The following is a 54820-nucleotide window of genomic DNA, read 5'->3' on the forward strand; positions in this document are numbered from 1 at the left end:
GGGACCCCCACCCCGCGGACACCAAAAGCGCGGCCCACCACCCAGCACGGACCCCACCCGCGGACACCGAAAGCGCGGCCCACCACCCAGCACGGGACCCCCACCCCGCGGACACCAAAAGCGCGGCCCACCACCCAGCACGGACCCCACCCGCGGACACCAAAAGCGCGGCCCACCACCCAGCACGGGACCCCCACCCCGCGGACACCAAAAGCGCGGCCCACCACCCAGCACGGACCCCACCCGCGGACACCAAAAGCGCGGCCCACCACCCAGCACGGACCCCGACGCCGCGGGCGCCGGAGCGCGGCCCATCACCCAGCACAGGCAACCGAGCCGCCCGCCGCCCCTGCGGGCGCGGGAGCGCGGCCGTCAGCGGGTGCGGGCGGTGGCGAGTGTCAGCGCGCGATGCAGCACCCGCGAATCCCCGAGCATCCCCCGCAACCGCCGCTCCAGCCCGGCGATCGGCACCAGGTTCTGCGGCGCCCGGGGATCCTTGTACGCCGACGACGCGAACCGTGGCAGCGTCGCCCCCGACAGCTCGGCGAGCTCGATCGCCTGATCCGGGGTCAGATCGGGCGAGCACTCCACCCGGACGATCCCCGACCACGGCGCTCCCGAGGCTCCCGGCAGGCGCAGGTACCAGGACCAGCCGCCCCAGACCGTGCCGAGGGCGAAGACCGGCGTTCGCTGGCCCGGCCGCAGCGCGGTCACCACCTGGGTGAGCTGGGCCGGCAGGTACTGCTTCTGCTGGGTCTTCACGTAGCCGATCGTGCGCGGCAGCTGGCGGCGGTTCCGCAGCGGGCCGTCGACGACGAGCAGGTCGGCGCCGTCCGTGCCGTGGGTGCGGGCCTCGCCGGAGATCTCGATCTCGAGGGCGGTCAGCGGACCCTGGACTGCGGCCGGGAGCTTGCTGGCCTCGCCGGTGCCGCTGACCCGGTGGACCTCGTAGCGCACCGAGCCGGCCTGCACGTCCCCGGCCGACGGGCTGGCGGTGAACAGGCCCCGGCCGACGCGCGCGCCGGCCAGCTCGGCCACTCCCCGGCGCAGGTCGCACCGGACGACTCCGGCCGCGTACGAGGCGGCGAGCCCCGCGTACGACTGGCCGTCCTCCTCCGCGGTCCACAGGCCGGCGTCGTTGCGGCGTACGCCGTCGACCAGGTAGACCACGTCGGGGCAGCGCACCCGGGCCGACACGTCGATCGGCGCCCACTGCGCCGCGGGCACCTCGACGTCCGTGTCCACCTGGGCGCTGCTCGGTGAGGCCGGGCCGTCCGAGTCGCCGCCTTCGAACGACGCCCCGTACGCCGGGTCCCACGCGTCGACGTACATCCGCGTCACAGGCCGACCCTCTCCACGTGCGCCGTACGCGCGTCCTTGTGCACCTCGAACCGCACCGGCACCCGCTCGGCCAGGGCGTGCACGTGCGTGACGACGCCGACCATCCGGTCGCCCCGGGCCGCGAGGTTCTCGAGGGTCGCGGCGACCACGTCCAGCGTTGCCGCGTCGAGCGTGCCGAAGCCCTCGTCCAGCACGATCGACTCCAGGCTCGCGGCGGTGGTCGACATCCCGGCCAGCTGCTCCGACAGCGCCAGCGCCAGGGCCAGTGAGGCCTGGAACGTCTCGCCGCCCGACAGCGTGCGGACGGCCCGGCGCAGGCCGGCGTCGTGGTGGTCGATGACGAAGAACTCGCCCTTGTCGTGGATCAGGTCGTACTGGCCACCGGTGAGCTCGCGCAGGATCCGGGAGGCGCCGTCGACCAGCAGGTCCAGCGCCTCCTCGAGCAGCCAGCGCTCGAAGTTGTTGGCGCGCAGGTGGCCGGCGAGGGACTTGGCCACCCGGCCGTCGCGCACCAGGGCGGCTCGTTGCTCGGCGTAGGCGCGGGCTTCCTCTCGGCGGTCGGAGAGGCGCTGCCATGCCGCCTGGGCCCGCTCGGCCGCGACGGCCGCCGCGCGGATCAGGTCGGCGTCGGCGGCTCCCGCCGGGGCGGGCAGACCACGGTCGGTGAAGAGGCCGGCGACGGCGGCGCGGGTGCGCTGGGTCTCCGCGTGGGCGGCCTCGACCGCGACCGTTGCCTCGTCGCGGTCGGCCTGGCGGCGGCGCGCCGACTGCTGGGCCCACTCCACCAGGGCGGACCAGGCGCCGGCGAGGTCGTCCCGGTCGGCCGGCGGGGGCGCGAACCGGGCGACGGCGTCACGGACGGCGTCGAACGCCCGCCACGCCGCGCGCTGTTGCTCCTCGGCCGCGGCGACCGCGCCCTGAGCCTTGCGCTGCGCCTCGCGGGCGGTGCGCACCGCGGCACCGGCCTCGTCGAGCTTGCGCTGCAGCCGGGTCAGCTCGGCCAGCCGGGTGCGCAGCGCCTCGACGCCGGGCGAGTCGGCGAGGCCCGCCTTGACCTCGGCGAGCCGGGCCTTGTGCTGCTCGAACTGCGCACGCTTGCGGTCCAGGCCGCGTTCCAGCTCCCGGGCGACGGCGTCGCGCTGCTTCCACGCCGTCGTTGCCACATCGGCAGCGGCCCGGGCTGCCTTGCCCTGGCGTTCGGCGGCCTGCACCGCCGAGCCCTCTGGCATGGGCGGCACCGTGGTCACCTTCTGCTCGCAGACCGGGCACTCGTGCCCGGCGGTCAGGTGCGCGCGCAGCGCCGCGGCCCGATCGAGGGTCTGCGCCTCCGCGTAGTCGAGCCGGGCCTGCTCGAGGAGCTGTTCGGCGCCGAGCTGCGCGGACCGGGCCAGCTCCGCGGCGGTGACGGCGTCCTTGTACTCCACCTCGGCGACCGATACCTCGCCCGCGAACCACTCCGCCTGGCTGGTCAGCCGGTCGCACTCGACGTGCCGGTCCAGCAGCAGCCCGAGCGAGCCCGCGTCACCGGCGGCGGCCAGCTCACCGCGTACCTTTTCTTCGTGCTCCTCGGCGGCGCGCACGCCGGCGGCCGCCTCGGTGAGCGCGGCCTGCGCGGTGGCCGCGGCCTCGGCCACCCGCACGCTGCCGGCCGGTGCCTCGACCCGGGCCAGTGCCGCGAGCTCCCCGGCGATGGCGTCGCGCGCGGCTGCCAGCTCGGTCTCCCTTTCGCGTACGGCGCGCAGCCGCGGCATGGCCTCCTCGACCGCGGTCGTCAGGTCGCGCATCGCGGCGAGCCTGGCGGCGGCCGCGTCGACCGCCTCGTCGTCGGCGTCGGCGAGCCCGGCCAGCGCCTGGTCGACGACCGCCAGCTGGGCCTCGGCCTTGGTCGCCCGGTTGGCGGCGCGGGTCTGCACCTCCTCGTACACGTGCAGGCCGAGCAGGTTCACCAGGATCTGCTGGCGGGTCGCGGGCTTGGCGTGCAGGAAGTCGGCGAACTGGCCCTGCGGGAGCACGACACAGCTGGTGAACTGCTCGTACGGGAGCCCGACCGCCTCCACGATCGCGCGGTCCATCTCGGCCGGGGTGCCCGCGAGCACATCGCCCAGGTCGTCCAGGCTCATCCCGGTGTCGAGCCGGGTGACGTCGAAGCCCGGTGGCATGAGCTGCAGCCCCGCGCCGGCGGTCTTGACGTTGCCCCGGCCGTCGCGGCGCACCACCCGGGTCGCGACGTAGCGCGAGCCGGCCGACTCGAAGACCAGCCGCACCCGGGCCTCGGTCGCCGACGGGGCCAGCGCGTTGCCGATACCCCGGGTGCCGCCCCACCGGGGCACGGTGCCGTACAGGGCGAAGCAGATGCCGTCGAGCACGGTGGACTTGCCGGAGCCGGTCGGGCCGACCAGGGCGAAGTAGTCGGCGTCGGTGAAGTCCACGGTGGTCTCGTCGCGGAACACCGTGAACCCGGCCATGTCGAGCCGCAAAGGCCTCATTGCGGGGTGCTCACCTCGTCATACAGCTCGTCGAAGAGTTCGCGGACGCCTTCCTCGGCGTTGCCGCGGCTGTCCAGGTAGTCGCCGAAGAGCTCGCGCGGCGAACGGCCCGCGCGCTGCGCCATGCGTTCGCCCGCCTTGTCGGGCACCATGTCGGGGTCGATGCGCACCTCGAGCGCGTTGGGCAGCAGGTCCTGCACGTCCTCGCGCAGCCCCACCCGCGGCGTCTCACGGACGTAAACACGCAGCCACGCGTCCGGAAGGTTCACCGTGGCGAGCTGATCGAGGCTGCCCCGGACCGTACGCAGCGTGCGCGCCGAGGCCAGCGGCACGTCGCGCACCTGAGCCGCCTTGTCGGTGGAGACGTCGACGATGGCGACCGAGCAGACGTTTTCCTCCTCGCCGAAGTCCACCGCGAGGGGGCTCCCGCTGTAACGCACCGGGCACGGACCGATGACCCGCTGTGCCCGGTGCAGGTGGCCCAGGGCGACGTAGTGCGCATTCGGCGGGAAGACGGTGGCCGGCACCGCGTATCCCATCACCGTGTGCGCCTCGCGCTCGCCGCCGCCCGTGCTGGCGCCGACCACGGTCAGGTGGGCGGTGAGCAGGTTGACCACGCCCGGCTCGTCGAAGCCCTCGGCGAGGCGGGCGATCAGGCGGGCGACATGGTCGGCGTACGTCTGGGTGGCCTCGGCGGCGGTCAGCTCGTACATCTCCACGGCCCGGATCGCGTAGCGCTGGGACAGGAACGGCAGCGCCGCCAGCTGCCAGCGCTCCCCGTTCGCCGTCTCGCCCCGGAGGATGAGGTCGTCCGGTTTGTCGCGGACCGAGCCGCGCAGCTCGATGCCGGCCGCGTCGGCCCAGGGCCGCAGCGCATCCAGCGCCTGCCCGTTGTCGTGGTTGCCGCCGATGGCCACCACCCGGGCACCGGTCTGGCGCAGCGCCGACAGCGCCCGGGTCACCACCCGGGTGGAGTCCGGCGAGGGCGCAGCCGTGTCGTAGAGGTCGCCGGCCACGATCACCAGGTCCGGCCGCTCCTCACGCGCGACCTCGACGACGTCGGAGAGCACGCGGATGTGCTCCTCGTGCCGGTTGCGTCCCTTGAGGACTTTTCCGACATGCCAGTCGGAGGTGTGCAGGATGCGCATCGGATGACCCTAGAACGGAATGTCGTCGTCCGGCGAACCGCCGCGTCCGCCGACTACCGCGAACGGGTCGGCGCCCTGCACGATCGAGCGCTGGGTGCCGATCGGCGGCGGCCCGGACTCCGACTTGCGGGTGGCCCAGGCCGGGAACGGGAACTCCACGCAGAGCGGCACCGGGATGTCGGGCTGGTTGACGAACATCGTGCCCGGCCGGGCCAGCAGGGCGCGCTGGCGCATGGCCGGGGGCAGGAAGCCGTACTCCGGGCGGGAGGCCTCGGCCGGGTCGAGGCGGCCGACGACCCGGATCGCCGAGTTGGTCACGATGCGGCGCTCGACCTCGCTGGCCGTCTGCTGCGCGCCGATGAGGATCACGCCGAGGGAGCGGCCGCGCTCGGCGATGTCGAGCAGCACCTCCTTGATCGGCGACGAGCCCTCGCGCGGGGCGTACTTGTTGAGCTCGTCGAGGACCACGAAGAGCAGCGGCCGGCCGGTGCCGGACTTCTCCTTGTCGTCGAACTCGGTCTTGAGCGTCACGCCGACCACGAAGCGCTGCGCCCGGTCGGGCAGGTTGTGCAGGTCGACGACCGTGACCTGGGCGCTCTCCGCGGTCTTGATCTGGTGCGGGCGGCGGGCCGCGAGGTCGCCGCGGATCAGCCGGGACAGGTCGCGCTTGCTGCCGATGAGGCGCCGGGCGAAGGCGTTGACCGTGCCCATGTTGACCGCGCTGCCCGCCCAGGTGGATCGGGTCTCGTCGTCGGTGAGCTGGTCGACGATGTGGTCGACGAGGTCGCCGTACGACCCCAGGCGGCGCCCGTCGATGCTGATGCCCCCCTCGGCCGCGACGGCGTGCCGGTGCAGGTGCGCGGTGACCGAGTGCACGACCATCGTGTATTGCTGGCGCTCGTCGTCGGCGTCGGCGAACACGTACGGCAGGAGGCGGCCGGCGCAGAACTCCTCGAGCGTCCAGTAGAAGCTGTCCACCCCGGTGAGCCGGCTGTTCACGTCCGGAGCACCGGAGGAGTCGCCGGCGCGGGGTGGCGCGTAGACCCGCACGTCCGGGAACGCCGACGCCGGCAGCCCGAGCAGCTTGTAGCCGGCCATGGTCGAGTCGTCGAGCTTGGTGTTCTCGTGGTCGAGGAAGAGCAGGTCCTCGCCCTTGACGTTGAAGATCAGCGCTCGCGCGTTGGTGCCGTCGGCGCCCAGCGCGCCCGAGCGGAACACCGAGAAGAGCAGGAACGTCGCGAAGCTCGTCTTGGTCGCCACGCCCGAGATCCCGGAGATCGACACGTGGGCGCCGCGGGTGCCGTCGAGGAAGTCGGCGTTGAGGAAGACCGGGACGCCGTCGCGGCCGGTGCCCATGGGGACCCGGCGCTCCATCCGGTCGAAGTGCAGCGCCGCGTCGCGGGCCGAGCCGGAGGCCCGGTGCACGACCGCGCCGGGGGCCGGCGGCACGTAGAGCTCGGGGTCGACCCGGGTGGTGGTGACCTCGGCCGCCTCCTGCACCAGCGCGGGCAGGGTGCCCTCGGCGATGGCGAACACGTCGGAGTCGAACTGCGCGCCCTCGTGCCGCGCACGGACCTGGGTGACCACCCCGGCGATCTTCACCGGCTCGCGGTCGGGCAGGTCCCGGCTGGTCACGACCACGTCGTCGAGCTGCAGGTAGCTGCCCGGCGTCACCGCCGTCCAGAACTGCAACGGGGTGGCATCGGCGGTGCCGAGAACGCGCCCGACCGGTTCGCTTGCTTCGACTGCTTCTTCTGACACGCCGATCATGTTGCACCAGAGGTACGACAGTTGTCGGACGCCGCGTCGGTTGGCACGCGTTGTCCACAACTTCTAGGGGTCGTCCACAGGCTTGTCCACAACTTCTAGCTTCTGCGTGCGTACCGGAGGAAGAGCATGTCGTCCTCGGCCAGGATGCTGCGCAGTGCCATGCGCCGGGGCGGACCCGGCGGGCCGGCGGCGATCCGGCCCGCGCTGCCGCCCGCGAGCAGCGGCGAGACGGTCAGGCAGACCTCGTCGACCAGGTCGGCGGCGATCAGGGCGCCGAAGAGACGCGGGCCGCCCTCGCACAGCACCTGCGTCGCGCCGCGCCGGTGCAGCTCGTCGACCATCGCGGCCAGATCCACCTCGTCGTCACCCAGGCGGAGGATTTCCGCGACGTCCGCCAGGCCGGGCGGTGGCGTCGGCCCGGCGTGCGTCACGACGAGCGGACGGACGGGCGCGTCGGAGAAGACCAACTGTGCCGGGTCGAGGTCGAGCGAGCTCGAGACGATCACCATGAGCGGGAACTCGGGGAGCCCCTGGTCCCGGCGCCACACGCGGCCCGTCCGGTCGAGGCGCAGCGCGTCGTACTGCTCGGTGCGTACCGTGCCCGCAGCGACCACCAGGGCGTCGCAGGTCATCCGGAGCAGGTCGAAGATCTGTTTGTCGCCCGGGCCGCCCAGCGGGCCGGACTTGCCGTCGAGCGTCACCGCCCCGTCCACGCTGGCGATGAAGTTGACCCGCAGTGCCGGTTCCACTCCTCGCGGGTAGCGCTCGAGCAGCTCATCGAGGATCATGGCGAGGCCGGGCCGGTCACGGGCGGCGTGGGCTCGACGGGCCGGTGCTGGCAGTCACACCAGGACCCGCCCCTGCAGTCCTCGTGCCGTCGCTCGCGGCAGGCGCGGCAGATCATGCCGCAACCCTAAACCGTACGGCAGGAGAAAATGCGCCCATGACCAGGCAGCCCGTCCGATCCCCGGGTCGCCCCACGCTCGACGCCGTCGCGGCGCGCGCCGGGGTGGGCCGGGGCACGGCATCCCGCGTCCTCAACGGGTCCTCCCAGGTCAGCCCGCAGGCGAAGGCGGCCGTGGAGGCGGCGATCCTCGAGCTCGGCTACGTTCCCAACCGCGCCGCCCGCTCCCTGGTCACGCAGCGCACGGACTCGGTCGCGCTGGTCGTCTCCGAATCGCAGGAGCGGATCTTCGGCGAGCCGTTCTTCGCCGGGGTGCTGCGCGGGATCAACGCCGCCCTGCTGGAGACGCCGCTGCAGCTGTGGCTCGCCATGGCCGCCTCCGCCCAGCAGCGGGAACGCGTCGAGACCCACCTGACCGACCAGCACGTCGACGGCGTCCTGCTGCTCTCCCTGCACGACGAGGACCCGTTGCCCGGGATGCTGCGCCAGCGGGGGATGCCGTTCGTGCTCGGCGGCCGGCCCTCCCATCCGCATCCCGAGGACTTCTTCGTCGACGTCGACAACGCGTCCGGCGCCCGCCAGGCGGTGGAGTATCTGATCGCCAACGGCGCCCGCCGCGTCGCGACGGTCGCCGGGCCGCAGGACATGGAGGTGGGGCGCGCCCGGCTGGCCGGTTACCGTGCCGCGGTGCGCGGTGCCGAGGTGGTCGCGTACGGCGACTTCAGCGAGGAGGGCGGGGCGGCCGCCATGCGCGCCGTGCTGGCCCGCGACCCCGACGTCGATGCGGTGTTCGCCGCGTCCGACCTGATGGCGAGCGGGGCGCTGCGCGCGCTGCGCGACGCCGGCCTGCGGGTGCCGCAGGACGTGGCCCTGATCGGCTTCGAGGACGCACCCGTCGCCCGGCAATGCGAGCCACCGCTGACCACGGTCCACCAGCCGGTCGAGGAGATGGGCCGGCGCATGGCCGAACTCCTGGTCAGCCTCATCCGGCGGGAGCCGGTCGGGAATTCCCACGTTCTGCTCGACACCCATCTGGTCCGTCGCGCGTCCGCGTGACCCGTCCTACCCTGAGAGTGATTCAGGGCATTTCGGCGCGCCTTGACGACCGGGACACGGCGGCGCAACGGGTGTGAAACGCCGCTCCGGCAGGCTGGCGCCAGCGGGACGGCACCGCCGTGCCGTCCCATCCGACGGGAGGAGTTGCATGTTGCTGCGGGTACGGGTCACCCTGCCGGACCGCCCGGGCGCCCTGGGCCAGGTGGCGCGCACACTCGGCGTCGCCGGTGCCGACATCGTCCAGGTCGTGGTGCTGGAGCGGCTCAGTGGCCGGGCCGTGGACGACTTCACCGTCGTGTGGCCGGGCGCGTCCCGCGTCGAGCGGCTCCTCGCCGGCCTCGCCGCTATCCCTGGCGTCCAGGTCGACGGCGTGTGGAAGGCGATCGGGGCGCCGGTGTCGGGCGGTCACGACGCCGAGCTGCTGGCGCAGGTCGCCGCCAATCCGGCGGACGGGCTCGCGACGCTCGTCGACGCCGTGCCGGGGCTGCTCGCCGCCGACTGGGCCGCCGCCGCGGTGGTGCCGCCCGACTGGGCCGCCCGCTCCGCCGCGCCCCGCCCGCTGCCGGCCGACGAGCCGTCGCTGCGCCTGACCGCCGGTGGCGAGCCGTCGGTGGCGTACGCGAGCTGGCGCGCCCCCGACCCGCTGCGCCTGCCGGAGGTCACCCCGCTGCGCGCGCGCCCGATGACCGGCCCCGACGGCACCCGCTACGCCGTGGCACCCTTCGGCCGCGCCGGGCTGGTGCTGGTCGTGGCCCGCGCGGACGACGACGAGCTGCCCGCCGCCGCGTTCCACGTGACCGAGGTCGACCGGATCGCCCAGCTCGTCCGGGCCGCCGCGGTGATCCTCGGCGACCGGCTCGACCGCGCCGGTGTGCCGCCGGTGGCCTCGGGTGTGATCGAACCCTCATAGTTTTCCCAGCTCAGGCAATGTCCGGGTAACACCTGCGAGAGACGCTTAGGTTCGGTACAGACGACTCCACTCTGCAAGGGAGTGCCGGCCCATGGCGCTGTGGCGGATCCGGGCGACGGTCGACGACCGCCCGGGCTACCTGTCGGTGCTCACCGCGAGCCTCGCCCTGCGCTCGGTCAACATCCTGGCCGTCCAGGTGCACACGACCGAGGGCGGCGCCGTCGACGACTTCCTCGTCGACGCCCCGGACACCATGTCGGAGTTCGAGCTCCTGACGGCGATCGCACGCGGTCGCGGCCGGGAGGCGTTCGTCACCCGTGCCGAGGCGCAGGGACTGGCCGATCAACCCACCCGGGCGCTGGCGCTGGCCGGCCGGTTGGTGCACGACCCCGACGCGCTGGGCGAGGCGTTGGTCGCCCTGCTGGACGCCGCCGAGGTGCGCTGGCGCCCGGCCGGCACGGTGGTCCTGCACGGCTACGACGAGCAGCACATGACGCTGATCGACCCGGCCGGCGGCACGTACGAGGTGATGCGCCCGGCGCCCGCGTTCACCCCGGCGGAATACGCGCGGGCGCAGGCGCTGGTCGAGGTGAGCAGCGCGGCCCTGCGACGGGGCGCCGATCAGGTCACCCTGCTCCTGCCGGACGGCTCGGAGCTGCTCGTCCGGGAGGCGGCCGGAGACGACCTCGAGGGTGTGCGCCGCCTGCACGCCGACAGCCCCTCGGAGTCCCGGCTGCGCCGCCTGGTCGAGCCGGGGACCGGGGTGACCCTGCTCGCCACGGCCGGGGAGCGGGTCGTGGCCATGGCCTCCTTGCGCACCGAAGGTGACCTCGGCGAGGCATCACTGCTGGTCGACCACGAGTGGCAGCGCCGGGGCATCGGCACCGCCCTGCTGCGGCGGCTGAGCGCGTGGGCGGATCGCGCCGACCTCGAGGCCGTCGTGGCGCACGTCGGCGCCGACAACGTCGCGATGTTGCGGACGCTCCGCCGCCTCGGGGTGACCGGGCCGGGTGAGCGCGACGGCGGGCTGCTGAGCCTGACCCTGCCGATCCGCAGCCGGCAGGTCGCGACGACGGAGACTCCTGCCACCTCCGGGTGACGGGTGAGAGCGGCGGCGGTGGGTCCTGGCGGGCCCACCGTCGCCGATGGGTCAGCGCGCGAGTTCCGCGGCCAGCAGGTCCATCAGCAGGCCGTCGTGCCAGGTTCCGTCGGCGCCGCGCTCGTACTGGCGCATGATCCCGACGGGTTTGAAGCCGACCTTCGCGTAGCAGCGGATCGCCGGCTCGTTGTCGGCCGCCGGATCGATCACCAACCGGTGAAATCCCTCGTCGTCGACGAGATGTGCGGCCAGGGTGCGGACCGCGTCCGTGCCGACGCCGCGGCCGTGCACCGACGGGTCGACGAAGATGTCGATGCTGGCATGCCGGTAGTCCGGCTCCTCCTCCGCCGCCCACTGGATCGCGCCGACGATCCGGTCCCCCCGGAGGATCGCGTAGTAGTGCAGCTCCGGATCGGCGATCGACTCGCGGACCTCGGCAGCCAGGTCGTCACCGCGCCAGCGGGCCATGACCTCCGGCGTCCCGCGCACGGCGACCAGCGCGTCGACGTCGTCCTCCACCGCCGTCCGCAGCGTCACGAGGGCGCCGCGGAGCGGTTCACGAGTGGCGGACACCGTGTTCCACGCAGCTGGCGGTCCAGCCCGTGGGGACCACCTGCACCTTCATCCGGCGGCGGCAGTCCGGGCAGTAGCGCGGCGGCTCGAGCTGCCGCGCGGCCACGCACGCCTGGTGTCCGCCCTCCGCGGCCAGCTCGCCGCACCGGTCGCAGTACATCGTCACAGGGTCGCCGAGAGCGCCTTCACCGGCATCTTGAGCTCCTGGAGCAGCTCGAGGTCGGCCGTGGCGGGGCGGCCGAGGGTGGTCAGGTAGTTGCCCACGATCACCGCGTTGATGCCGCCGAGCAGGCCTTCCTTCGTACCCAGGTCGCCCAGGGTGATCTCGCGGCCGCCCGCGTACCGAAGAATGGTCCTCGGCATCGCCAGGCGGAACGCCGCGATCGCGCGCAGCGCGTCCTTGCCCTCGACGACCGGGCGGTCGCCCAGCGGCGTGCCCGGACGAGGGTTGAGGAAGTTGAGCGGCACCTCGTGCGGGTCGAGCTCGGCCAGTTGCGCGGCGAACTCGGCGCGCTGCTCGATCGTCTCGCCCAGGCCGAGGATGCCGCCGCAGCAGACCTCCATGCCGGAGTCGCGGACCATCTTCAGCGTGCCCCAGCGCTCCTCCCACGAGTGGGTGGTCACCACGTTGGGGAAGTAGGAGCGGCAGGTCTCGAGGTTGTGGTTGTAGCGGTGCACGCCCATCTCGACCAGCTCGTCGACCTGCTCCTGGGTGAGCATGCCGAGGCTGGCCGCGACCTGGATGTCGACCGCCGCCTTGATCGCCGCGACGCCCTCGCGCATCTGCGCCATCAGCCGCTGGTCGGGCCCGCGCACCGCCGCCACGATGCAGAACTCGGTGGCGCCCGTCGCGGCGGTCTGCTTGGCGGCCTCGACCAGGGAGGGGATGTCGAGCCAGACGGACCGCACGGGCGAGGTGAACAGGCCCGACTGCGAGCAGAAGTGGCAGTCCTCCGGGCAGCCGCCGGTCTTCAGCGACACGATGCCCTCGACCTCGACCTCCGGGCCGCACCACGCCATCCGCACGTCGTGGGCGAGCTGCAACAGCTCCGGCAGGTCCTCGTCGGGCAGGCGAAGGACGTCGAGGATCCCCGCCTCGTCGAGCCCGACACCGTCAGTCAGCACCCGGGCGCGCGCCCGGTCGAGGATCTCTGGCATGCCCGTACCCTACAAGGCCGTTCCGGGCCGCGGGACCGTCGGTGGTGAGTGATAGTTTGCCCGGCGGACGGTAGGAACTGCGGGGGTATCGGATCTTCGGGGGTATCGGATCTTCGGGGGTATCGGATCTTCGGGGGTATCGGATCTTCGGGGGTATCGGATCTTCGGGGGAAGAGCGAGGTGCGGGTGACGGGCTGGCAGGAGGCGCTGGAGCGCCAGGCCCGCGCGCGGGCGAAGGCCGGGCTGACCCGCACGCTGCGACCCCGCGCGGCCGGCGACGCCGTGGTGGACCTGGCCGGCAACGACTATCTGGGCCTGGCCGTCCACCCCGAGGTCGTGCGTGCCGCGGTCGGGGCACTGCGGGAGTACGGGCTGGGCGCCACCGGTTCGCGGCTCGTCCGCGGCTCGACGGAGGCACACGCCGCGCTGGAGGCGGACCTGGCGGAGTGGCTCGGCTTCCCGCAGGCGCTGGTCTACTCCTCGGGCTTCCTGGCCAACCTCGGTGCCGTGCGCGCCCTCGCCGGCCCCGGCACGCTGCTGGTCTCGGATCGCTACAACCACGCCTCATTGATCGACGGCTGCCGGTCCTCGGGAGCGGACGTGGTGGTCGCCCCGCACGCCGACCCGGCGGCGCTCGCGGAGATCCTCGCCGCCCACCCCGGCCGCGACGTGGTGTACATCACCGAATCCGTCTTCTCGGTCGACGGCGATCTCGCTCCCCTGGCCGCGCTGCACGCGGTGACCTCCGCCCACGGCGCCCTGATGCTCGTCGACGACGCGCACGCGCTCGGCCTGCTCGGCCCGGCGGGCGCGGGCGGCGTGGCGGCAGCGGGCCTCGCCGGCGCCCCGGACGTCGTGGTGACGGCGACATTGTCGAAGTCCCTGGGCGGCGCGGGCGGCGTCGTCGCGGGCCCCGAGCCCCTGATCCGGCACCTGATCGACACCGGGCGCACGTTCATCTACGACACGGCCCTGCCGCCGGCCGTCGTGGCGGGGGTGCACGCCGCGCTGCGGATCACCCGGCGGGCGGACGACCGCCGCGCCCTGCTGAAGCGGCGCGCCGCCCGGACGGTGGACCGGCTCCGCGCGGCCGGCTTCGAGATGTCCGCACCGGCGGCCGGGGTGCTGTCCGTGTTCGCCCCGGGCCCGGAGGCGGCGCTGGCGTGGGCGTCGGACTGCCGCGACCGGGACATCGCCGTGGGGTGTTTCCGGCCACCGTCCACCCCGGACGGCTCGTCCCGGCTTCGCCTGACACTGAACGCCGGCATCTCGGCGGAGGAGTTCGACCGCGCTTTGGATGTGATCGTGGAGTGCGCACCTTGACGACCGGCGACCGGATCGACCCGCCCCCGCCCCCCGGGACGCCGGCCCAGCCGCACGGGGCAGCCGGGTCGGTGTCGCCGGTCCCGGAGGCCCCGGTCTCACCGGCGCCCGGCGTTCCGCTGTCGCCGGCGCCGCTCGGCCCGCCGGGGCTGATTCCCGAGGCGCCGGTGTCGCCCGGCGTCGGGCCCGCCGACCCCGCCGACGCCGACATCCCCCCGCTCACCGTGCCGGTGCCCGGCACGGAGCCGCCTGCCCCGGCGGCTCGCACCGCGGCCCGACCGGCCGAGTCCGGCGAGTGGCGTGGCATCGTGCTGATCACCGGCACGGACACCGACGTCGGCAAGACGATCGTCACCTCGGCGGTCGCCGCCGCCGCGCAGGCCGCCGGGCTCCGGGTGGCGGTGATCAAGCCGGGGCAGACCGGCACCGCCGACGGCAGCCCGACCGACATCGACCGGATCACCCACCTCGCCGCGCCGCACACGTGCCGCACGCTGGCGTCGTATCCGGAGCCGCTCGCGCCCCTGGCCGCCGCCCGGGTCGCCGGGATGGCACCGCTCGAGCTCTACGAGGTGGTCGACGCCGTCCGCGCCGAGGCGGAACGGCACGACCTCGTGCTGGTCGAGGGCGCGGGCGGGCTGCTCGTGCCGATGGGGGTCCGGCCGTCCGGCGAGCCGTGGACCGTGGCCGACCTGGCGACCACGCTGGGCGGGCAGACGATCGTCGTGGCGCGGGCCGGGCTCGGCACCCTCAACCACACCGCGCTGACCCTCGAGGCGCTCGACCGCCGTGGCGTACCGGCCAAGGTGGTGCTCGGTGCGTGGCCGGCCGAGCCCGAGCTGGTCCACTGGGCGAACCTCACGGAGTTGGTGCCGCACCTGGTCGGCGCGCTCCCGGACGGCGCGGGCCAGATGGATCCGGGCGTCTTCCGGCGTTCGGCCCCGGGCTGGTTGACCCCGGCTCTCTACGGCGTGCTCGACGACTGGCGTGTCTGGGCCGAAGAAGTGAGCTGAGTTCCGCGTACCCGAAAAAACCGACTTTCCCGCCCGGCGCCGCACGACGGTGACGGTCTGTCGCTAGCGTGTGGGTCTCGTGATCCCTACGCCGAGGAGCTGGATGGCATGGGCGGGCAGATCGTGCTCGTGCTGGTGCTCGTACTGGTGAATGCGGCCTTCTCCGGCAGTGAGATGGCGTTGGTCTCGTTGCGCGACAGCCAGGTGCACAAGCTGGAGCGCACTTCGCGCGCCGGGCGGGTGCTGGGCCGGCTGACCCGGGATCCGAATCGGTTCCTGGCCACCATCCAGATCGGCATCACGCTGGCCGGCTTCCTCGCGTCCGCCGCCGCAGCCGTGTCGCTGTCGGAACCGCTCATCGAGCCGCTGGGATTCCTCGGCGCCGCCGCCCGGCCGACCGCCATCGTGCTCGTCACCATCGTGCTGACCTTCGTCACGCTGGTCATCGGAGAGCTCGCGCCGAAGCGGATCGCGATGCAGCGTACGGAAGGGTGGGCGCTGCTGGTGGCCCGCCCGCTGGACCTGCTCTCGACGATCTCCCGCCCGGCGGTCTGGCTGCTCTCCGCCGCGACCGACCTGGTGGTACGCCTGGCCGGCGGTGACCCGCGGGCGCAGCGCGAGGAGGTGAGCACCGAGGAGATCCGCGACATGGTCGCCGCGCAGCAGGACTTCTCCGCCGAGCAGCGCACGATCATCTCCGGGGCGTTCGAGATCGCCGACCGGATCCTGCGGGAGATCCTCGTGCCCCGCCGCGACGTCCTCTCCCTGACCACGGGGCTGCGCAGCCGCGACGCCCTCGCGCAGCTGATCGCCGGCGGCCACTCGCGGGCGCCGGTGGTGGGGCCGGCCGGGCTCGACGACGTCATCGGGGTGGTCCACCTGCGCGACCTCATCGGCGCCGACGGGCCGGTCGATGCGGTGGCGCGGCCCGGGCTCTTCCTGCCCGAGACGCTGCGGGTCTCCGACGCGCTGCGGCAGATGCGCCTCGAGCGGCAGCAGCTCGCCATGGTCGTGGACGAGCGCGGGGCGATCGACGGGATCATCACGATGGAGGACCTGGTCGAGGAGATCGTCGGCGAGATCTACGACGAGACCGACCGGGACGTGCAGTCGGTCGTGAAGGAGCCGGACGGCGCCCTGCTCATGCCGGGCTCCTTCCCCATCCACGACCTGCCCGACATCGGCTTCGACGGCGACGTACCGGACGAGGGCGACTACACCACGGTCGCCGGCATGGTGCTGGCCGCGCTCGGCCACATCCCGACCGGGCCGGGCGAGATCGTCACGCTACCCGAGTTCACCGCCGAGGTGGTCGAGGTGACCGGCCGGGCGATCACCCGGGTCCGGCTTCGGGCGTTGCAGCGCAAGGACGCCGGAACCCCCGATTAGGTACGGCGTTCCGGCGCCCGCGGAGACGGCGGCGCGGGCCGGCTCTCGACCGGCTCCAGCGCGATCGTGGTCCGCTCGCCGGCCGCCACGGTCAGTTCCGATCCGTGGTGCTCGAACGTCAGGTCGGCGCCCGTGACCGCGTACGTGACGTCGGCCCGCGTGACCGTCACCCGTACGCTGCTCTCCCGCCACCGCAGGCAGAAGCTCAACCGGGGCACGCGCTCGGGCAGGCGCGGCGCGAACGACAGGCGGCCGCCGTGATCGCGCAGCCCCCCGAAGCCCTTCACCAGCGCGATCCAGGCGCCCGCGCACGCCGCGATGTGCAGGCCGTCGCCGCTGGCCTCGCCGCCGGAGCGCAGGTCCAGCAGGGCGGCCTCCGCGGCGTAGTCGTACGCCAGGTCGAGGTGGCCGGTCTCCGCGGCCAGCACGGCCTGCGCCGGCGCCGACAGCGACGAGTCCCGCACGGTACGGGCCTCGTAGTACACGAAATTGCGCCGCTTCTCCTCCAGGCTGAAGGCGTCGCCGCGCAGCATCATGGCCAGCACCAGGTCCGCCTGCTTCACCACCTGGCGGCGGTACAGCTCGAGGTACGGGAAGTTGAGCATCAGCGGGTAGTCGTCGTCCTTGGTCTCGTCGAAGTCCCACTCCTGCAACCGGGTGAAGTCGCGGTGCTGCTCGTGGACCTCGCGGCGGGACGCGTACGGGACGAAGAGCCGCCGCGCCGCCGACCGCCACGCGCCGATCTCCTCGGCGGTCACGCCGGGAGCACCCAGCCGCTCGGCGGCGTCCGCGGCGCCGAGCAGGTTCTGCTGGGCCATCAGGTTGGTGAAGACGTTGTCGTCGACCAGCGCGGAATACTCGTCCGGCCCGGTGACCCCGGCGATGTGGACGACGCCCTCGTCGTCGGCGTGGGTGACCCGGCACCACAACCGCGCGGTCTCCACCAGGATCTCCAGGCCCGCCTCGCGGAGGAACTCCTCGTCACCGCTGGCGGCGACGTAGCGCAGCACCGCCGCCGCGATGTCCGCGTTGACGTGCAGCGCCGCCGTCCCGGCCGGCCAGTATCCCGAGCACTCGCTGCCGCCGATGGTCCGCCACGGGTACGCCGCGCCGGCCAACCGCAGCTTCCGGGCGCGTTCCCGGGCCAAGCCCAGCGTCGCATGCCGCCAGCGCAGAGCCAGGCCCACACAGGCCGGATGCGTGTACGTCAGCACGGGCAGCACGAAGGTTTCCGTGTCCCAGAGCACGTGGCCGTCGTACCCGTTGCCGGTCAGCCCCTTCGCGGCGATGGGGTGCGGCCCGGCCTGGGCGCCGGCCTGCAGCACGTGGAAGAGCCCGAAGCGGACGCCCTGCTGCACCTCCGGATCGCCGTCCAGCTCGACGTCCGCGGTCTCCCAGAACTCGTCGAGGTATTCGCGCTGCCGCGCCAGCAGCTCGTCGAACCCCAACCGTACGGCCTCGTCGCGGTCGCCGAGGGCCTTGTCCACAAAGGCCGAAACCCCGGGCGCGTTGTCCACAGGCCCCGGCACGCCCCATGCATAGGCGAGAAACTTGTCGAGCCGCAGCGGCGTGCCCGGTTCGAGGGTCGTGCTGACCACGGCACGGATCCGGTTCGGTTCCGAAGATGTGGTGAGAGACGACGCGGTGAGGGGAGGACCGACGTGGGCCACGGCGGACGCCACTGTGATACCGCTGCGGCGCGTGCAATGCAGCAGCACGTCCGGCGAGTGCGAGAGCGACTCCAGCGGCGCGTGCAGCACTGCCGACGCCCGTGGGTCGTCGCGCTGATCCGGCTGGTCCTCGTTGGCGAGCAGGTCCGAGTCGATCCGGATCCGCACCGGGCGCTCCAGCGCCTCCACCTCGTATCGGACGGCCGCGACGGCGGGCTGCGGAAACGAGACGACCCGGACGCTGGTGATCCGCACCGCCGCCCCGGACGGGGAGACCCACTCGACGTCGCGGCGCAGGGTGCCGGCCCGCAGGTCCAGGCAGCGCTCGTGACGCCGCACCGTGCCGGAGCGGATGTCGAACCGCTCGTCGTCGACGGTCAGCGAGATCAGCTTGCCGTCGGGCGCGTCGACGATCGTCTCGGTGCGCTCCGGGAAGCCGTAGCCGGCCTCGGGATACTGGAGGTCGCGCTCCTCGAAGAGCGAGTTCAGGTAGGTGCCCGGCATTCCGCACGGGGTGCCCTCGTCGAGGTTGCCGCGCAGCCCGACGTGCCCGTTGGCGAGGGCGAACACCGACTCCCTCTGGCGCAGGGCGGAGGTCCTCAGCTCCTCGCCGGACAGACCGGTCTCGCGTACGGTCCACGGGTCCGCCGGTCCCAGGTCACTCACCGGCCAGCTCCCCCACCCGCTTCGCCAGATCCTCGGTGCGCAGGTCCGGCCGGCCGCTGGGATGCCCGACGGTCGCCCCGGACGCGGCCACCGCCCACCGGGCCGCCGTCGCCTCGTCCTCGCCGCGCAGCAGGGAGGCTGTCAGCGCCGCCGTGAAGGCGTCTCCTCCCCCGGTGGTGTCGACGACCTTCTCGTCGGTGAGCGGCAGCCGCAGGTCGCCCTCGCGCCACACGAAGAGGTTGCCGTCCTCGACGCCGAGCGCCAGCAGCCGCGGGCCCTGGTCCAGCAGGCGCCGCGCGTTGTCCACCGTCGGTTCGCCGTCGAACAGCAGTCGCGCCTCCTTCTCGTCGGCCCGCACCACGTCCGCCGCGGCGAGCAGCTCGTCCCGGCGCTGCTCCGGCACGCCGTCGAGAACCACGAGCCGGCCCGCGTCGTGCCCGATCCGCGCGGCGGCCAGGGCGGCCGCGGCCGGCTGCTGCAACTGCACGAGTACGGCGTCAGCATCGGCGATGACCGCACGCGCCGACTCGACGTCACGTTCGGTCAACAGCACGGCCTCGGGCAGGTGCTGGACGTACCGCCATTTCCCGTCGGTGTCGAGCAGCTCCACGATCAGCCCGGTGAGGGTGTCGCGGCGGCGTACCACGGCGGTCACGTCGATGCCGTCCCGGCGGGCCTGGTCGAGCAGCACGTCGCCGATCACGTCCTCGCCCGCCACGGCGACGAGCCGGGGGCGGACGCCGAGCTGGGCGAGCGCCACCGCCTGGTTGGCTCCCTTGCCGCCCAGCTGCTCCCGGCGGCCGGCGGCGTCGCCGGCTTCCCCGGCGCCGGGCACGGCATCGACGGTCAGGACGAGATCGCGGGCGAGTTGCCCCACTACGGCCGCTACGGGTGTTGTCACGATGATCTAGTACCCGACAGTTTGTGCGACATTCCCTCGCCTCCGCGTCTCCCGGGAGATTTGCCTGCGCTCAGCCATTGCGGGCGCCCCCGAGAGTTTCATTAGGCTCACAGTGACCGCGAGCGATCAATGCGTGAGGGGATTCCCGTGACGAACAGTAGCCCGGTGTCGGGCGGCGCCTATGAATACCTGGACAACGTCAGCCCCGACGAACAGCGCCGCCTCGACGCCGTACGCCGCTACCGCCTGGTGGATCAGCCGGCCGAGGACGCGTACGACCGCATCGCCTTCGTCGCGGGCGCGATCTTCGACACCCCGATCGCCACGGTCTCGCTGGTGGAGCAGGACCGGGTCTGGCTCGCCGCCTGTCAGGGGCTCACCGGCGTCCGCGAGGTCGGCAAGGAGCCGGGCCTGTGCGCCTCGGTCATCGCCCAGGACGACGTTTACGTGATCAACAACGCGGCGGTCGACCCGCGCACCCTCGAACATCCCCTGGTCCGCGGCGAGCTGGGACTCCGCTTCTACGCGGCCGCCCCCATCCGCACCCACGACGGCTACCGCCTCGGCACGGTCAACGTGATCGACAACCGGCCGCGGGAGGCGACCGCCCGCCAGCTGAAGGCGCTGGAGCACCTCGCCTCCATGGTGTCGGACGAGCTCGAGCTCCGGCTGATGGTGATCCGCAGCGCCGCCGCCGAACAGCGCATGCGCGAGTCGGTCTCCTGAGGCCGCCCCCGGCGCCGCTGCCCTGCTAGCGCGGTCGCCGGCGGGGCATGCGTAGTAATTCGGCGGTTGGGGTATCGGCTGCGGCATGCGGACTCCCCGGAAAGTCGCTGTGGTCGCCCATCAGCGCAAGACGCTCGACGGCGGGCTCGACGAGCTGCGCCGGCGGATCTCGGACGAGGGCGTGCAGGATCTGCTCTGGTACGAGGTGCCGAAGAGCAAGAAGGCCCCCAAGCAGGTCCGGCGCGCCCTGAAGGAGAAGCCCGATCTGCTGATCGTGTGGGGCGGTGACGGGATGGTGCAGCGGACCCTCGACACCGTCGCGGGGGCCGAGGGCGGGGCGAAGGTGCCGGTCGGGATCATTCCCGCCGGAACCGCGAACCTGCTCGCCACCAACCTCGGCGTCCCCCACGACCTCGAGAGGGCCGTGCAGATCGCCTTCCACGGGCGGCGGCACCGGCTCGACCTCGGGGTGCTCAACGGGGAGCATTTCGCCGTCATGGCGGGGATCGGCTTCGACGGGGCGATGATCCAGGACGCCGACGGGAAGCTGAAGGACCGGCTGGGAAAGCTGTCGTACGTCTGGACCGGGTTGCGCCACCTCGACGACGCCGCACCCGAGGCGAAGATCAAGGTGGACGGCACCGACTGGTTCAAGGACGACGCGACGTGCGTGCTCGTGGGTAACGTCGGCACGATCACCGGCGGGATCACGGCGTTCGACGACGCCAAGCCCGACGACGGGTGGCTGGACGTCGGGGTCGCCACGGCGCGGGGGGCCGCGCAGTGGGCGCGGACGATGGGGCGGATGGCGGTGGGCCGGTCGGAGGACTCGCCGTTCGTGCACATGACCCGGGCCCGGCGCATCGACGTGAAGCTGCGCAAGCCGCTGACGTACGAGCTGGACGGCGGCGCGCGCGATGCGGTGAAGAAGATCCGGATCGAGGTCGCGCCGGCCGCTGTCAAGGTCTGCGTGCCACGGCAACAATCGGATAGCTGACACTGCCGTCCGTACCCTGAATCGCTGTTTATGGGGTTTTAGCGCTCTCAATCCGCTGGAAACGGGCGGGTCGACGCCCTCACACTGGGTCCGTCCGACACCGCTACGGCTCCAGGGGGTTCGTGTGACGTACCACGCAGCGAGCGTTGCCACGGTGATGACCGCCACCACCGTGATCGTGATCGGCTACCGGGTCGGGCGGGCCCACGCGGCCTGGCGGGATGTGCGCGCAGCGAAGCGCGACCTCCCCGCCAAGCGGAAGACTGCCTGGAGCCACACCCGGCCACTGCTCCTGGGCGCCCTCTTCATGGTGGCCACCTTCGTCACCGCGGCATACGACGCCGCGCACTGAGCGACCGTCCCTCGAGGGGCGATCAGAGCTGCTGCCACCAACCGTCGACGGGCGGCGGGTTGTCCACGTCGACCCGCTCGCCCGGACGGGGCACCGCCAGCCGCACGTCCCGGGCCTTGGCCTCGCGCCAGGCCCGGTCGGCCGGCTCCGCCCAGTCGTGCAGCGCGAGGTTGAAGGTGGCCCAGTGCACCGGGATCATCAGGCCGCCCCGGACGTCGACGTGGGTCGCCACCCCGTCCTCGGGCACCATGTGGATGTCCGGCCACGCGTCGCCGTACGCCCCGATCTGCACCAGCGTCACGTCGAACGGCCCGTGTTCCTCCCCGATCCCGGCGAAGCCGGGGAAGTAGCCGGTGTCGCCGGAGTAGAACGCCTTGCGGTTCGGCCCGGCGATCACCCAGGAGGCCCACAGCGTCTCGTCGCGGGACAGGCCCCGCCCGGAGAAGTGCCGCGCGGCCGTGGCGACGAACTCGATGCCCGCCACCGTGGTGCGCTCGTCCCAGTCCAGCTCGACGATCCGGGTGGCCGGTACGCCCCAGCGCTCGAGGTGCGCCCCGATGCCCAGCGGCACCAGGAACGGCGCGGCCTGCAGGTCGACCAGGTTGCGGATCGTCTCCATGTCGAGGTGGTCGTAGTGGTCGTGGGAGATCAGCACCGCGTCGATCGGCGGCAGCGAGCGCAGCGGCACCGGCGGCTCGTGCAGGCGCTTGGGTCCCTGCAGGCGCGAGGGGGAACAGCGGTCGCTCCAGACCGGGTCGACGAGGATCTTCCGGCCCTCGATCTCGATCAGTGCGGAGGAGTGCCCGTACCAGGTCACGTAGAGCCCGTCACCGCCGGTCTCCGGGGTGACCACCGGGATGGGGCCGGCGGGATAGCGGTGCTCGCGCCCGGTCAGGGCTGCGGCGAGCAGGCGCGGCATGGACGCGACCGCCACCTCGCTGGCGGGCACCGTGTTGCGGAACTTGCCGTCGGAGAACTGCGGCGAGCGGGCGTAGCGGGCCCCGCGCTCACCCTCGGCGCGGCTGCCGATCTTGCGAGAGCCCATCTGCAGCGGGATGTCCCGTGCCGCCCACACCGCCGCCGCGCCCAGCGCGAGGGCGACCCAGGCTGCTCTTCTTGTCGGCTTCGCCATGCGCAGTTCCTCCGTGTCGATTCCGTCCCGACTGCCAAGTCTGACCGGCTGTGGCCGTCCGCCGCCACCGTGTGCTGTGGATCTCCTCAGGATGTGGTCCTGTGTCACACTGCCGCCGTGACAGTCGACACTCTTCAGGCCCAGCAGCAGCTCATCGTGCGGCAGCGCGTGCGTCTCATGGTCAATCAGTACGAGATCCACGCGGTCGGCCCGGACGGGTCGGAAGCGGGCATCCTCGCCTTCGCCCAGCAGAAGCGGATGGCGTTCAAGGAGCAGGTGACGCTCTACACCGACGACACCAAGTCCGTCCCGGTTCTCGGCTTCAGGGCGCGTCAGGTCATCGATCTCGGCGCCACGTACGACGTGACGGACGCCGCGGGCACCCCCATCGGCCTGTTCCGTAAGAACTGGAAGGAATCGCTGCTGCGCTCGACGTGGCACCTGGAGCAGCCCGGCCACGGCGAGATGATCGGCCGGGAGTCGAACATGCTCGTCGCGATCCTGCGCCGGTTCGTCGACTCGCTGTCCTGGCTGCCGTACCACTTCGAGTTCGTGCTGGGCGACCGCCCGGCGTTCTCGGTGGTCAAGAAGTGGGGCCTGCGCGACCGGTACGTGGTGACGATCCACGACCCGCAGCTCGACCGCCGCCTGGTCGCGGCCATGTCCGTGGCCCTCGACGCCCTGCAGGCGCGCTGACGGATCCCCGTAGCCGATGTAATAGCGTCGGGCCATGGAGGATCTCCGCGCCCGGCGCCTTTTCGGCGACGGCCTCGTCGCCCCCGGCGACCTGGCGACCAGCCCGTTCCGCGTGGACCGGGACCGGATCGTCAGCTCGCCGTTCTTCGCCCGGCTGGCCGGCGTCACCCAGGTGATCAGTCCCGGCGGGGGCGGCCTGCTGGTGCACAACCGGCTGACCCACAGCCTCAAGGTCGCCTCGGTCGGCCGGGCCATCGCCGAACGGCTGCTGCGCGGGTACGCCGACACGCTCGAGAAGCTCGGCGGCTGCGACCCGGACGTGGTGGAGGCGGCGGCGCTGGCGCACGACCTCGGCCACCCGCCGTTCGGGCACCTCGGCGAGCGCGTGCTCGACAACCTGGCCCGGCAGCGGCTGGGGCTGCGGGACGGCTTCGAGGGCAACGCGCAGTCGTACCGGATCGTGACGAGCACGGAGATCCGCGGCCAGGCGACGATCGGCCTCAACCTGACGGCGGCCACCCGGGCCGCGATCCTGAAGTACCCGTGGACCCGGCGCAGTCATCCGTCGCCGCACCCCCGGTTCCTGGACCCGCCGCCACGGGGTGCCGCCACTCCCCCGGACGACCCGGACGGTGGTTCGCTCAAGTTCGGCGCATATTCGACCGAGGTCGAGGACATGCTCCAGGCGCGCCAGCCCTTCGCCGGGCGGGTCGCCGACTGGCAGCAGACGCCGGAGGCCTCGGTCATGGACACGGCCGACGACATCGCGTACGCGATCCACGACCTGGAGGACGTGCACCGCGTCGGCGTCCTGCAGCAGGGCGCGGTGGCGGCCGAGCTGATGGCGTGGCAGCGTACGGACTTCAGCGACGTGCCGGACGCCGATCTGGTCGCGCGCCGCCCGGGCAGCTCGATCGAGGCGCTGCGCCGGCAGTTGCACCGCAAGGACGGCTGGGTGGCCGACGACGACGCCTTCGACGCGGCGGTCGAACTGGTCCGTGCCGAGCTGGTCGACGGCCTGCTCAGCGTTCCCTTCGACGGTTCGCTCGAGGCCGAGGCGCAGGTGGCCGCGTTCTCGGCGGCGTGGACCCGGCGGCTGGTCGAGTCCATCGAGGTGACCGAGACGCCCGCCGTCCGCTCGGGGCACGTGCTGCTGGCCCCGGCGCAGTGGCACGAGGTGCAGGTCCTCAAGTTCGTGCAGAACCGGTTCGTGCTGGCCCGCCCGGATCTGGCGCTGCACCAGCGCGGCCAGGCCAGGCTGCTGAGCTCGTTGGTGGAGGCGCTGCTGGGATGGCTCGCCGACCCGGACGAGGCCGAGCGGCTCCCGCGCCGGCTGCGGGACCTGGTCGAGCTGGCGGAGCTCGAGCTGGCCGAGGGCACGCCGGACGCGCTGACGCGGGCCCGGGGCCGCGCGGTGATCGACTTCGTGGCGGCGCTCACGGACAGCCAGGCCGTGGCCCTGATGGAGGCGCTGTCCGGCCGTACCCGCCAGCTCTGGACCGATGCCTTTGTGCTCTGACCTTGGCGCAACACCTGCAACGGTGTAAGCATATAATCATGCGCTATCGTCCATCGTCCGGAAACCGGACAGAGCCGCCACCCGCGGACGACGCCGCCGCCTGGATCACCGGCGCCGCACCCGACGGATGGTTCGCCGAGCCGCCCCACGTCGTGATCGACCGCGACGAGATCATCATCTGGGGCCGCGTCCCCGCGCCCGAGCTGGGCGCCGACGCCACCGACGCCGACCGCACGGCCGCCGAGGCCGGTCGGATCCATCAGTTCCGAGAAGACACCCGCGACGACCGGATCAAGGTCGCCCGCCAGGTCGAGCACCGCTACCAGCGCAAGGTGAGCTGGGGCGTGCGCTGTGGCGACACCAACGAACTGTTCACCCATCTGTCGGCGCCGGTGATGACCCGCCTGCGCCAGCCCGAGCGGCAGGTGCTCGACACGCTCGTCGACGCCGGCGTGGCCCGCAGCCGCTCCGAGGCACTCGCCTGGTGCGTCCGTCTGGTCGGCGAGCACACCGACGAGTGGCTCACCGAGCTGCGCAATGCCATGACCCGGGTCGAGGACCTGCGCCGGCGAGGTCCCGACACCCCCTAAAGTAGGCGCGTGCTGCCCGAGGTCACCGCCGTCCGATACGTCACCCCCCTCCGGGAGGGCGGCTCGCTGCCCGGCATCGTCGAGGCGCACAACCTCGGCACGTACGTGGTGAAGTTCCGCGGCGCGGGTCAAGGCCCCAAGGCGCTGGTCGCCGAGGTCGTCTCCGGCGAGCTGGCCCGGCGCCTGGGGCTGCCCGTGCCGGAGCTCGTCGTCGTGGGGCTCGACCCGGTCGTCGCCCGGGCCGAGCCCGACGAGGAGGTGCAGGAGCTGATCAAGGCCAGCGCCGGCGCGAACCTCGGGATGGACTACCTGCCGGGAGCGCTGGGTTACGACCCGGTCGCCCACCCGGTCGAGGCGGACCTGGCCTCGCGAGTGCTGGTCTTCGACGCGTACGTGGAGAACGTGGACCGCAGCTGGCGCAACCCCAACCTGCTCGTCTGGCACGGCGACCTGTGGCTCATCGACCACGGCGCGACCCTGTACTTCCACCACAACTGGCCGCGGGCCGAAGCGGTGGTGCACCGCCCGTACAAGTGGGACGACCACGTGCTGAAGCCGTACGCGACCGGCCTCGCCGCCGCGGCGGCCGAGCTCGTGCCGCAGCTCACCGGCGAGCTGCTCGACGAGGTGCTGGCCCTCGTGCCCGACGAGTGGCTGGCCGAGTTCGACTTCGAGACCGCGGACGAGGCCCGCGCGGCGTACCGGGACCATCTGCTCGCCCGCGCGGCGCGGCCGGAAGCCTGGGTGCCGGCATGAGCAGGGTCGCCTACGAGTACGCGGTCATCCAGGCCGTTCCCCGGGTCGAGCGCGGCGAGCTCATCAACGTCGGGGTGGTGCTCTACTGCCAGCGGCTCGACTTCCTCCGCGCCCGTACGCACCTGCACGAGCAGCGCCTGCTCGCCCTGGACCCGAACGCGGACCTGGACGACATCCGGGCCGCGCTCAAGTCGTGGGAGATCACCTGCGCGGGCGGCGCGGACGGGGGCGCGGCCCGCGAGATGAAGCAGGGCGAGCGTTTCCGCTGGATGGTGGCCCCCCGCAGCACCATCCTGCGCGCCGGGCCGGTGCACATGGGACTCGCCGACGACCCCGACGCCGAGCTCGACCGGCTCGTCGCCCTGCTCGTGCACTAGCAGCGGGCGGCCAGATCCACCTTCGTCACCGGTCCGCGCGGCGAGAAGCTCTCGATCGTCGTGGCGGGGTGCAGGCGGTCGTCGGCGGCGTACCAGGCGGCCAGCTTGCGCTCGGCGGCGTCGTCACCGGCGTCGGCGGCGATGAGCAGGGCCGCCACCTCGTCGATCAGGCCGAGGTCGCCGTCGAGCTCCTGCGACATGACGCCGAAGCCGTCCCACAGCAGCAGCTCGTCGCCGTAGCGGTGGGCGGTCTCGTTCAGAACGTAGTTGCGGATGAACCAGCCGCCGCGGATCGGGCTCGCGGGGTGAACGCCGTAGCCGGTGGGGTCCAGCTCCCCGCGCCGGAACGCGGTCCACACCTGCGATGCCGGCTCCAGCCCGCCGGCTGACAGCGGCACGTCGAGCGTGTCCACCGGCATTCCCCACTCCGGGTCCAGCTGGGTGTCCGCGGCCCGCCAGCGGGAGCCGTCCCACCACTCGGTGATCACGTGATCGAAGTGGAAGTCCGCGTCCAGGTACGCGGCGAACCCCACCCGGCTGCGCGCCGGGACACCGTGCGACCGCAGCGCCGCCACGGTCAGCAAGGTGTAGTCGCGGCAACAGCCGACGATGCGGTCCTCCGGCGCGCGCTCCGGGGTGAGCAGCGATCCGGGGAAGCGCCGCTGATCGTGGGCGATCATGCGGTCCACCCAGCGGCTCTCGATCTCCTCGAGCCGGTCCGGGGCGAAGTCGATGCCGGAACCGCGGTAGTGCACGACCAGGTTCCGGACGGCGGCACCGAGCGCCGGCACGTCGGCGGGCAGCTCGGCGAGCAGGCCGGCGAACTCCCGCGGGTCCGAGTACGCGCTCTGGCGGGTGTAGTCCATCTAGGGCTCCTCGATCGGTTGGGCGACGTGGACGAAGGGGTCCGTGCCGGAGATGTCGTCCCACCGGGCGATGTAGACCTCGCGGGCGGGAGCGGTGGTGAGCAGCGGGCCGGCGGCGACGTGGGCCTCGAGCGCCGCGTACGCCTGCATGATCCGCGGGTAGTAGCAGTCGTCCCGGATCACCGTCGCGTACGCCTCGGTGTGCGCCGGCTCGACCCGGATGACCATCTCGCCGACCGGCTCGGCGGGGCCGGCGAACGGCACGCACACCTCGATCGGCGCCTCGTTGTCCGGCGTGACGAACCCGTGGTAGATCACCCAGTGCTCGGCGGTCTGCCGCGCGCCGCACGCGTCCAGGATGCCGCGCAGTTCCCACTCGCCCCGGCGGATCGCGTCGAGCAGGCCGCGCTGGTCCGTCTCGTAGCGGATCGCGGCGACCTTGGTGGCGGGCACCGCGCGGTGGCGGACCTCGTACCCGGGCTCGGGCCGGCCGGCGGCGAGCAGGTGGGCGCGGAACCACACCATGCTGCTGCGCCGGGCCTGCATGTCCTGCTCCTGCCCGGCCCACCAGCGGTCGAGGCGGGCGACGGCCTCCTCGTCGGTGCCGGACAGCACCTCGGCCACCACGGCCAGGGGCATGTCGAGCTGGCGGAGCAGGCTGATGCGCCGGGCCCGGTCGAGCTGGCTCACGGCGTACCGTCGATATCCGCTGACCGGATCCACCTCGGTGGGCGGCAGCAGGCCGGAGACGTCGTAGAGACGCAGCGCCTTGATGGAGAGGCCGGCCCGCCGGCCGAACTCGCCGATGGTCAGGCCGCGGAGGTCGTGCGCGTTCATGGCAGGGAGTCTGCACCCTGCCCCAGGGGACGAGTGAAGACCTCAGTGCCGCCGCATGCCGCGCCGCAGGGCCAGCGCGGCGGCGGCGCTCAGAGCGATCGCGCCCGCGGCCGCGGCGCCCACCGCGAACCGGCCGAGCCGCCCGGGTCCACCCTCGGTGCGCGGCCGGCTGGCGAAGACGTTGCCGTCGTCGGGCGGGGCCGGCTGCGACCGGGACAGGCCGAGCCGGCCCATCAGCGGCCCGACCAGGGCGTCGTAGACCGGCGGCAGGGCGGTGAAGCCGAACTCGATGAAGCGGTTCGTCGCTCCGACGGACAGCTCCCGCCGCGGCCGGTCGGCGAGCCGCACCACGGCCGCGCCCATCCGCTCGGCGCTGTCGACCGGGGGCGGCGGACGGCCGACGAACCCGGCGTAGTTCGCCGCGCTGGTGTAGATGGGCGTGTCCACGCTGCCCGGCACGAGCTGGCACACGTGGATGTCGGGGACGTCGCGGGTCTCCTGCCGCAGCGTCCGGGCCAGTGCGCGCAGACCCCACTTGGCCGTCGAGTACGCCGCCATGTTCGGCGCCGTGATGTGCCCGACGAGCGAGCTGCACAGGATGAGCGTCCCGTGCCCCTGGGCCCGGAACACGCGCAGCGCGGCCCGCGCCACGTTGGCCGGCCCGAGCAGGTCCGTGGTGATCACCCGGTCGAAGACGTGCGGCGGCAGATCCTCGAAGCGGCCGTACGCCATGACCGCCGCCGTGTCGGCCCAGACGTCGATGCGCCCGAAGCGCTCGACCGCCGCCTGGGCCAGCTCGTCGACCTCGGTACGGACGGTCACGTCGACCGGCATGACGAGCGCGTCGCCGTCGCAGTCCACGGCCACCTTCTCCAGGTCGGCAAGGCCGCGCGCGGCAAGGACGAGCTTGTCACCGCGGGCCGCGAAGGCCAGCGCGGCGGCCCTGCCGATACCGCTCGACGCACCGGTCAGGACGACCACCCGAGAGCTCATGGCACAGCGATACCCCGCGCCGGAGCCGGCTATCAGCCCGTGATGCTTTCTTTTCCGCCGCGAGCGGGGAGACTGACGGCATGGACCTGCCGATCAACCCGCCCGTGAAGCCGATGCTCGCGAAGCCGGTCGCCGAGATCCCGCCGGGGCAGCTCTACGAACCCAAGTGGGACGGCTTCCGCTCGATCATCTTCCGGGACGGCGACGAGGTCGAGATCGGCAGCCGCAACGAGAAGCCGATGACCCGATACTTCCCCGAGGTGGTCGAGGCGGTCCTGGCCACCTTCCCGGAGCGGTCCGTGATCGACGGCGAGATCATCGTCGCCGACACCGCCCGCAACACCCTCGACTTCGAGGCCCTGCAGCAGCGCATCCACCCCGCGGCGAGCCGGGTGAAGCTGCTCTCCGAGCAGACGCCGGCCGGCTTCGTCGCCTTCGACCTGCTGGCGCTCGGCGACGAGGACCTGTCCACGCGGCCGTTCGCGGAGCGGCGCGCCCGGCTCGAGGAATGCCTGGCCGCGGCGAAACCGCCGATCTACGTCACCCCGGCCACCGACGACCTGGAGACCGCGCGGCGCTGGTTCGCCGAGTTCGAGGGCGCCGGGCTCGACGGGCTCATCGCCAAGGGCAAGGACCTCGGCTACGAGCCGGACAAACGGGTCATGACCAAGATCAAGCACAAGCGTACGGCGGACTGCGTCGTCGCCGGATACCGGCTGCACAAGTCCGGCGACAACCGGATCGGTTCCCTGCTTCTCGGCCTGTACGACGAGCGGGACGTGCTGGTGTCGGTCGGCGTCATCGGCTCGTTCCCGATGGCCGTCCGCGAGGAACTGTTCCAGGAGCTGCAGCACCTGGTCACCACGTTCGACGGCCACCCGTGGAACTGGGCGGCGCACGAGTCGGGTGAGCGTACGCCCCGCAAGAACGAGGTGAGCCGCTGGAACAACGGCAAGGACCTGTCGTTCGTGCCGCTGCGCCCGGAACGGGTGGTCGAGGTGCGCTACGACTACATGGAGGGGATCCGGTTCCGGCACACCGCCCAGTTCGAGCGGTGGCGGCCCGACCGGGAGCCGCGCTCGTGCACGTACGAGCAGCTCGAGCGCCCGGTGCGATTCAACCTGGCGGACGTGCTGACGAGCCGCTGAACGAATACGCCGGGGGCAGCGCGTAGCCTCGTGCGGGAAACCGCCGCTGTGAGAAAGGCCGCGCATCGTGCCGCGTACCCCTCGTCTGGTCCTGGCCGCCCTGGCCGCCGCGGTCGTCGCGACCGCGGGCTGCACACTGCCGGTCTTCGCCCCCGAGGATTCCGACGGCGCCGCGCCGACGACGAACCACGCGGGCAAGGCCCCGCCCGCGGTCCCCGGCACGCTGGCGCAGTGGACCCCATGTCCCGAGGTGCCGCAGGAGCTGGTCGGCCGCGGGGCGCGGAACATGACGTACGACTGCGCCTCCGTCGCCATGCCGCGCGACTGGAACGCGCCGCAGAGCGGTGAGACCTACGACGTGGCGATGATCCGCATCCGCTCGAATACCCAGAAGGACCGGATCGGCTCGCTGCTCGTCAACCCGGGCGGTCCCGGCGCCTCCGGCATCGACTTCGCCGTCTACCTCTCGTTCGGCCAGGCGCTGGGCGGCCTGCCCACCGAGGTCACCGACAAGTTCGACCTCGTCGGCTTCGACCCGCGCGGCATCGGCCGGTCCAGCCCGGTCAAGTGCATCAGCGACGCCGACCAGGACGCGACGTTCGCCGCGCAGCCGGATCCGCGCTCCGACGCCGAGTTCCAGGAGGTGGCCGAGCTGAGCAAGCGGGTCGCCGAGGGCTGCGGCCAGAAGTACGGCGACCGGCTCGGCACCTTCAGCACCGAGCAGGCGGCGAAGGACATGGACGCGCTGCGCGCCGCGGTCGGGGACACGAAGACGACGTACCTCGGCTTCTCGTACGGCACGCTGCTCGGCGCCACGTACGCGCAGCTCTTTCCCGACAAGATCCGGGCCCTGGTGCTCGACGGCGCGATCGACCCGAAGCAGGACTTCGTCGCCGGCTCGGAGTCGCAGGCCAAGGGCTTCGAACGGGCCTTCACCAACTTCGCGAACTGGTGCAAAGCCACCCCGGCGAAGTGCCCGATCGCCCCGGACGCCCGCAAGGCGGTGACCGACGCGCTCGCCAAGGCCGACGCCTCCCCGGTCCGGGGCGACGACGGACGTGACGCCACCGCCGGATGGATCATGCTCGGCGTCATCTCGTCGCTCTACACCGAGACCGGGTGGCAGCAGCTCGCCAAGGCCGTCGACAAGCTGCAGGCGGGCGACGCGGAAGGCATCTTCGACCTGGCGGACCAGTACGCGGACCGCAAGAAGGACGGCAGCTACTCCAACCTCTTCGACGCCAACCTGGCCGTGAACTGCGCCGACTCCGGCCAGACCCCGACCGCCGAACGGATCCGCCAGCTGCAGGGCGAGTGGCGGGCCAAGTACCCGCTGTTCGGTCCGACGCTGGCGATGGGCATGCTGCCGTGCGCGTTCTGGCCCGGGAAGAGGGATCCGTACCCGGCCGGACCGGCGACGGGCGCCCCGCCGATCGTGGTGGTGGGCACGACCGGCGACCCCGCGACGCCGTACGAGAACACCGCCGAGCTGGCCGGCATGCTCGGCACCGGGCAGGTGCTCACCTGGGAGGGCGAGGGCCACACCGCCTACCCGAGCACCACCTGCATCGTCAGCGCGGTGGACCAGTACCTGATCAATCTGACGGTGCCGCAGAAGGGGCTGCGCTGTCCGGCACGTTGACGCCCTCGCGCTCCGCCAGCTCCTCGAGGAGCCGGCGGACCTGCCGCAGGTTGTTCTTCAGCTCCTCCTGCTCGTCGTGTTTGAAGGCGTCCTGGTCGACGATGAGCTTGCTGGCGAAGTGCGCGGTGATCAGCGGAACGACGATCAGCACCATCACCGACATGAGCAGGGCCGCCATCAGCCGGCCCTCCCACGTCTCCGGGGAGATGTCGCCGTACCCGACGGTGGATGCGGTCACCACGGCCCACCACAGCGCCTCGCCGAACGACACATCCTGCTCGAAGAAGTCGAAGAGCACCGAGCAGACGAGGATCAGCAGCAGGTACGACAGGAGCAGCGCCCGCGGCGAGTTGGCCAGCCAGACCAGCCCCCGGTAGATCTGCCGCAACGGCAGGAGCAGTAACCGCATGGCGACATCGTGCCCCGGACCCGCCACGCCGAGGCTCAGCCCGACGGGCGTGTCACGATGACCACGTGGCCGACTTGAACTTCCGTACCGCGACCCGTGCCGACGTCCCCGCGATCCTGGAACTGCTCGCCGACGACGAGATCTCCCGCTCCCGGGAGACGGCACCGACGCCCGAGTCGGTGGACGCCGCGTACTGGTCGGCGTTCGAGGCCATCGACGCGGACCCCCGCAACGAGCTGATCGTCGCCGATGCCGGCGGCGAGGTCGTGGGCACCTGCCAGCTGACCTTCACCCCGTCGCTGAGCCGCCGCGGCACCGAACGCATGACGATCGAGGCCGTCCGCATCCGCCGCGACCAGCGCGGCCGCGGCCTGGGCCGGCAGCTGATGGCGTGGTCCCTCGACCGCGCCCGGGCGCGCGGCTGCCGCCTGGCCCAGCTGACGACGGACAAGCGCCGCACGGACGCGCACCGCTTCTATGCGTCGCTCGGCTTCGAGGCCAGTCACCAAGGCTTCAAGATCGCTCTCTGACGAGGAACACGTCGCCCGAGAGGACGGGCACGCTCGGGCAGCGGTCGATCTCGGCGGCGATCTCGACGTCCTCCGGGAAGCCCTTCTCGATGAGTTCCCTGCCGCTCGCGCACGCTCGGAGCCGGGGCGGCAGCTCGTTCGCCACCGCCGTGAAGGCGGCCGCCGCGGCTTCCGCCTCGGGCGAGACGTCACGCAGTCCGGCGGTCCACAGGGCGTGGATGACGGCGCCCGCGCCCCACAGGTCCTCGACCGCCGCTCGCAGGCTGCCGTCGCCCCATTGCTCTCCGGCGGCGACGACCGCCACGGTCGCTCCCGGCGCACGCAGGATCCACTGCGCGACCGCGGAGAAGTTGCGCAAGGCCGCGCCCACGACCGTCGCCCCCCGCTCGCCGAGCAGCAGGGAGATAGTGGACCCGTTCGGCGAGGGCAGCAGGATGCGGGGCACAGGGTTCGCGCGGATGGTCGCCGGCGACAGGCTGATGTCTCCGGGCCGGGCCTCCGAGCGGCCCACCGCGAGGACCGCCTTCCGCTCGGCGGCACGGCGCGCGGCGGTCGCGTCGTTCCATCGGTACGGCAGCACCTCCGCGCCGGCCTCCACGGCGACGCTGAGCGTGGTCGTGAACGACAACACGTCCACGACGACCACCACGTCGGCGTCCTGCCCGACCGCCTGGGCGCCGGAGAGTCCCCAGTCGAACCGGAGCCGGTACGCACGTTGCACGACTATGTGCTTTTCAGGTCCCGGTCCTTCGAGGGCTGCACCCGCTTCGGCTCGCCCGGCATCTTGGGATGGTCAGGCGGATACGGCAGATCCCCGGAGCCCGCCTTCTCGTCGCGTTCCGACCACTCCAGCAGCGGCGTGATGTCGTGGGCCACGTCGTCGATGCCCACGTGCGCGTCACCGACCTCGGCGATCCGCGCCGGGACCGTCCGCAGGTCGAAGTCGTCCGGCTCGACGTCGGTCAGCTCGGCCCAGGTGACCGGGGTGGAGACGGTCGCCCGGGCGTTGGCCCGCAGCGAGTACGCGCAGGCGATCGTCCGGTCCCGGGCCATCTGGTTGTAGTCGATGAACACCTTGTCGCCGCGCTGCTCCTTCCACCAGGAGGTGGTGATGCGGTCGGGGCTGCGCCGCTCGATCTCCCGGGCGAGGGCGATCGCCGCCCGGCGTACCTGGACGAACGACCACTTCGGCTGGATGCGGACGTAGACGTGCACGCCCCGGCCGCCGGAGGTCTTCGGGTACGCCGCCCAGCCGAGCTCGTCGAGCACCTCGTGGGCCACCCCGGCCGCCGCCACCACGTCACCGAAGGCGAGCCCCGGCTGCGGGTCGAAGTCGATACGCAGCTCGTCGGGGTTGTCGGGGGCGTCGCCGCGGACCGGCCACGGGTGGAAGACGATCGTGCCCATCTGCGCGGCCCAGGCCACGTGGGCGAGGTCGGCGGGGCAGAGCTCCTCGGCCGTACGGCCGCTGGGGAAGCTGATCGTCGCGGTCTGCACCCACGACGGGACACCGCGGGTGGAGATGCGCTTCTGATAGAAGGCCTCCCCCTCGATGCCGTCGGGGAAGCGCTGCAGTGTGGTCGGCCGGTTGCGCAGGGCCCGCATGATGCCGTCGCCGACCGCGAGGTAATACTCGAAGACGTCCCGCTTGGTGTAGCCGGGGCCGGGGAAGCAGACCTTGTCCGGGCTGCTCAGCCGCACGGTATGACCCGCGACCTCGATCTCCTCGGCGGGCGTCCTGGAAGCTGCCATGGGAAGACTCTATGACCTTCGCACGACGACGGCCGTCACCTCGTGCGGAGGTGACGGCCGTCGTGGCGATGCGGACCGTCAGGCGTTGCGGCGGCGCCGGGTGTAGAAGACGGCACCGGCGCCGGCGGCGACCAGCAGGGCGCCGACGCCCATGGTCAGGCCCATCGGTGCGCCGGTCACGGGCAGGGTGCCGCCCGCGCTGACGCCGCCGCCCGGGGTGCTCTTGCTGGGCGAGGGGGTCGGCGAGGTCGCCGGCAGCTCGCCGCCCGGCGGGACGGTGTCGACGCTGGCGCTCGGGGTCGGCGACGTGGTGGTCCGCGAGGGGCTCGGCGACACGGTCGGGCTCTCCCCGCCGTAACCGCCGTGGCCCCGGGTCGGGGCGGTGGTGGTGGCGGCCGCACCCGGCGTGTCGTCGCCGGCGTACCCGTCGGTGCAGTCCCCGTCGCGCTGCCCCTCCGAGCACGGCGTGGTCATGACGGCGGGGTACTTGGCCGCAGCCTCGTCACCCGTCGCCGCGGCGGGCGCCCCGCTCAGGGCCAGGGCGGCGAGGACGGTGACGCCGGCCGCGGGCAGGACGGCGGCCAGTCGGCGCGTCAAACTCATGAGGAGCATCCGTTCTGTTGCTGTAGGTCCGTCTTTGGTCCGCTGGGAGTTTAGCGTCTTCTGCCCTATTTGCACGTAACGCCCCCCTTAGGACGGCACTCCCCCGAACCGGTGGCTCCGCCAGAGATGCGACAGCGCGGACACCTTCATCTCGAACCGCGGGTCGGCGGCGAACAACTCCCCGCTGTACGGCGCCTGCAGCTGCACACTCCCCCCGGACTCGAGGTACACCGAGACCACCGTGCGGGCACCCCGCCGCTCGGCCCGCAGGTCCACGACCCGGCTCCAAGGCTGCACACCGGCCCCGAAAGGGGTGACCGTACGGATACCGTCAGCGCCGATCTCGGTCCCGACGCGCGGCCGCAGCAGCACCCCGGCCAGCGCCCCCACCACCGGCGGCCCGAACGCCAGCACCAACCACACCCACGGCGGCGGCGCCGTGGCCTCCGTCAGGGTCAGGGAGACGACGGTGGCGAACAGTCCGGCGGTGAGCCCCACCACGGCGGCCAGCACGCCGAGATACAGACCACGGCCGAGAACCTGCTGCCAGGTGGGCCGGAATCGCGCAGCTTCCATGGGAAGCTCAACGGCCGGGGGTACGCCCGTACGCCGCACTACCGGTGCGCCGCGACGTACGGTGGAAGGCATGGCAGCTGACGAGACCACCCTTCCCACCACCGAGGACGAGTGGCGGGTCCGCCTCAGCCCCGACGAGTTCCGGGTCCTGCGCCAGGCCGGCACCGAGGCACCCTGGTCGGGCGAGTACGTGAACACCAAGACCGAGGGCATGTACCAGTGCCGCGCCTGCGGTGCCGAGCTCTACCCGAGCGACACCAAGTTCGACTCCCACTGCGGCTGGCCGTCCTTCGACGACGCCGTCCCGGGAGCCATCAAGGAGATCGAGGACCGCTCCCACGGCATGGTCCGCACGGAGATCCGCTGCGCCCGCTGCGACAGCCACCTGGGCCACGTCTTCCGCGGCGAGATGATGACCGCGAAGGACACCCGGCACTGCGTGAACAGCCTGTCGATCCGCCTCGACCCCAAGCCCTGACGCCGGGCGGCCGCCGGACGGTCAGCCGCGGGCCGCCGGGCGCCGGCCGTGGGGGTGGAGCAGGGCGTCGGTCACCGCGGCCACGATCACCGTGCCGACGGCCATGCCGATCGCCACCATCATCGCGCCGACCATGAAGAGGCCGGTCTCGTCGGCGGAGGCGGCCTGCGCCGTCCACGCGACGGTGAAGGAGACGCTCATGGCCGCCGCCGCCAACCACCGCGGCACGCCGGTCGCTACGGCGAGCACCAGCAGCACGATCAGGGTGATCACACAGCCGGCCACCTGCGGCACCGTGTACGGTCCCGACGCGACCTGGGTGACCGGGTCGATCTGGTAGCGGGTGTCGTGCCCGAGCCAGGCGAACCAGGTCAGCGCGGTCACACCGGCCAGCGCGACAGCGCCGAGCAGGGGGCGCTTGCGGAAGATCGATCTCATGCGGTCGAACCTATTCGCGCGCCGGCACCCGGGGATGAGTGCGAATACCTAACTCGGCTGCAGGTCCTCCACCATGTACCGCACGCCGTTGTCCGCGGTCTGCCAGTCGCCGGCCGCGGTGACCTGCCACTGCGAGCCCAGCGGCGGTGCGTAGGTGTCGCCCTCGACCTCCAGGTCGATCCGGGTCCGGACGATGTGGTCGGCGTGGGGCAGCAGGGCGGTGTAGACCGACTGGCCGCCGATCACCCAGAAGTCCTCGTGGCCGGCGAGCAGCTCGTCGACCGATGTGACGACGGTCGCGCCGGGCGCGGACCAGTCGGGGCGGCGCGTCAGCACGACGTTGCGCCGCCCGGGCAGGGGGCGTACCCGATCGGGCAGGGAGTCCCAGGTGGCCCGGCCCATCACGACGGTCGCGCCCATCGTCCGGTCCTTGAAGATCTTCTGCTCTCCCGGCACCCGCCAGGGAATGCCGCCGTCCGCGCCGATCACCCCGCCGCGGGCCTCGGCCCAGATCATGTGGATCACACTGTGCTCCCCGGGTATGCCCTCCTGGCCCTCACCGTCACGGCCGTCGCCACCGCACGGAGGCGCGGTCCGGTGCAGTCGGTCATACCGCTACCGGCGCCTTCAGGGCGGGGTGGTGCTGGTAGTCGACCAGGGTGAAGTCCTCGTAGCGGTAGTCGAAGAGCGACGGTGCCGGGGCGAGCTCGAGCGTCGGGAAGTCGAAGGCTTCGCGGGACAGCTGTTCGCGCACCTGGTCCACGTGGTTGGAGTAGACGTGGCAGTCGCCGCCGACCCAGATGAAGTCGCCGGGCCGGAGGCCGACCTGCGCCGCGATCATGTGCGTCAGCAGGGCGTAGCTGGCGATGTTGAACGGTACGCCGAGGAACATGTCGGCGCTGCGCTGGTAGAGCTGGCAGGAGAGCCGGCCGTCGGCGACGTAGAACTGGAACATCGCGTGGCACGGGGCGAGAGCCATCTCGGGCAGCTGGCCGACGTTCCAGGCGGAGACGATCATCCGGCGCGAGTCGGGGTCGCGGCGCAGCGTGGCCAGGAGGTCGGCGATCTGGTCGGCGTGGCCGCCGTCCGGGGTGGGCCAGGAGCGCCACTGCTTGCCGTAGACGGGACCCAGCTCGCCGTTCTCGTCGGCCCACTCGTCCCAGATGGTGACGCCGTGCTCGCGCAGCCAGCCGGTGTTGCTGTCGCCGCGCAGGAACCAGAGGAGCTCGACCGCGACCGACTTGAAGTGCACCCGCTTGGTCGTGATCAGCGGGAAGCCGCGCGACAGGTCGTAGCGCAGCCGCTCACCGAAGAGGCTGACCGTGCCGGTGCCGGTGCGGTCAGCCTTGGGTACGCCGGACTCGAGGACCCGGCGCAGCAGTTCTTCGTACTGGGTGTCGGCCATGGCCGCCACCGTAACGCGTGCCGCCGCCCGGGACGGCGACCGCCCCGGGCGAGGTGGAACACGTCGCGCCCGTCAATGGGACCAGGACTCGCTCATCGCGGAGATCTGCTGGTTCAGCTGCGCGAGATCGCGGTTCGGCTCGTCTTCCTTCGGCTTCTGGGCCTTGAAACCCAGCTGGGTGCCGAGCTGCTGCCAGCGGTCGAACAGGATGGTCTCGATGAGGACGTCCTTGACGTCTTCGTGCGCGGCCTTGAGCTCCGTGAAGGCATTCTCGTACCGCTCCACCTTTTTCAGCAGTTCAGAGCGCTCTTGATTGGTCATGTCCGCACAGTAGCGAGAAATGAACGTTCTTCGGGTTGATATCCGCAAAAGCGGGCGATGCCCGGCTTGACCCGCTACAGGTCGAACTCCCCGTCCTTGGCACCGCCGACGAAGGCGTCCCATTCCGCCGGAGTGAAGAAGAGGACGTCACCGTCCGGGCGGCGCGAGTCGCGGACCGCCACCCCGTTCGCCAGGAGCGCGACCTCGACCGCCGCGTCGTCGGACGTTGCACTGCGGCGCCACTGCGCGGCGCTCAGATCCAGCTGAAACTTCTCGGCCACGGCGGACAGTGTGCCACGCGGCCGGGAGAGATCAGGCCTTGAGCTTCTCGGCGATCCGGATGATGCGCTGCGCCATGTGGTCCAGGGCGGCGTTCTGCACGTCGGTCAGCGGCGCGTCGTTCGATCCGCCGGTGACGTGCGAGACGCCGTACGGGTTGCCGTCGGCGAACTTCAGCGGGTCCGTGTAGCCGGGCGCCACCACCACGCCGCCGAAGTGATAGATCGTGTTGTAGAGCGCCAGCAGCGTCGACTCCTGGCCGCCGTGCGAGGTCATGGACGCGGTGAAGCCGGCGTACGCCTTGTCGGCGAGCAGGCCCTGCTGCCACTGCGGGCCGAGCGTGTCGATGAACTGCTTGAGCTGGCTCGCGATGTTGCCGTAGCGGGTGGGACTGCCGAACAGCACCGCGTCGGCCCACACCACGTCGTCCGCGGTGGCCTTCGGCTCGTCCTTCGTCCGGTCGAAGTGCTGGCTCCACGCCGCGTTCGAGGCGATCGCCTCCTGGGGCGCCAGCTCCGGCACCTGGCGCAGGCGCACCTCGGCGCCCGCCTTCTCACCCGCCTGCTCGAGCCGCTCCGCCATGCCGTGAATCGTGCCGGTGGCCGAGTAGTAGATGACGGCCAGTTTCACGTTAGCCACGAGGGCCCCCTCCGTAGTTGTTTGCAACGTCAACTAACGTAGGAGGGTTCCCCGGGGCCGGAGGGCGAAACGTCAGAGAACGAGCTCGCTGCCCTGCGGGCCGACCGCGTCGGCGTGCTCGTCGTCGAGCCAGACGCCGTCGCTGGCGAGGTAGCGGAAGCGGTAGTGACCCGGACCGAGGCTCAGCGTCACGGTGCGCGTGCCGTCGCGGCGCACCTTCAGCTCGTGCTCGCCCGGCGTCCAGTCGTTGAACGTGCCGACCACGCTGACGGCGCCCTGCGGGGCGTCCTTGGGCAGGCAGAACGTCACCCGGGTCTTGTTGCCGAACAGCTTGCTCCGCTTGATCATCAGTACTCCCCCACTACCGGCCTCCGTTACCACCAACGACCGAGGACGCGACGGGTCACGCATAAGATCTGCCGATGCATCCGGAACCCCGCGACGAGATCCGGGTGGCGTCGTTCCGCGACCTCGACGTCACCACCCTGTACGCGATCCTCAAGCTGCGCGTGGACGTGTTCGTGGTCGAGCAGGAGTGCCCGTACCCGGAGATCGACGGCCGCGACGAGGAGCCCGGCACCCGGCACGTCTGGCTGGCCCGCGGCGACGAGATCCTCGCGTACCTGCGGATCCTCGACGAGGGCGGCACCGAGCGGATCGGCCGGGTGGTGACCGCGCCGCACGCGCGCAAGGGCGGCCACGCGAGCCGGCTCATCGAGCACGCGCTCACCGTCGTCGGCAACCGGCCCGCCGTGCTCGGCGCCCAGGCGCATCTGGCCGGCTTCTACGGCCGCTTCGGCTTCGTGGTGGCGGGCGACGGGTACGTGGAGGACGGCATCCCCCACGTACCGATGAAGCGTCCCTAAGGCAGCGCCGCGACGATCTCGGTGACCGAGCGACGGCGGCCGGTGTAGAACGGCACCTCCTCGCGCACGTGCCGGCGGGCGCCCGAGGCCCGCAGGTCACGCATGAGGTCGACGATGCGGTGCAGCTCGTCCGCCTCGAAGGCGAGCATCCACTCGTAGTCGCCGAGGGCGAACGCCGCGACCGTGTTCGCCCGCACGTCGGGGTAGCCGCGGGCCAGCCGGCCGTGCTCGGCGAGCATGGCGCGGCGCTCCTCGTCCGGCAGCAGGTACCACTCGTACGAGCGCACGAACGGGTACACGCAGATGTACGGCCGCGGCTGCTCGTCGGCGAGGAACGCGGGCAGGTGGCTCTTGTTGAACTCGGCCGGGCGGTGCAGCGCCATCTGCGACCACACCGGGGTCAGATGCCGTCCCAGGGCCGTACGCCGGAACAGCCCGTACGCCTCCTGCAAGGCGTCCGACGATCCCGAGTGCCACCAGATCATCACGTCGGCGTCGGCGCGCAGCCCGGCCACGTCGTACGCGCCACGGACCGTGACGTCCTTGCCCGCGAGCTGCTCGAACAGCGCGTCCACCTCGCCGGACAGCTCGTCGCGCAGCGCCGGCAACGGCGCGGTGGCCCGGAAGACGGACCACATCGTGTAGCGGATCGTCGCGTTCAGCTCGTTGATCCGGGCGGCGTTGCTCTGCCCCTCGCTCATTGCCGGCCTCCGCTCCGCGGATCGGCGCTCGTCCGCCGTCGTGGTCCGGGTCGTAGCCTCACCGCTGCACTCATTGCTCCTCCAGGTGTTTCAAAACCTCATCGGCGGCGCTTTCCCCGCTGGCGACACAGGCCGGGATGCCCACGCCGTCGTACGCGGCGCCGGCCAGCGCGAGGCCGGGGTGATCGAGAGCCGCCCGGGCCAGGGCGACGCGGTCGAGATGCCCGGGGGCGTACTGGGGCAGCCCGCCACCCCAGCGCTGCACCCACGAGGCGACCGCCGGCGGCAGCTCCGCGCCCAGCAGGCGGCCCAGCTCGGCGTGCGCGGTCGCGGCCAGCACGGCGTCGTCGTGCTGCAGCAGCTGCTCCTCGCCGGCCCGGCCGAGGGACGCGCGCACGATCACCGGGCCGCCGTCGCGGTCGACGTGGGCCCACTTGCGGGTGAAGAACGTCGCGGCCTTGACCAGCGTGCCCTCGGTGGGCGGCACCAGGAAGCCGGACAGCTCCGGCAGCGGCGTGCCGGGCGGCAGGGCGAACGCGACGAGGGCGACGCTCGCGTAGTCCAGCGTCTCGATCTCGGCGGCGGCACCAGCGTCCACACCCGCGAGCAGCCGCGCGGCGGGCCGGGCGGGCACGGCCAGCACGACCGCGTCGACGTCGTCGGTCTGCGGCGCCGGCACCGGCCCGAGCAGCAGCCGCCATCCGTGCGCCGTGCGGGTCAGCTCCCGGACCGGCAGGCCGAGGCTGATCCGGGCACCGCTCGCGGCGGCCGCGGAGCCGATCAGCTTGTTCATGCCGCCGTCCACCGCGGCGAAGATCGCCCGGCCCGGCACCCGCACGGAGGCGGCCTGAGCGGCGCGTACGGCCCCGGACAGGGTGTGCTCGGTGCGGGCGGTGCGGGCGAGCGCGGGCATGGTGGTGGCCAGCGACAGGCGGTCGGCCCGGCCCGCGTACACGCCGCCGAGCATCGGGTCGACCAGCCGGTCGGCGATCTCGTCGCCGTACCGGGCGCGGACCAGCGTGCCGACCGCCACGTCCTCACCCTCGGCGAGCAGGGGACGGCCCTCGTCGGCGTCGGCGCCGGGTGCCGGTCGCGCGACCGTGCCGAGCAGGCTGAGATCCCCGGGTACGCCGACCAGCGTCCCGCCGGGCACCTTTTCCAGCCGTCCGCCGATGGCCAGCGCTGCCGGAATGGGCGAGGGGTGCACGAGGGAATCGCCGAGTCCCAGGCGCCGGGCGAACCGCACGGCCGCCGACTCGCCGCCGTCGGGGGCGCCCATCAGGAACGACTCGGCGCCGCGCTCCACGGTCGTGCCGGCGAGCTCACCGGTGCGCAGCTTGCCACCGAGCCGGCCGGACTGCTCGTACACGATGATCTCGGTGCCGGCGGGCGCGCGGTCCCGGATGCGCACGGCGGCGGCCAGCCCGGCTATCCCGCCGCCGACGATCGCCACCCGCTTCCGCACGCTTCCCACAGTGTCAGGTCGCCCCGGCCACCGGCCACCGGGGTCCTTCGATGTGATCCCGTTCGGGTAACGCCGCCGGCGGCCCCCCGAACGGTCCTAGCCTGGGGTCATGGACTATCAGGTGGCAGTGACCGTGGAACAGCTCGCCGAGTGGTACGTGCGGCTCAAGGGACTCGCCGACGCGCACCACGGGCAGCCGACGGGCGACCGGCTCAAGGACCTCGCCCAGGAGGTCTACCAGGCGATCCCGTCCGAGTGGTGGGCGAACCAGCCGGAGCCGCTCAAGGGCTGACCGAGTGGATCAGCTCGACCAGGCGGGTCAGCACGTCCGGGTCCGTCTCGGGCAGCACGCCGTGGCCCAGGTTGAAGACGTGGCCCCGGGCCGCCCGGCCCTCGGCGATCACCCGGCGGGCCTCGCGCTCGACGACCTCCCAGGGCGCGAAGAGCACCGCCGGGTCGAGGTTGCCCTGAAGCGCTCGGTCCGGGCCGACGACAGCCGCGGCCCGGTCCAGCGGCGTACGCCAGTCCACCCCGACCACGTCCGCACCGGCGTCCCCCATCGCCCGCAGCAACACCGCCGTTCCCACCCCGAAGTGGATGCGCGGCACGCCGGCGTCGGCCAGACCGGCCAGCACGCGCGCGGAATGCGGCATGACGAACTCGCGGTAATCGGCCTCGGAGAGCGCACCGGCCCAGGAGTCGAAGAGCTGCACCGCACTGACCCCGGCGTCGATCTGCACGCGTAGGAAGGCGAGGGTGATGTCGGCCAGGCGCGAACAGAGCTCGTGCCAGAGCTGCGGGTCGCCGTACATCATGGCCTTGGTCTTCAGGTACGTCCGTGACGGCCCGCCCTCCACCAGGTAGCTGGCCAGCGTGAACGGCGCACCGGCGAAGCCGATCAGCGGGGTCGCGCCGAGCTCCGGCACGAGCAGGCGGATCGCCTCGGAGACGTACGGGACGTCGCCGGGCTCGAGCGGCCGCAGCCGCTGCACGTCCGCGGCGGTGCGGATGGGCTCGGCCACCACCGGGCCGGTGCCCGCGACGATGTCGAGGTCGATCCCCGCGGCGGCGAGCGGCACCACGATGTCGCTGAAGAAGATGGCCGCGTCGACGCCGTGCCGGCGCACCGGCTGCAGCGTGATCTCGGTGACCAGATCCGGCCGCCGGCATGACTCCAGCATGCCGACACCCTCACGGATCTTGCGGTATTCCGGCAGGGAACGCCCCGCCTGACGCATGAACCAGACGGGTGTATGCGGCACGTCCAGGCCGCGGCAGGCGCGCAGGAAGGCGGAATCGTTGGTCACCCGCGCCATCGTGCCACGTGAGTGAACCGGTACCTGCGGCGCGCCGCGCGCGGACGGAAGGCAGTGATCGGCATAGGCTTCGTCCCATGGCGCCCACGTCCGCTGCACCCGAGGCGTTCACCCGTGCGGTGGCCGGTTTGCGGGCGTCCACGCCACGCGAGGAGATCCTGCTCGAGGAGATCGCCGCGCCGCAGCGGCTGGCGCCGTACGGGTTCGCCCTGGCCGCCACGGTGCTGCGCGACGGCGAGGAGGTGGCCAGCGGGCGGCTGATCCTGCTGCACGACCCGGCAGGCCACGACGCGTGGCGCGGCAATCTGCGCCTGGTCACACTGATCACCGCCGAGCTGGAGTCGGACATGGCCGGCGACCCGCTGCTGCCGGCCGTGGCGTGGACCTGGCTCTCCGACGGCCTCGATCAGCAGGGTGCGGCGTACACGGCGATCGGCGGCACGATCACCCAGACCACCTCGACCCGCTTCGGCGAGCTGGCCGGCCCGGCCCCGACCGCCGACCTGGAGATCCGCGCCTCCTGGACGCCGACCTCCGACGATCTCGGCGCCCACCTGCAAGGGTGGTGCGCCATGCTGGCCTCCACCGCCGGCCTTCCCCCGCCGGGAGTGACGGCCTTCAACCGTCACCGCGCCACGACCCCTTAACAGATCTTGAAGGTGTCGCAAGCTGTCTTGATCGGTACGGCGAGACCGATGCCCTCCGCGTCGCGGGCCTTGGCCGTGGCGATCCCGATCACCTCGTCGCTCGAGTTGACCACGGGTCCGCCGGAGTTGCCGGGGTTGATCGGCGCGTCGAACTGGATCGACGGGCCGTCGGCGTCGTCCGGCCGGTAGGCGCTCACCACTCCGGTGGTCACCGTGTCCTCCAGCCCGAGCGGCGCGCCCACGACCACGACCTGCTGGCCCGGCTTCACCGTCTTCGGCGCCGTGTCCAGCCCGGCGATCTCCCGGTCGGTCCGCAGCACCGCCAGGTCCTTGCCCGAGCTGACCTTGACGATGGTCGCCGTCATCTCGTCCTTGCCGCGCTCCAGGAAAACCTTCTTGCCGCCGGACTCCCACACCGACTCGATGACGTGGTAATTCGTGAGCAGGTTCGCCTTGCCCTTGCCGGCCTCGTCGCCGACCGAGAACGCCGTACCCGTGAAGTTGCCGGCCCGGACCCGGAAGACGCTCGGCAGCACCGACGACGAGATCGCCTCGGGGTCGAAGACCCCGGCGAGCTGCTTCTCGAGCCGGTCGGCGCGCTCGGCGAGCTGAGACTCCCGCTGCTGCGAGGCGGCGAGCCGCTCGTCGAACCTGCTGTCGGCCCGGTCCAGCCGCCATGCCATGAACCCGCCGCCGGCGAGCAGGACCAGCGCGAGCAGGGCCGGGGCCAGCCGGCCGCGGCGGCGCACCTCGGCGGGCTCGGCCACCACCGGGAACGGCGCTCCCCCGGTCGGCGAGGCGAGGTATGGCCCGTTGTCGCGGCGCGCCGGCCGCGGATGCCCCACCTGCGGCGCGGGCCGCCGGGCGGCGGTCGCCCACTCGCCGGACGGGTGGTCGGGCAGGCTCAGCAGCGGGTCCTGCGGCGGCCGGCGCTGGCCCGGCACCCCGAAGGGGTCGTAGGCGGTGGTCATGAAGCTCCCGGGTCTTCGACAGCGGGTGTTCCGGCGGGTAGTACGGACGGAACCCGCCCCGCGGACGGGTCGGCGGCGAACCCTTTTCGGCCGGGGGAGCCGGCGGGGGAACGGATCGAGGTTCGACGCGCCGGTACCCGGCTGCACACGCGAGGGGAGTGACACCCGTACGGTTACGGAGTGACCGACGAAGCATCCTTGCGCCGTCGGGACACGCCGGACCACGCAACCGACGGACCGCACGCCGTGCCGCCCGACCCGATGTCTGGCGGTCCCGAGCCTGCCCGCGACTCCGTTCCGCTGACCGCACCGCGCGACGGCACGCCGCGCCCGGTGGAGACCGCCGAGGAGCTGGCCGAGGTCGTCGCCCGGATGGCCGCCGGTTCCGGACCGGTCGCCGTCGACGCCGAGCGCGCGTCGGGCTACCGCTACACCCAGCGCGCCTACCTGGTGCAGCTGCGCCGCGAGGGCGCCGGCACGGTGCTGATCGACCCGATGCCGCTGGACGACCTCGGCACGCTGGACGCCGCGCTGGCCGACAGCGAGTGGGTGCTGCACGCCGCCAGCCAGGACCTCGCCTGCCTCGCCGAGATCGGCATGAAGCCGCGGCGGCTGTTCGACACCGAGCTCGCCGCACGGCTGGCCGGCTTCGAGCGGGTGGGCCTGGCCGCCCTCACCGAGCAGCTGCTCGGCTACTCGCTCGAGAAGCATCACTCGGCCGCCGACTGGTCGACCCGGCCGCTGCCGGAGTCCTGGCTGACGTACGCGGCCCTGGACGTCGAGCTCCTCATCGACCTGCGCGACCACCTGGCCGACGAGCTGGAGCGCCAGGGCAAGGCCGAGTGGGCGGCCGAGGAGTTCGCCGCGCTGGTGGCCAGCGCGGACCGCCCGCCGCGCACCCGCCCCGACCCGTGGCGGCGCACCTCGGGCATCCACCGGGTCCGCGGCGCCCGTGCTCAGTCACGCGTCCGCGCCCTCTGGTACGCCCGCGACGGCGTCGCCGCCCGCCGCGACTCGGCCCCGGGCCGGGTGCTGCCCGACTCAGCGATCATCGCGGCCGCCGAGCTCGACCCGAAGGACGAGCGCACCCTGCTGAGCCTGCCCGGCTTCGGCGGCCGCTCGGTGCGCCGGCTGGCCCGCGTCTGGCTGGACGCGCTGGACACCGCCCGTGCGCTGGCCGACGACGAGCTGCCGGTGAACCAGCCGGTCGAGGGCCCGCCGCCGCCGCACCGCTGGGCGGAACGCGACCCGGTCGCCGCGGCCCGCCTGCAGCGCTGCCGGCAGGTCGTGATCGCCACGGCCGAGGCACACACCCTCCCGCCGGAGAACCTGATCAGCCCGGACTTCATCCGCCGCCTCGCCTGGTCCCCGCCGGCCGAGGTGACCCCGCAGACGGTCGCCGAGACGCTCCGCGGCCTCGGCGCCCGCTCCTGGCAGGTCGGCCTGATCGCCGAAGACCTCGCCAAGGTCCTCCCGGAAGCCCCGCCGGCGATCGACTGACCGGCCTCCAGCAGCCAAAATCCGAGGTTTGCCACAGTCGCTGGCCCCGCAATTTACTGGCGAGTAACATTGCCGGGGTCAAAGCCCTGGGTTCACGCCTGCAAGGAGGCTTGTTGTGCCCCGAGTAAGTCGCGAGGTCGTCTTCGTCGACGGCGTCCGCACCCCATTCGGCAAGGCCGGCGGCATGTACGCCGAGACCCGTGCCGACGATCTGGTGATCCGGTGCATCCGTGAGTTGATGCGCCGCAACCCGCAGCTCCCGCCCGAGCGGGTCGACGAGGTGGCCATCGCCGCCACCACCCAGATCGGCGACCAGGGCCTGACCATCGGCCGCACCGCCGCGCTGCTGTCCGGCCTGCCCAAGACCGTCCCCGGCTACGCCATCGACCGGATGTGCGCCGGCGCCATGACCGCGGTGACCAACGTCGCCGGCGGCATCGCCATGGGGGCGTACGACGTCGCCATCGCCGGCGGTGTCGAGCACATGGGCCGCCACCCGATGGGCGAGGGCGTCGACCCCAACCCGCGGATCCTGGCCGAGAAGCTGGTCGACCCGTCCGCGCTGGTCATGGGCGCCACGGCGGAGAACCTGCACGACCGCCTGCCGCAGATCACCAAGGAGCGGGCGGACGCGTTCGGCCTCGCCTCCCAGGAGAAGACGGCCAAGGCGTACGCGAACGGCAAGCTGCAGCCCGACATGGTTCCCGTCGCGGTCCGCAGCGTCGAGGAGGGCTGGGGCCTGGCCACGGCCGACGAGGCGCCCCGCGAGACCTCGATGGAGAAGCTCGCCACCCTCAAGACCCCGTTCCGCCCGCACGGCCGGGTGACCGCGGGCAACGCGGCCGGCCTCAACGACGGCGCCACCGCTGCCCTGCTGGCCAGCGAGGACACCGCCCGAGAGCTGGGCCTGCCGATCGCGATGCGGCTCGTCTCGTACGGCTTCGTCGGCGTCGAGCCCGAGGTCATGGGCTACGGCCCGATCCCGTCGACGGAGAAGGCGCTGCGCCTCGCCGGCCTGACCATCGACGACATCGGCCTCTTCGAGCTCAACGAGGCGTTCGCCATCCAGGTGCTCGCCTTCCTCGACCACTTCGGCATCGCCGACGACGACCCGCGGGTCAACCCGTGGGGCGGTGCGATCGCCATCGGGCACCCGCTCGCCTCCTCGGGTGTCCGGCTGATGACGCAGCTCGCGCGCCACTTCGCCGAGCACCCCGAGGTCCGCTACGGCCTCACCGCGATGTGCATCGGCATCGGCATGGGCGGCACGGTCATCTGGGAGAATCCGAACTGGGAAGGTGCGGACAAGTGACGGCTCTGCCTGAGTACCCGAACGAGGTCGTGACCAAGGCGATCGTCCGCCTGGTCAAGGTGCCGGGCCTGGACAAGCAGGCCGCGCTGATCACGCTCGACAACGGGTTCGACTACAAGAAGCCCAACAGCTTCGGCCCGGGCGGCCTGCGCTCGCTCGACGAGGCGATCACCAAGGCCACCGAGGCGGACCCGGCGTTCATCGCGATCACCGGCAAGCCGTACATCTTCTGCGTCGGCGCCGACATCACCGGCATGCCGTTCATCACCGAACGGGACCAGGCCGTGGCCCTGGGCGAGCTGGGCCACCGGGTCTTCGCCCGGCTGAAGAACTCCACCATCCCGACGTTCGCCTTCATCAACGGCGCGGCGCTCGGCGGTGGCCTCGAGGTCTCCCTGCACTGCCACTACCGCACGGTCTCCACCGGCGCGGCGGCCCTGGGTCTGCCCGAGGTCGCGATCGGCCTCGTCCCCGGCTGGGGCGGCAGCCAGCTGCTCCCCAACCTGATCGGCGCGCCGGGCGCGGCGCAGGTCATCCTGCAGAACCCGCTCACCCAGAAGGTCCTGCGGCCGAAGCAGGCCGCCGAGATGGGCGTCGCGGACGCGATCTTCGAGGCCGCCGACTTCCTGGAGAGCTCGCTCGCGTGGGCCGCCGGCGTCGTCAAGGGCGAGGTCGAGGTGCAGCGTCCCGAGGTCGACAAGGACATGTGGGACGGCGTGCTGTTCTTCGCCAAGCAGCAGCTCGACGAGCGGCTGCACGGCGCGGTGCCGTCGGCCAACAAGGCGCTCGAGCTGCTCGCGCTGGCCAAGGAGGCGTCGTTCGAGGACGGCACCGCGGCCGAGACCGAGGCGCTCGCCGACCTCATCATGGGCGACGAGGCGCGGGCCAGCCTGTACGCGTTCGACCTGGTCCAGCGCCGCGCCAAGCGGCCGGTGGGCGTACCCGACAAGAGCCTGGCCCGGAAGGTCACCAAGGTCGGCATCGTCGGTGCCGGTCTCATGGCCTCCCAGCTCGCGCTGCTCTTCGCCCGCCGCCTGCAGGTGCCGGTGATCCTCACCGACCTCGACCAGACCCGGGTGGACAAGGGCGTCCAGTACGTCCGCGACCAGATCGACAAGATGGTCGGCAAGCGCCGGATGGACGAGGGTACGGCCGCCAAGCTCCGCGGCCTGGTCAGCGGCTCGGTCGACAAGTCCGTGTTCGCCGACGCCGACTTCGTCATCGAGGCCGTCTTCGAGAACCTGGACCTGAAGAAGCAGATCTGGGCCGAGATCGAGAAGATCGTCGGACCGGAGACCATCCTCGCCACCAACACGTCCTCGCTGTCGGTGTCCGAGATGGCCGCCGACCTCGAGCACCCCGAGCGGGTCGTCGGCTTCCACTTCTTCAACCCGGTCGCGGTCCTGCCGCTGCTCGAGATCATCAAGGGCGAGCGGACCGACGACGCCTCGCTGGCCACGGCGTTCGCGGTCGGCAAGGAGCTGAAGAAGTCCTGCGTGCTGGTCAAGGACGCCCCGGCGTTCGTGGTCAACCGCCTGCTGACCCGCTTCACCAGCGAGGTCTTCCAGGCCATCGACGCCGGCACTCCGCTGGAGACCGTGGACTCGGCGCTGGACCCGCTGGGCCTGCCGATGCGCCCGATCGCGCTGCTCCAGCTCGTCGGCCCGGCGGTCGCCTACCACGTGGGCGAGACGCTGCACCGGGCGTACCCGGACCGCTTCGGCGACAGCCCCAACCTCAAGAAGATCGTCGACGCCGGCCTGCCGCTCATGGTCGACGACGAGATCAACCCCGAGGTGGTCAAGCTGGTCGAGGGCGGTTCCGCCCCGCTCACGGCCGATGAGGTACGCCAGAAGGCGCTGGACGCGCTCGCCCAGGAGATCCGGCTGATGCTGGACGAGGGCGTGGTGGCCGAGGCGCAGGACATCGACCTGTGCATGATCCTCGGCGCCGGCTGGCCGTTCCACCTGGGCGGCGTCACGCCGTACCTGGACCGCAGCGGCACCTCCGAGCGGGTGACCGGCAAGCGGTTCCTGCCCCAGGGCGTCGGAAGCCTGCCCGCCTGACGCACGAGATCGACGCCCCCGCACCCGCCCGGGTGCGGGGGCGTCTTTCGTGACAGCACTGTGTTCCCACAATGACGGGTTGACGACGCGCCGGGCCGCCGCAGGTGGGTACGCTCCGGCGGCTGACTTCTTCACTCCTGGAGCTCCCATGTCTCAGCCGCCGTACCAGCCCTATCCCGGCCAGCCCGGTCCCGAGCAGCCGGGCGGTGGCTACCAACCGCCGGCGGCTCCGGGCGGATACCCGCCGCCCACCCCCGGCGACGGCTCCTACCCGCCGCCCGCCTCCTATCCACCCCCGCCCGGCGGTGGTTCGTACCCGCCGCCCGCCTCGTACCCGCCCCCGCCAGGCGGTGGTTCGTACCCGCCGCCGGGCGGTGCGGTGCCCCCGTACGGGATGGCACCCGCGCCCAAGAAGAAGAACTCGGCGCTCAAGATCGTGCTGCTGGTTCTCGGCGTCGTGGTCCTGCTCTGCGTCGCCGGCATCGGTGTGGCCGTCTACAAGGGCAAGGACAAGGTCAAGCAGGTCGTCGACGCCTCGAAGATCTCGGTGGTGGAGCCGGAGACCCTCGGCGGTCGCGCCAAGGCCACCGACCCGGCCCTGCAGAGCAGCGTCGAGGGTCTGGACAGCGAGATGTCCAAGATCCCCGGAGCGACCGGCTCCGTCGGCGCCATCTACGGCGACGCCAAGGAACAGGACATCGTCATGGTGGCGGCGACGTCGTCCATCAACGGCTCGGCGCAGAGCCGCTACGACGAGTTCACCCAGGGCCTCGGCCAGGGCGGCATCAAGCTCGACAACCTCGCCGACACCGACCCGGGCCCGCTGGGCGGCATCGCGAAGTGCGGCGACAGCGACACGAGCGGCGTACCGATGGCCGTCTGCGTGTGGTCCGACAACGGCAGCGTCGGCATGATCGCGATGCTCTTCAAGGGCAAGGCCGACCTCGAGAAGGAATTCATCGACATGCGCGGCCAGATCGAGAAGAAGGCCTGAGACCCGCGAGCCCCGGCCCGTTCGGCGTGCCGGGGCTCACGGAACAGGGGACGCAGCGCCTGGACCGGTACGGCTAAGCTCGGCGCAGCCCGAACCATGGAGCGTCGATGTCGCAGCCCCCGTACCCCGGCCCGCAGTATCCGCAGCAGCCGTCGGGACAGCCGTACCAGCAGCCCGGCCCCGGATACGGCCAGCCGATCCCCGGGCAGCCCCAGCCGGGGTCGCCCTTCCCGGGGCAGCCCAACCCGGACGTCCCGCCGTCGGTGCCGCCCGGCTATCCGCCGCAGCCGGCGTACGGCCCGGCCTCCGGACAGCCGGCGTACGGTCCGACCTCCGGACAGCCGGCGTACGGTCCGACCTCCGGACAGCCGGCGTACGGTCAGGTGCCCGGGCAGCCGGAGTACACGCAGGTGGATTACGGCCAGCCCGGATACCCGCAGACGGGATATCCGCAGGCGGACTACGGCCAGCCGGGATATCCGCAGTCCGGGCCGCCGATGGCCGCCGGATATCCGCCCGCTCCGAAGCCGAAGAGCCGGGCCCTGCCCATCACGCTCGTGTCGATCGCCGTCTTCCTCGTGCTCTGCGTGGGTGGCGGCACCGCCGTCTACCTGGTGGGCCGCAACGCCGTCGACGACAGCAAGACGGTCAGCCCGACCCTGGCGCCCACGGTGACGGCCGAGCCGACCGACGCCACCGACGAGCCGACGGCCGAGCCCGCCGCGGAGATCACCGTCGTCGAGCCGGCCACGCTGGGCGGCCGCCGCAAGCTCACCGACCCGCAGTTCGCCGGCGCGGTCAAGCAGCTGGAGGAGGGCCTCGACAAGGTGCCCGGTGCCACCGGCACGGTCGGCAGCCTCTACGGCAGCCCGTCCCAGCAGAACATCGTCATCGTCGCGGCCGCGGCGGCCGAGGTGGACGACCCGGTACGCGAACTGGACGGCACCTTCCTCGGCGCCGGCGTCGGCGGACTGAAGATCACCGGAATCACCAGCACCGCGCCCGGCGCCCTCGGCGGCGTCGCCAAGTGCGGCCGGGGCGAGGCCGGCGGGGCGCCCCTCATCATGTGCGGCTGGGCCGACGAGGGCAGCGTCGGCTGGATGATCTTCTACTACAAGTCGATGAGCGGCGCCAAGGCCGAGTTCCCCAAGCTCCGGGGGCAGGTCGAGAAGAAGTCAAACTGACACGCCAGGAGGCCGCGTCTCACGTTCGTCTCGACTAGGACACGAACGCGACGCGGTCCTGCGGGATTAAGGCTCGATGCCGTACCGAAACATCGAGCGGCCAGGATGGTTCGCCGGGCCCGCCGGGTCCGCCGCCACCATCTCGACTGGCAGAGGAGCGCACGGTGATACTCCCGCAACTTCGGCGCGTCCGCTGGGCCGTACGAGCGACCCTCGTCCTGGGCGTCGCGGCCTCCGTGGTCGCCAACGTCCTGCACGCCCTGGACAACCCGATCAGCCAGGCCATCGCCGCCTGGCCGCCGCTCGCCCTGCTGCTGACGGTCGAGCTGATCTCGCGGGTCCCGGTCCACCGCCGCTCCCTGGCCTTCGCCCGGCTCGTCGCGACCGCCACGATCGCGGGCATCGCGGCCTGGGTGTCCTACTGGCACATGGCGGGCGTGGCGGCCCGGTACGGCGAGACCGGCGCATCGCCGTACCTGCTGCCGCTGTCGGTGGACGGTCTCATCGTGGTGGCGAGCATCTGCCTGGTCGAGCTGGGCGGCCGCATCTCGGCCCTGGAACGGGAGACGAAGCAGGCAGCCGACGTTCCCGGTCTGATCCCGGTCCCCACCGCGGCCCAGCCGTCACCCGTGGCACCGGCACCGCGCCGATCGACCGCCGAGGCGCTCGCGGAGGTCGCGGCCGCGCTGCCGAAGAACAGCCCGGCCAGGACCCGGGACGCGGAGGTCTCGTCGTTCACACCGACCGTCACCCGCCGTCCCCGACCGGTCGCCGCAGCCAAGTCGGGCCCGGCCCGCACCGCAACGACCGCCACCGTCGGCCCCACGACCTCCGCCACGGCCCGGCCGGCGACCTCGGCCTCGACCCGCCCGGCGACCTCGGCCCGGCCGGCCGGCTCCGGGCCCGCGAAGAGCTCCGGCTCGACGAAGCCAGCCGCCAAGTCGTCCACCGCTCCGAGAGTGCGTCGGACCCCGGCCGAGACGATCGCCGCGGCCGAGAAGATCAGGACGATCCGGCCGGACGTGACCGACACCGAGCTCGCCGCCGAGCTGGGCATCAGCGCCTCCCGCTGGCGCACGATCCGCCGCGAGGCCGAGGCCAGCGCGGAGCTGCGCCTGGCCGCCTGACTCTCCGCCGGTCAGCCCGGAACGTCCAGGAGCTGGGTGCCGACGACCGAGAGCAGCCGCAGCGCCTCCTCGGACGGTGAGCCGGGCGTCGCCGTGTAGATCACGACCCGCTGGTCGCGGTCGGCGATGTCCAGCGCGTCGCAGTTGACGGTGACGGGTCCGACCAGCGGATGGTCGAAGGTCTTGATCAGGGCCGGCGTGACCGCCACCTCGTGCGCCGACCACAGCCGGGTGAACTCCGCGCTGCCGGCGAGCAGCTCTCGGATCAGCTCGGCGGTCTCCGGGTCGCCCGGGTAGCGGGCCGCGGTGGCGCGCAGGTTGTGCGCGACGCTGCGCGCGAAGTGGTCGGTGTCCGAGACACCCCACAGCCGGCGGCCGGCCCGGTGCGGATCCAGGAAGACGCGACGCGCCAGGTTGCGGTCGCGCCGCGGCAGAGCGGAGAAGTCCTCCATCAGGGCGGTCGCGAGGGTGTTCCAGGCGATGACCTCGTAGCTGGCGGAGGTGACGAACGCGGCGGCCTGCGGCAGGCGTTCCAGCAGGTCCAGGATGCTCCGGCGGACCTCGCGGGAGGGCCCCGGCGGCGGTCCGGGCGTCACCCCGGCCAGGTGGTGCAGATGGTCACGCTCGGCGTCGGTCAGCCGCAGCGCCCGGGAGAGCCCGGACAGCACCTCCCGCGACGGGTGCGGCCCGCGGGCCTGCTCCAGCCGCGTGTAGTACTCCGTCGAGATGTACGCCAGCTGAGCCACCTCCTCGCGCCGCAGCCCCGGGGTACGCCGCCGCACGCCGGCCGGCAGACCCACCTCGGCCGGGCGGAGTCGTTCGCGTCTGCTGCGCAGGAAGGCGGCCAGTTCCGCTCGGTTCACGCCCCCAGTCTCCGCACGATCCGGCCGCCCGGCCAGGTACAACCGGTCCCTGGATAAGGTCCCGGACCGCGAACAGGCTCGTCGGCATGACACATTCGACGACTTTTCCGAGCCTGCTCGGCGGCAAGGTGGCGTTCATCTCCGGCGCGGGGCGAGGCATCGGTGCCGCCGCCGCCCGGCTGTTCGCCCGCGAGGGGGCACGGGTCGTGCTGGCTGCCCGTACGGAGGCCCAGCTGCGCGCGGTGACCGAGGACGTCCGCGCCGCCGGCGGCACCGCCGACTATGTGCTCTGCGACCTGGCCGACGCGGACAGCGTGCGTGCCGCCGTGGATCGCGTCGT

Annotated in this window: 59 protein-coding genes (1 of these 59 cut by a window edge); 28 read left to right on the forward strand and 31 right to left on the reverse strand. The window is 72.5% G+C overall.

The window, feature by feature from the left end; translation table 11 throughout:
• Nucleotides 1–372 precede the first annotated feature (372 nt).
• The 5 genes from ACIBO8_RS21745 to ACIBO8_RS21765 all read right to left on the reverse strand — a co-directional run bounded on the left by ACIBO8_RS21745 (nt 373) and on the right by ACIBO8_RS21765 (nt 7533).
• Entirely contained in the window at nt 373–1332 is a 960-nt protein-coding gene (locus tag ACIBO8_RS21745) for a hypothetical protein (RefSeq protein ID WP_396117721.1), read from the reverse strand.
• A gap of 5 nt (nt 1333–1337) precedes the next feature.
• Nucleotides 1338–3827, reverse strand: coding sequence for an AAA family ATPase (locus tag ACIBO8_RS21750; protein ID WP_396117115.1), 2490 nt, complete (start codon nt 3825–3827; stop codon nt 1338–1340).
• A complete protein-coding gene (locus ACIBO8_RS21755; RefSeq protein ID WP_396117116.1) occupies nt 3824–4975 on the reverse strand; it encodes an exonuclease SbcCD subunit D in 1152 nt (383 codons plus the stop codon). The genes ACIBO8_RS21750 and ACIBO8_RS21755 overlap by 4 nt, the downstream gene beginning before the upstream one ends.
• A 9-nt stretch (nt 4976–4984) precedes the next feature.
• Nucleotides 4985–6745 carry an ATP-binding protein gene (locus ACIBO8_RS21760; RefSeq protein WP_396117117.1) on the reverse strand — a complete coding sequence of 587 codons (1761 nt, stop codon included), beginning with the start codon at nt 6743–6745 and terminating at the stop codon, nt 4985–4987.
• A 95-nt stretch (nt 6746–6840) separates the two neighbouring features.
• Nucleotides 6841–7533 carry a pyrimidine reductase family protein gene (locus tag ACIBO8_RS21765; protein ID WP_396117118.1) on the reverse strand — a complete coding sequence of 231 codons (693 nt, stop codon included), beginning with the start codon at nt 7531–7533 and terminating at the stop codon, nt 6841–6843.
• 155 nt (nt 7534–7688) lie between these two features.
• Here ACIBO8_RS21765 and ACIBO8_RS21770 point away from each other — a divergent pair, with 155 nt between their 5' ends.
• From ACIBO8_RS21770 to ACIBO8_RS21780, 3 genes are all read left to right on the forward strand, one after another.
• Complete coding sequence (locus ACIBO8_RS21770) at nt 7689–8705, forward strand: LacI family DNA-binding transcriptional regulator (protein ID WP_396117119.1); 1017 nt, start codon at nt 7689–7691, stop codon at nt 8703–8705.
• A 148-nt stretch (nt 8706–8853) separates the two neighbouring features.
• The gene (locus tag ACIBO8_RS21775) at nt 8854–9615 is read left to right on the forward strand and encodes an amino acid-binding protein (protein ID WP_396117120.1); all 762 of its coding nucleotides are present in this window, start codon (nt 8854–8856) and stop codon (nt 9613–9615) included.
• A gap of 91 nt (nt 9616–9706) precedes the next feature.
• Nucleotides 9707–10714, forward strand: coding sequence for a GNAT family N-acetyltransferase (locus ACIBO8_RS21780; protein WP_396117121.1), 1008 nt, complete (start codon nt 9707–9709; stop codon nt 10712–10714).
• Between the two features lie 51 nt (nt 10715–10765).
• Here the strand turns inward: ACIBO8_RS21780 and ACIBO8_RS21785 are convergent, their stop codons facing one another.
• From ACIBO8_RS21785 to bioB, 3 genes are read right to left on the reverse strand one after another with little or no spacing between them, the layout of a single operon-like run.
• The gene (locus ACIBO8_RS21785) at nt 10766–11287 is read right to left on the reverse strand and encodes a GNAT family N-acetyltransferase (protein ID WP_396117122.1); all 522 of its coding nucleotides are present in this window, start codon (nt 11285–11287) and stop codon (nt 10766–10768) included.
• Nucleotides 11271–11447 (reverse strand): hypothetical protein, encoded by a 177-nt coding sequence (locus ACIBO8_RS21790; RefSeq protein WP_396117123.1) that lies wholly within the window; start codon nt 11445–11447, stop codon nt 11271–11273. The genes ACIBO8_RS21785 and ACIBO8_RS21790 overlap by 17 nt, the downstream gene beginning before the upstream one ends.
• A 2-nt stretch (nt 11448–11449) precedes the next feature.
• Nucleotides 11450–12445, reverse strand: a complete 996-nt coding sequence (gene bioB, locus ACIBO8_RS21795) for a biotin synthase BioB (protein WP_396117124.1) — start codon at nt 12443–12445, stop codon at nt 11450–11452.
• 186 nt (nt 12446–12631) lie between these two features.
• Between bioB and ACIBO8_RS21800 the strand changes: the two genes are divergently transcribed.
• The 3 genes from ACIBO8_RS21800 to ACIBO8_RS21810 all read left to right on the forward strand — a co-directional run bounded on the left by ACIBO8_RS21800 (nt 12632) and on the right by ACIBO8_RS21810 (nt 16170).
• Complete coding sequence (locus tag ACIBO8_RS21800) at nt 12632–13768, forward strand: 8-amino-7-oxononanoate synthase (protein WP_396117125.1); 1137 nt, start codon at nt 12632–12634, stop codon at nt 13766–13768.
• 305 nt (nt 13769–14073) lie between these two features.
• Nucleotides 14074–14781 carry a dethiobiotin synthase gene (bioD, locus tag ACIBO8_RS21805; RefSeq protein WP_396117722.1) on the forward strand — a complete coding sequence of 236 codons (708 nt, stop codon included), beginning with the start codon at nt 14074–14076 and terminating at the stop codon, nt 14779–14781.
• Between the two features lie 108 nt (nt 14782–14889).
• Complete coding sequence (locus ACIBO8_RS21810; protein WP_396117126.1) at nt 14890–16170, forward strand: hemolysin family protein; 1281 nt, start codon at nt 14890–14892, stop codon at nt 16168–16170.
• On the opposite strand, the gene ACIBO8_RS21815 is transcribed toward ACIBO8_RS21810, so the two are convergent.
• Both ACIBO8_RS21815 and ACIBO8_RS21820 read right to left on the reverse strand, forming a co-directional pair.
• On the reverse strand, nt 16167–18506 hold the full coding sequence (locus ACIBO8_RS21815) for a glycoside hydrolase family 65 protein (RefSeq protein WP_396117127.1): 2340 nt from the start codon (nt 18504–18506) through the stop codon (nt 16167–16169). The two genes, ACIBO8_RS21810 and ACIBO8_RS21815, sit on opposite strands and share 4 nt — an antisense overlap.
• Complete coding sequence (locus tag ACIBO8_RS21820; protein ID WP_396117128.1) at nt 18499–19407, reverse strand: PfkB family carbohydrate kinase; 909 nt, start codon at nt 19405–19407, stop codon at nt 18499–18501. The genes ACIBO8_RS21815 and ACIBO8_RS21820 overlap by 8 nt, the downstream gene beginning before the upstream one ends.
• A gap of 147 nt (nt 19408–19554) precedes the next feature.
• Between ACIBO8_RS21820 and ACIBO8_RS21825 the strand changes: the two genes are divergently transcribed.
• The 3 genes from ACIBO8_RS21825 to ACIBO8_RS21835 all read left to right on the forward strand — a co-directional run bounded on the left by ACIBO8_RS21825 (nt 19555) and on the right by ACIBO8_RS21835 (nt 21482).
• A complete protein-coding gene (locus ACIBO8_RS21825) occupies nt 19555–20133 on the forward strand; it encodes a GAF domain-containing protein (RefSeq protein WP_396117129.1) in 579 nt (192 codons plus the stop codon).
• Between the two features lie 85 nt (nt 20134–20218).
• A complete protein-coding gene (locus ACIBO8_RS21830) occupies nt 20219–21130 on the forward strand; it encodes a diacylglycerol/lipid kinase family protein (protein ID WP_396117130.1) in 912 nt (303 codons plus the stop codon).
• A gap of 124 nt (nt 21131–21254) precedes the next feature.
• Nucleotides 21255–21482: a hypothetical protein gene (locus tag ACIBO8_RS21835; protein WP_396117131.1), complete on the forward strand. Its 228-nt coding sequence runs from the start codon at nt 21255–21257 to the stop codon at nt 21480–21482.
• Nucleotides 21483–21504: 22 nt separating this feature from the next.
• Here the strand turns inward: ACIBO8_RS21835 and ACIBO8_RS21840 are convergent, their stop codons facing one another.
• On the reverse strand, nt 21505–22614 hold the full coding sequence (locus ACIBO8_RS21840) for an MBL fold metallo-hydrolase (protein ID WP_396117132.1): 1110 nt from the start codon (nt 22612–22614) through the stop codon (nt 21505–21507).
• Nucleotides 22615–22731: 117 nt separating this feature from the next.
• Between ACIBO8_RS21840 and ACIBO8_RS21845 the strand changes: the two genes are divergently transcribed.
• From ACIBO8_RS21845 to ACIBO8_RS21865, 5 genes are read left to right on the forward strand one after another with little or no spacing between them, the layout of a single operon-like run.
• Entirely contained in the window at nt 22732–23310 is a 579-nt protein-coding gene (locus ACIBO8_RS21845; protein ID WP_396117133.1) for a hypothetical protein, read from the forward strand.
• 34 nt (nt 23311–23344) lie between these two features.
• Nucleotides 23345–24829: a deoxyguanosinetriphosphate triphosphohydrolase family protein gene (locus tag ACIBO8_RS21850; RefSeq protein WP_396117134.1), complete on the forward strand. Its 1485-nt coding sequence runs from the start codon at nt 23345–23347 to the stop codon at nt 24827–24829.
• Between the two features lie 38 nt (nt 24830–24867).
• Nucleotides 24868–25419 carry a hypothetical protein gene (locus tag ACIBO8_RS21855; RefSeq protein ID WP_396117135.1) on the forward strand — a complete coding sequence of 184 codons (552 nt, stop codon included), beginning with the start codon at nt 24868–24870 and terminating at the stop codon, nt 25417–25419.
• Nucleotides 25420–25428: 9 nt separating this feature from the next.
• Nucleotides 25429–26175, forward strand: a complete 747-nt coding sequence (locus ACIBO8_RS21860; protein ID WP_396117136.1) for a HipA family kinase — start codon at nt 25429–25431, stop codon at nt 26173–26175.
• A complete protein-coding gene (locus tag ACIBO8_RS21865; RefSeq protein WP_396117137.1) occupies nt 26172–26552 on the forward strand; it encodes a DUF3037 domain-containing protein in 381 nt (126 codons plus the stop codon). Before ACIBO8_RS21860 ends, ACIBO8_RS21865 begins: the two co-directional genes overlap by 4 nt.
• On the opposite strand, the gene ACIBO8_RS21870 is transcribed toward ACIBO8_RS21865, so the two are convergent.
• Genes ACIBO8_RS21870 through ACIBO8_RS21880 form a run of 3 tightly spaced genes read right to left on the reverse strand, consistent with a single transcriptional unit; the run spans nt 26549 to nt 29248 of the window.
• Nucleotides 26549–27418, reverse strand: coding sequence for a transglutaminase domain-containing protein (locus ACIBO8_RS21870; RefSeq protein WP_396117138.1), 870 nt, complete (start codon nt 27416–27418; stop codon nt 26549–26551). The two genes, ACIBO8_RS21865 and ACIBO8_RS21870, sit on opposite strands and share 4 nt — an antisense overlap.
• The gene (locus ACIBO8_RS21875; RefSeq protein ID WP_396117139.1) at nt 27419–28255 is read right to left on the reverse strand and encodes a MerR family transcriptional regulator; all 837 of its coding nucleotides are present in this window, start codon (nt 28253–28255) and stop codon (nt 27419–27421) included.
• A 42-nt stretch (nt 28256–28297) separates the two neighbouring features.
• On the reverse strand, nt 28298–29248 hold the full coding sequence (locus ACIBO8_RS21880; RefSeq protein ID WP_396117140.1) for an SDR family NAD(P)-dependent oxidoreductase: 951 nt from the start codon (nt 29246–29248) through the stop codon (nt 28298–28300).
• A gap of 80 nt (nt 29249–29328) precedes the next feature.
• Here ACIBO8_RS21880 and ACIBO8_RS21885 point away from each other — a divergent pair, with 80 nt between their 5' ends.
• Nucleotides 29329–30396 carry an ATP-dependent DNA ligase gene (locus tag ACIBO8_RS21885; protein ID WP_396117141.1) on the forward strand — a complete coding sequence of 356 codons (1068 nt, stop codon included), beginning with the start codon at nt 29329–29331 and terminating at the stop codon, nt 30394–30396.
• A 67-nt stretch (nt 30397–30463) separates the two neighbouring features.
• Nucleotides 30464–32038: an alpha/beta hydrolase gene (locus tag ACIBO8_RS21890; RefSeq protein WP_396117142.1), complete on the forward strand. Its 1575-nt coding sequence runs from the start codon at nt 30464–30466 to the stop codon at nt 32036–32038.
• Here the strand turns inward: ACIBO8_RS21890 and ACIBO8_RS21895 are convergent.
• Nucleotides 31992–32447, reverse strand: a complete 456-nt coding sequence (locus ACIBO8_RS21895) for a potassium channel family protein (RefSeq protein WP_396117143.1) — start codon at nt 32445–32447, stop codon at nt 31992–31994. The genes ACIBO8_RS21890 and ACIBO8_RS21895 overlap by 47 nt on opposite strands.
• Nucleotides 32448–32512: 65 nt before the next feature.
• Here ACIBO8_RS21895 and ACIBO8_RS21900 point away from each other — a divergent pair, with 65 nt between their 5' ends.
• Nucleotides 32513–32977, forward strand: coding sequence for a GNAT family N-acetyltransferase (locus tag ACIBO8_RS21900; protein WP_396117144.1), 465 nt, complete (start codon nt 32513–32515; stop codon nt 32975–32977).
• Here the strand turns inward: ACIBO8_RS21900 and ACIBO8_RS21905 are convergent.
• From ACIBO8_RS21905 to ACIBO8_RS21920, 4 genes are all read right to left on the reverse strand, one after another.
• A complete protein-coding gene (locus ACIBO8_RS21905) occupies nt 32961–33698 on the reverse strand; it encodes a 2-phosphosulfolactate phosphatase (RefSeq protein ID WP_396117145.1) in 738 nt (245 codons plus the stop codon). The two genes, ACIBO8_RS21900 and ACIBO8_RS21905, sit on opposite strands and share 17 nt — an antisense overlap.
• Before the next feature lie 2 nt (nt 33699–33700).
• Nucleotides 33701–34729, reverse strand: a complete 1029-nt coding sequence (ligD, locus tag ACIBO8_RS21910) for a non-homologous end-joining DNA ligase (RefSeq protein WP_396117146.1) — start codon at nt 34727–34729, stop codon at nt 33701–33703.
• A gap of 78 nt (nt 34730–34807) precedes the next feature.
• Nucleotides 34808–35332: an LPXTG cell wall anchor domain-containing protein gene (locus tag ACIBO8_RS21915; RefSeq protein WP_396117148.1), complete on the reverse strand. Its 525-nt coding sequence runs from the start codon at nt 35330–35332 to the stop codon at nt 34808–34810.
• Between the two features lie 87 nt (nt 35333–35419).
• Nucleotides 35420–35908 (reverse strand): PH domain-containing protein, encoded by a 489-nt coding sequence (locus ACIBO8_RS21920; RefSeq protein WP_396117149.1) that lies wholly within the window; start codon nt 35906–35908, stop codon nt 35420–35422.
• 70 nt (nt 35909–35978) lie between these two features.
• Here ACIBO8_RS21920 and msrB point away from each other — a divergent pair, with 70 nt between their 5' ends.
• Nucleotides 35979–36386, forward strand: a complete 408-nt coding sequence (gene msrB / locus ACIBO8_RS21925; RefSeq protein ID WP_396117150.1) for a peptide-methionine (R)-S-oxide reductase MsrB — start codon at nt 35979–35981, stop codon at nt 36384–36386.
• 21 nt (nt 36387–36407) lie between these two features.
• On the opposite strand, the gene ACIBO8_RS21930 is transcribed toward msrB, so the two are convergent.
• From ACIBO8_RS21930 to ACIBO8_RS21960, 7 genes are all read right to left on the reverse strand, one after another.
• Entirely contained in the window at nt 36408–36824 is a 417-nt protein-coding gene (locus ACIBO8_RS21930) for a hypothetical protein (RefSeq protein ID WP_396117151.1), read from the reverse strand.
• A gap of 48 nt (nt 36825–36872) precedes the next feature.
• A complete protein-coding gene (locus ACIBO8_RS21935) occupies nt 36873–37340 on the reverse strand; it encodes a dihydrofolate reductase (RefSeq protein WP_396117723.1) in 468 nt (155 codons plus the stop codon).
• Nucleotides 37341–37431: 91 nt separating this feature from the next.
• Complete coding sequence (locus tag ACIBO8_RS21940; RefSeq protein WP_396117152.1) at nt 37432–38229, reverse strand: thymidylate synthase; 798 nt, start codon at nt 38227–38229, stop codon at nt 37432–37434.
• A gap of 72 nt (nt 38230–38301) precedes the next feature.
• Nucleotides 38302–38550, reverse strand: a complete 249-nt coding sequence (locus tag ACIBO8_RS21945; RefSeq protein WP_396117153.1) for a hypothetical protein — start codon at nt 38548–38550, stop codon at nt 38302–38304.
• A gap of 74 nt (nt 38551–38624) precedes the next feature.
• Nucleotides 38625–38831, reverse strand: coding sequence for a DUF397 domain-containing protein (locus tag ACIBO8_RS21950; protein WP_396117154.1), 207 nt, complete (start codon nt 38829–38831; stop codon nt 38625–38627).
• Between the two features lie 31 nt (nt 38832–38862).
• Nucleotides 38863–39468: an NAD(P)H:quinone oxidoreductase gene (wrbA, locus tag ACIBO8_RS21955; protein ID WP_396117155.1), complete on the reverse strand. Its 606-nt coding sequence runs from the start codon at nt 39466–39468 to the stop codon at nt 38863–38865.
• Nucleotides 39469–39540: 72 nt separating this feature from the next.
• Entirely contained in the window at nt 39541–39816 is a 276-nt protein-coding gene (locus tag ACIBO8_RS21960) for an isoamylase early set domain-containing protein (RefSeq protein WP_396117156.1), read from the reverse strand.
• Between the two features lie 74 nt (nt 39817–39890).
• On the opposite strand from ACIBO8_RS21960, the gene ACIBO8_RS21965 reads away from it, so the two are divergent.
• A complete protein-coding gene (locus ACIBO8_RS21965) occupies nt 39891–40334 on the forward strand; it encodes a GNAT family N-acetyltransferase (protein ID WP_396117157.1) in 444 nt (147 codons plus the stop codon).
• Here the strand turns inward: ACIBO8_RS21965 and hemQ are convergent.
• Both hemQ and ACIBO8_RS21975 read right to left on the reverse strand, forming a co-directional pair.
• Nucleotides 40331–41035, reverse strand: a complete 705-nt coding sequence (gene hemQ, locus ACIBO8_RS21970) for a hydrogen peroxide-dependent heme synthase (RefSeq protein ID WP_396117158.1) — start codon at nt 41033–41035, stop codon at nt 40331–40333. The two genes, ACIBO8_RS21965 and hemQ, sit on opposite strands and share 4 nt — an antisense overlap.
• Before the next feature lie 70 nt (nt 41036–41105).
• Complete coding sequence (locus ACIBO8_RS21975) at nt 41106–42509, reverse strand: protoporphyrinogen/coproporphyrinogen oxidase (protein WP_396117159.1); 1404 nt, start codon at nt 42507–42509, stop codon at nt 41106–41108.
• Between the two features lie 100 nt (nt 42510–42609).
• On the opposite strand from ACIBO8_RS21975, the gene ACIBO8_RS21980 reads away from it, so the two are divergent.
• Nucleotides 42610–42792 (forward strand): hypothetical protein, encoded by a 183-nt coding sequence (locus ACIBO8_RS21980; protein WP_396117160.1) that lies wholly within the window; start codon nt 42610–42612, stop codon nt 42790–42792.
• Here ACIBO8_RS21980 and hemE read toward each other — a convergent pair.
• Entirely contained in the window at nt 42782–43807 is a 1026-nt protein-coding gene (gene hemE, locus ACIBO8_RS21985) for a uroporphyrinogen decarboxylase (protein WP_396117161.1), read from the reverse strand. The genes ACIBO8_RS21980 and hemE overlap by 11 nt on opposite strands.
• An 86-nt stretch (nt 43808–43893) precedes the next feature.
• Between hemE and ACIBO8_RS21990 the strand changes: the two genes are divergently transcribed.
• Nucleotides 43894–44463, forward strand: coding sequence for a DUF3000 domain-containing protein (locus tag ACIBO8_RS21990; protein ID WP_396117162.1), 570 nt, complete (start codon nt 43894–43896; stop codon nt 44461–44463).
• Here ACIBO8_RS21990 and ACIBO8_RS21995 read toward each other — a convergent pair.
• Nucleotides 44460–45434, reverse strand: a complete 975-nt coding sequence (locus ACIBO8_RS21995) for a S1C family serine protease (RefSeq protein ID WP_396117164.1) — start codon at nt 45432–45434, stop codon at nt 44460–44462. The genes ACIBO8_RS21990 and ACIBO8_RS21995 overlap by 4 nt on opposite strands.
• 180 nt (nt 45435–45614) lie before the next feature.
• On the opposite strand from ACIBO8_RS21995, the gene ACIBO8_RS22000 reads away from it, so the two are divergent.
• From ACIBO8_RS22000 to ACIBO8_RS22025, 6 genes are all read left to right on the forward strand, one after another.
• Entirely contained in the window at nt 45615–46934 is a 1320-nt protein-coding gene (locus tag ACIBO8_RS22000) for an HRDC domain-containing protein (RefSeq protein ID WP_396117165.1), read from the forward strand.
• A gap of 115 nt (nt 46935–47049) precedes the next feature.
• Entirely contained in the window at nt 47050–48246 is a 1197-nt protein-coding gene (locus ACIBO8_RS22005) for a thiolase family protein (RefSeq protein ID WP_396117166.1), read from the forward strand.
• A 5-nt stretch (nt 48247–48251) separates the two neighbouring features.
• Nucleotides 48252–50312 (forward strand): 3-hydroxyacyl-CoA dehydrogenase NAD-binding domain-containing protein, encoded by a 2061-nt coding sequence (locus tag ACIBO8_RS22010; RefSeq protein WP_396117724.1) that lies wholly within the window; start codon nt 48252–48254, stop codon nt 50310–50312.
• Nucleotides 50313–50460: 148 nt separating this feature from the next.
• Nucleotides 50461–51306 carry a hypothetical protein gene (locus tag ACIBO8_RS22015; RefSeq protein WP_396117167.1) on the forward strand — a complete coding sequence of 282 codons (846 nt, stop codon included), beginning with the start codon at nt 50461–50463 and terminating at the stop codon, nt 51304–51306.
• A gap of 107 nt (nt 51307–51413) precedes the next feature.
• Nucleotides 51414–52490 (forward strand): hypothetical protein, encoded by a 1077-nt coding sequence (locus ACIBO8_RS22020; protein ID WP_396117168.1) that lies wholly within the window; start codon nt 51414–51416, stop codon nt 52488–52490.
• Between the two features lie 164 nt (nt 52491–52654).
• Nucleotides 52655–53617, forward strand: a complete 963-nt coding sequence (locus ACIBO8_RS22025; RefSeq protein WP_396117169.1) for a DUF2637 domain-containing protein — start codon at nt 52655–52657, stop codon at nt 53615–53617.
• An 11-nt stretch (nt 53618–53628) separates the two neighbouring features.
• Here the strand turns inward: ACIBO8_RS22025 and ACIBO8_RS22030 are convergent, their stop codons facing one another.
• Nucleotides 53629–54480, reverse strand: coding sequence for a helix-turn-helix transcriptional regulator (locus ACIBO8_RS22030; RefSeq protein WP_396117170.1), 852 nt, complete (start codon nt 54478–54480; stop codon nt 53629–53631).
• An 86-nt stretch (nt 54481–54566) separates the two neighbouring features.
• Here ACIBO8_RS22030 and ACIBO8_RS22035 point away from each other — a divergent pair, with 86 nt between their 5' ends.
• Nucleotides 54567–54820, forward strand: the beginning of a protein-coding gene (locus tag ACIBO8_RS22035) for an SDR family NAD(P)-dependent oxidoreductase (protein WP_396117171.1). Its footprint extends 526 nt past the window's final position; 254 of the gene's 780 nt are visible here — the first part of the coding sequence; it begins with the start codon at nt 54567–54569; its stop codon lies off the right edge, out of view.

The sequence above is a fragment of the Actinoplanes sp. NPDC049681 genome (assembly GCF_044465265.1).
GTDB lineage: Bacteria > Actinomycetota > Actinomycetes > Mycobacteriales > Micromonosporaceae > Actinoplanes.

Bases quoted from the DNA above. Each gene is read 5' to 3' on its own strand.
- ACIBO8_RS21935 (WP_396117723.1), bottom strand. From the start codon at position 37,340: ATGATCTGGGCCGAGGCCCGCGGCGGGGTGATCGGCGCGGACGGCGGC.
- ACIBO8_RS21830 (WP_396117130.1), top strand. From the start codon at position 20,219: ATGCGGACTCCCCGGAAAGTCGCTGTGGTCGCCCATCAGCGCAAGACG.
- ACIBO8_RS21840 (WP_396117132.1), bottom strand. From the start codon at position 22,614: ATGGCGAAGCCGACAAGAAGAGCAGCCTGGGTCGCCCTCGCGCTGGGC.
- msrB (WP_396117150.1), top strand. From the start codon at position 35,979: ATGGCAGCTGACGAGACCACCCTTCCCACCACCGAGGACGAGTGGCGG.
- ACIBO8_RS21855 (WP_396117135.1), top strand. From the start codon at position 24,868: ATGCGCTATCGTCCATCGTCCGGAAACCGGACAGAGCCGCCACCCGCG.
- ACIBO8_RS21810 (WP_396117126.1), top strand. From the start codon at position 14,890: ATGGGCGGGCAGATCGTGCTCGTGCTGGTGCTCGTACTGGTGAATGCG.
- ACIBO8_RS21850 (WP_396117134.1), top strand. From the start codon at position 23,345: ATGGAGGATCTCCGCGCCCGGCGCCTTTTCGGCGACGGCCTCGTCGCC.
- ACIBO8_RS21750 (WP_396117115.1), bottom strand. From the start codon at position 3,827: ATGAGGCCTTTGCGGCTCGACATGGCCGGGTTCACGGTGTTCCGCGAC.
- ACIBO8_RS21760 (WP_396117117.1), bottom strand. From the start codon at position 6,745: ATGATCGGCGTGTCAGAAGAAGCAGTCGAAGCAAGCGAACCGGTCGGG.
- ACIBO8_RS21865 (WP_396117137.1), top strand. From the start codon at position 26,172: ATGAGCAGGGTCGCCTACGAGTACGCGGTCATCCAGGCCGTTCCCCGG.
- ACIBO8_RS21885 (WP_396117141.1), top strand. From the start codon at position 29,329: ATGGACCTGCCGATCAACCCGCCCGTGAAGCCGATGCTCGCGAAGCCG.
- ACIBO8_RS21745 (WP_396117721.1), bottom strand. From the start codon at position 1,332: ATGTACGTCGACGCGTGGGACCCGGCGTACGGGGCGTCGTTCGAAGGC.
- ACIBO8_RS21930 (WP_396117151.1), bottom strand. From the start codon at position 36,824: ATGAGATCGATCTTCCGCAAGCGCCCCCTGCTCGGCGCTGTCGCGCTG.
- ACIBO8_RS21915 (WP_396117148.1), bottom strand. From the start codon at position 35,332: ATGAGTTTGACGCGCCGACTGGCCGCCGTCCTGCCCGCGGCCGGCGTC.
- ligD (WP_396117146.1), bottom strand. From the start codon at position 34,729: ATGGCAGCTTCCAGGACGCCCGCCGAGGAGATCGAGGTCGCGGGTCAT.
- ACIBO8_RS21980 (WP_396117160.1), top strand. From the start codon at position 42,610: ATGGACTATCAGGTGGCAGTGACCGTGGAACAGCTCGCCGAGTGGTAC.
- ACIBO8_RS21945 (WP_396117153.1), bottom strand. From the start codon at position 38,550: ATGACCAATCAAGAGCGCTCTGAACTGCTGAAAAAGGTGGAGCGGTAC.
- ACIBO8_RS21940 (WP_396117152.1), bottom strand. From the start codon at position 38,229: ATGGCCGACACCCAGTACGAAGAACTGCTGCGCCGGGTCCTCGAGTCC.
- ACIBO8_RS22020 (WP_396117168.1), top strand. From the start codon at position 51,414: ATGTCGCAGCCCCCGTACCCCGGCCCGCAGTATCCGCAGCAGCCGTCG.
- ACIBO8_RS22015 (WP_396117167.1), top strand. From the start codon at position 50,461: ATGTCTCAGCCGCCGTACCAGCCCTATCCCGGCCAGCCCGGTCCCGAG.
- ACIBO8_RS21895 (WP_396117143.1), bottom strand. From the start codon at position 32,447: ATGCGGTTACTGCTCCTGCCGTTGCGGCAGATCTACCGGGGGCTGGTC.
- ACIBO8_RS21875 (WP_396117139.1), bottom strand. From the start codon at position 28,255: ATGAACGCGCACGACCTCCGCGGCCTGACCATCGGCGAGTTCGGCCGG.
- ACIBO8_RS21775 (WP_396117120.1), top strand. From the start codon at position 8,854: ATGTTGCTGCGGGTACGGGTCACCCTGCCGGACCGCCCGGGCGCCCTG.
- ACIBO8_RS21765 (WP_396117118.1), bottom strand. From the start codon at position 7,533: ATGATCCTCGATGAGCTGCTCGAGCGCTACCCGCGAGGAGTGGAACCG.
- hemQ (WP_396117158.1), bottom strand. From the start codon at position 41,035: ATGAGCGAGGGGCAGAGCAACGCCGCCCGGATCAACGAGCTGAACGCG.
- ACIBO8_RS21920 (WP_396117149.1), bottom strand. From the start codon at position 35,908: ATGGAAGCTGCGCGATTCCGGCCCACCTGGCAGCAGGTTCTCGGCCGT.
- ACIBO8_RS21770 (WP_396117119.1), top strand. From the start codon at position 7,689: ATGACCAGGCAGCCCGTCCGATCCCCGGGTCGCCCCACGCTCGACGCC.
- ACIBO8_RS21870 (WP_396117138.1), bottom strand. From the start codon at position 27,418: ATGGACTACACCCGCCAGAGCGCGTACTCGGACCCGCGGGAGTTCGCC.
- ACIBO8_RS21995 (WP_396117164.1), bottom strand. From the start codon at position 45,434: ATGACCACCGCCTACGACCCCTTCGGGGTGCCGGGCCAGCGCCGGCCG.
- ACIBO8_RS21960 (WP_396117156.1), bottom strand. From the start codon at position 39,816: ATGATCAAGCGGAGCAAGCTGTTCGGCAACAAGACCCGGGTGACGTTC.
- ACIBO8_RS21990 (WP_396117162.1), top strand. From the start codon at position 43,894: ATGGCGCCCACGTCCGCTGCACCCGAGGCGTTCACCCGTGCGGTGGCC.
- ACIBO8_RS21965 (WP_396117157.1), top strand. From the start codon at position 39,891: ATGCATCCGGAACCCCGCGACGAGATCCGGGTGGCGTCGTTCCGCGAC.
- ACIBO8_RS21880 (WP_396117140.1), bottom strand. From the start codon at position 29,248: ATGAGCTCTCGGGTGGTCGTCCTGACCGGTGCGTCGAGCGGTATCGGC.
- ACIBO8_RS21780 (WP_396117121.1), top strand. From the start codon at position 9,707: ATGGCGCTGTGGCGGATCCGGGCGACGGTCGACGACCGCCCGGGCTAC.
- bioB (WP_396117124.1), bottom strand. From the start codon at position 12,445: ATGCCAGAGATCCTCGACCGGGCGCGCGCCCGGGTGCTGACTGACGGT.
- ACIBO8_RS21755 (WP_396117116.1), bottom strand. From the start codon at position 4,975: ATGCGCATCCTGCACACCTCCGACTGGCATGTCGGAAAAGTCCTCAAG.
- ACIBO8_RS21790 (WP_396117123.1), bottom strand. From the start codon at position 11,447: ATGTACTGCGACCGGTGCGGCGAGCTGGCCGCGGAGGGCGGACACCAG.